The sequence below is a fragment of the uncultured Nostoc sp. genome (assembly GCF_937863485.1).
Lineage (GTDB): Bacteria > Cyanobacteriota > Cyanobacteriia > Cyanobacteriales > Nostocaceae > Nostoc.
Window position 1 is genome coordinate 1 of record NZ_CALMFY010000106.1, and the last position, 47,451, is coordinate 47,451.

A 47,451-nucleotide genomic window follows, 5' to 3' on the forward strand; every position below is an offset into this window, starting at 1 on the left:
CTTACTTATCCTGACTGATTTTCGTCCTCTTTGCAAAAAACTGGGATGCTCCCAAGTATAAGTGTGCTAAACCGTAGTCTGCGCCATACTAATGTAGTAGTTAGCTGCTTTAGTAATTTTATACTCATGACACTCTTCTCCTACTGCCTACGTTACGATGATGGCTCGGCTCCTAACCCATTCTGGGAAGTTTGCACTCTCGCAATTTGCAAGCCTGTTATCCGACGAGTAGCAAGCATTGGAGATTGGGTTGTAGGACTTGGTTCTACACAGTCACCAATTGGGAATATTGCTGATTACGTTGTGTATGCGATGCAGGTAACGGACAAGATGACATTGCAAGAATACGACGAGTTTTGCCGAGTTCATAGTCCTCACAAAATTCCAAAGTGGGAGAGCGAGAAGTTCGAGTATCGTGTTGGCGATTGCATCTACGATTACAGCCAAGCAGAACAAATAGTATTGCGTTCAAGTGTTCATGGCAAGAGTAATCAACAAACAGATTTAGGCGGTATCAGTGTTTTAATGTCGCGGCACTTCTACTACTTCGGTGACAAGGCTGTTCATTTGCCTGCTTCGCTCACTCCACTTGTTCATAAAAACCAAGGACACAAATCGACAGCAAATCACCTATACGTAAAGCCATTTGTAACTTGGATCGATAATTTAGGGTACACGCCTAACCAAGTATATGGTGAACCCCAACTAAAAAAGGAATTTATCTTCAACCCAGATATTAACGGTTGCTGTGCCCGATGCAATTTGCAAGATGACGATGCTGATCAGAGGAGTAATTGCTAGATTACTTTTGTAAGATATCTAGTACAGCACTGCATTGGGCGAAAATATGATAAATGTCGTTGAAAGCAGAGGAGGTAACTGTTGATGAGTAAAGCAACACTCTACAATCAGGACTTTCTACTGTGGACACAACAACAGGCTGAGTGCCTGAAGAAAGGACGCTGGGCTGAGTTAGACGTTGAACATTTGGTAGAGGAACTAGAGGCTTTGGGTCGGAGTGAACAAAAGGAACTTGGAAGTTATTTGCAGGTGCTTTTAATGCACTTACTCAAATGCCAATATCAACCAGAGCGAAAAACCAAAAGTTGGGTTAACACAATCTCTAACAGCCGAAACCAAATTCAAGATTGCTTGGAAGATACTCCCAGTTTGCAGCGCTTTCTTGAGGATTGGGAGTGGATAGAGAAATATTATCGCCGTGCCCGTCGAGACGCAGCCAAGGAGACTCAAATGCCAATAGAAACTTTTCCCCTTAAGTGTCCTTTTACTATGGAACAAGTTCTTAATCCTGACTTCCTCTAAGTTAGACTGCTGATCCTAAGCAATATGAATGATATCATGTCCGTTGCTGAATCAGAGTATGAATTGGCATTTTTCGATATGACTAAACAACGGTTCTTTGCGTCTTTGCGTGAGACTAATTCATACTTTCAATCAGCAACGCCATATCATGTCCGGCTAATCACAAATCAATTAAAATTTCTTTGCGTAAGAGCGTCCCCGTGTCTTTGCGTCAGCCTAAATAATAAGTCTTTTACCGGACATGATATGAGTGGTACAAAGAAGACCTCGCCTCCACGCAAACCAGCATCATAAATACCTGAATCAAATCCTATATCTAATTTTTTTGCTATGGTGATCCCAAAGGAATTATTAAGTACTTACGAGGTGTCAATCAAGTAACTAGTTAATTAGCTTGTATATTAAACTACAAATACACATAAATATATTCTCTAGAAAGTGGATCTATTTTGTTACTGATTGGGTTGGGCAATACGCATTTCGCTCTCTTCCAATGTTTGTAACAATAGACTCCTTGCCTGCAATTGCCAACCCCATTTCTGAATTCTGTAAGCTAATACAGTCCCCACTACAGACGCTAACAAGCCTATAGGTTGATTTAAAGAAATTCCCAGCAACAAACCCAATCCAGCAATTCCCCAAAATGGTAAAGCTACTGCTTGCCTTTGTTCTTCCACAACTTGGGTAATTATATTAGATTTTATAGTAGCAAGTAATGCCTCTTTGACTTGCTGCTGTTCTGTTGCTGATACTGTTAAACCTATTTGACGGCGCAGTTTTTCAATTTTACGGGCATCAGTGCTGTACTCAGTTAGCTCATCTTCTGCCATTTTCAGCAGTCGTTCTAGTTGCACCATTGTGGATTGCTTCAGGTATTCAGATATAGCCATTATCTCTAATAATTGTTATTTCTAGACTATAGTTTGCAATTTAATTGCACAATCCAAAATCACCTCGCTGGCTGCAAAATCTAAAATTGAAGATAGGAAAAATATACTAGTACACCACGGCGGAAATAGAGCAACCATTTAAAATCCCTAAAAAACCCATTCCGTAATACTTTTGACTTTTGACTTTTGACTTTTGACTTCCGCCTTGCGGTACTAGTGGTTAGGCACTGATCAAATTGAGTATAAACTTAAAAGGTAATTTTTATGACTACTGTATCTAAAAGCACTTTATCTGTATCTGCAAAAGAGCGATCGCTAATTCTGTGGTTTGATGAAGTTGGTATTGCTGATATCCCTGTAGTTGGTGGTAAAAATGCCTCACTGGGGGAAATGATTCAACAGCTAACGCCCAAAGGTATTAACGTTCCCACTGGATTCGCCACAACTGCTTATGCTTATCGTCATTTCATCCAATCAGCAGGGTTAGAAGCAAAGTTACGCCAACTCTTTGCTGACTTGGATGTTGAGGATGTGAAAAATTTACGAGAACGGGGGAAAAAAGCGCGATCGCTATTAATCCATACCCCATTTCCTGTAGAATTGCGAGATGCGATCGCTAAAGCTTATCAGAGTCTTAGTGAACGATACAACGCAGAGACAGATGTTGCAGTCCGTTCCAGCGCCACCGCCGAAGACCTCCCCGATGCTAGTTTTGCAGGACAGCAGGAAACTTACCTTAACGTTGTCGGTGCTGAAGGAGTTTTAGCAGCTTGTCATAAATGCTTTGCTTCCCTATTTACCGATCGCGCCATTTCTTATCGCCACACCAAGGGATTTGACCACTTTAGCATTGCTCTAGCTGTGGGCGTGCAAAAAATGGTGCGCTCTGACTTAGCAACCTCTGGGGTGATGTTCTCCATTGACACAGAAACCGGTTTTAAGGATGCGGCACTGATTACAGCCGCCTACGGTTTAGGGGAAAATGTTGTTCAAGGGTCTGTAAATCCTGATGAATACTATGTTTTTAAACCAACTTTAAAAGCTGGTTTCCGCCCAATTATCGATAAAAAATTGGGCAGTAAAGAACTGAAAATGATTTATGATGACGGCTCAAAATTCACGAAAAATGTTTCTGTTTCGACCAGCGAAAGAGGCAAATTCGCCCTAAGTGATGAAGAGATTTTACAACTAGCAAATTGGGCGTGTTTAATTGAAGACCATTATTCCCATGTCCACGGCATTTTCACTCCAATGGATATCGAGTGGGCAAAAGATGGAATTACTAACCAACTTTTTATTGTGCAAGCGCGTCCTGAAACCGTCCAGTCGCAGAAGACGGGAAATGTGTTGCGGAGTTATCGGTTGGTATTGGGGGATAGGGAATGGGGAATAGGGAATGGGGAAAAATCTTCCCTCCCTGATTCCCAATCCCCAATCCCTCTTGTTACGGGACGGGCGATTGGGGAAGCTATTAATCAAGGGAAAGTACGCCTAATTTTAGATGTTCAGAAACTCGAACAGTTCAAACCTGGGGAAGTTTTAGTGACAGAAAGAACTGATCCCGATTGGGAACCGATTATGAAACGCGCCAGTGCAATTGTCACCAATTCTGGTGGCCGCACATGTCATGCAGCGATCATTGCGCGAGAATTGGGTGTACCTGCGATCGTGGGATGCGGCAATGCTACAGAAATTTTGAAACCTGGTCAAGAGGTAACAATTTCTTGCGCTGAAGGGGAAGAAGGAAAAGTTTATGCAGGCTTATTACCTTTTGAAGTGAAAGAAGTTCCTTTAGAGAACTTACCCCGCACCCGCACTCAAATTTTAATGAATGTTGGTAATCCCCAAGAAGCATTAAGTTTATCGGCAATTCCTAACGATGGAGTCGGTTTAGCGCGGACAGAATTTATCATCGCTAACCAAATCCAAATTCATCCAATGGCGTTGATTCACTATGACTTATTAAAAGATGAATTTGTCAAAGCTAAAATTGCTGAAATTACTGCACTTTACGACGAAAAATCCCAGTATTTTGTTGATAAATTAGCCCAAGGTATAGGTAGAATTGCGGCGGCATTTTATCCCAAACCAGTGATTGTCCGAACCTCAGATTTCAAAAGTAATGAATATGCCAATTTGTTAGGTGGGCGACAGTTTGAACCCCACGAAGAAAATCCAATGCTGGGTTGGCGGGGGGCGGCACGTTACTATGATCAAGGTTACAGGGAAGCTTTTGCCCTAGAATGTCATGCCATCAAGCGGGTAAGGGAAGAAATGGGTTTAACGAATGTTATCCCCATGATTCCCTTTTGTCGTACTCCCGATGAAGGGCGTTTGGTTTTGGCAGAGATGGCAAAAAATGGTTTAAAGCAGGGTGTTAACGACTTGCAGGTTTATGTGATGTGTGAGTTGCCCAGTAATGTTATTCTGGCTGAGGACTTTGCTGAGGTATTTGATGGCTTCTCGATTGGTTCCAATGATTTAACTCAGCTGACACTGGGGATAGACAGGGATTCAGCGTTAGTGGCGAGGTTGTTTGATGAGCGCAGTCCTGCTGTCAAGCAAATGGTGAAAATGGCTATAAAAGCTGCAAAAAAATATAACTGCAAAATCGGCATTTGTGGGCAAGCACCCAGCGATTACCCAGAATTTGCTCAGTTTTTGGTGGAACAAGGAATTGACTCAATCAGTCTGAATCCAGATTCGGTTTTAAAGACGATGTTGGAAGTGGCAAAAGTCGAGGGTGTTGAGTCAGTTTAATCGCCAGTATACTTCTATAAAGAGTGAAAACTTCCCCCGTTATTCGCAATGAGTACAACGACCACTAAGCCGAAACAATTCGATCCTCAGCTATGGCAGCAATTTGTGGAAGTTGCTAAACCTTACTGGTTTTCTGAGCAAAAGTGGAAAGCTAGAGGACTACTACTACTATTGCTAGTGCTGGCATTAGCGGTAAATGCCATTAATGTCAGTATTAGCTTTATTTTCCGAAATATTAATACTTCATTGGCAAATTTTCCTCAAAGTCGAGATGCGACCAACTTTTGGAAATTCATCGCTATTTATGCTGGCCTTTTAGTGATTGCAACTCCGATAATTGTGATGTTTGGCTATATCCAAGACAAGTTGGGATTGCAATGGCGGGAGTGGTTAACAAATCACTTTTTGGATAAATATTTCCAAAATCGTGCTTATTATCGGATTAATTTTAATGATAAAATTGATAACCCAGACCAACGAATTTCTGAAGACATCAGGGCATTTACCCGCACTAGCCTGTCATTTTCACTGCTGATTCTGACATCAATTGTCACTTTAATTTCATTCACTGGAGTTTTATTATCCATCTCAGTTTCCTTATCAATTGCCCTTGTGACATATGCAATTGTTGGGACGATTATCACTGCCTGGGTTGGTCAACGATTAATTGGAATTAACTTCAATCAGCTTAAACGAGAGGCTGACTTTCGTTATAGTCTGGTTCATGTTCGTGATAATGCAGAATCCATCGCTTTTTACCAAGGTGAAGCAGAGGAGACAGTTCAGCTAAAAGATCGTTTACTGCGAGCAATCTGCAACTTTGATTTGTTGATTAGCTGGCAGCGAAATTTAGGTTTCTTTACTCAAAGCTATAGTTACTTTGTTGCAGCTCTACCCTACCTGGTAATCGCACCTATCTACTTTGCAGGCAAAACTGAATTTGGGACATTCACTCAAACAGCGATCGCCTTCCAACAAATTTTCAGCGCCTTGTCTGTTGTAGTCAACCAGTTTGAAAGTCTGACAGCTTTTGCAGCAGGAGTTGAGCGGATGGGTGGCCTAGCTGATGCCTTGGAAAAGCCATCCCCAAAGTCCCCAGAAATGACAACTATCGCCATGACAGAAGATTCGCAGCTAGCATTACGTCATGTCACCTTGCTGACTCCCAACTATCAACGCACCTTGGTTAGGGATTTACCATTAAGCTTGCAGCCGGGAGAGGGTTTGGTAATTGTCGGTAACAGTGGTAGTGGTAAGAGTTCTTTATTAAGAGCGATCGCTGGATTATGGAATGCGGGTACTGGTCAAATTATTCGTCCTCCGCTCTCGGAAATGATGTTTTTACCGCAACGTCCATATATGGTATTGGGTTCTTTGCGAAGTCAGTTGCTCTATCCCAACACCAATAGTGATATCAGTGAAACCAAGATGTGCCATGTCTTAGCACAGGTAAACTTAGCAGATTTACCAGAACGACTTGGAGGTTTTGACATAGAGCTAGATTGGGCAAATGTACTCTCATTGGGAGAGCAACAGCGCCTTGCTTTTGCGCGACTTCTACTGAATACACCAAGTTATGTCATCCTAGATGAAGCTACAAGTGCGCTGGATCTTGCTAATGAAAAGAACCTTTATCAACAACTCAAAGCTAAACAAACTACATTAATCAGCGTCGGGCACCGCCCTAGCTTATTACAGTACCATGAGTACGTATTAGAGCTAGATGGCAATTCTAACTGGCAGTTGATACCCACTGAGGAATATACTGTTAACCTCAATGCCTTTAACTAATGCTCAAAGCCTTCGATTAATCATCTCTCGTCATTACAATGGTTGCCAGTTATTACTAATAAAACCAGCAGGAGTGATATGATTTCTGTCTAATTAATAGCCTAATCTCAAAAAACTACCTATGAGAGAAGAGAAGCAGGGGGAGCAGGGGAAAATTCTTAATTGTTGACTTTTGACTAATGAATAAAAAGTGGTTCCGAATTGGCATGGTAAGTATATTTATTCTCTCAGTTGCCTTACGATTTTGGGGACTGGAGAGATTTAACACTCTGGTGTTTGATGAAGTTTACTTTGCGAAATTCGGTAATAATTATCTCACGCATACGCCATTTTTTAATGCCCATCCGCCGCTAAGTCAATATCTGATTGGCATCGGCATTTGGATTGGCAGTCACATTCCTTTTTGGCACGATACTGTGAATGGGCTGACAGGTTCAATGCGATCGCCTTGGACTTATCGGTGGTTCAATGCCCTCACAGGCTCATTTATCCCTTTAGTTGTGGCTGCGATCGCTTATCAATTGAGTTATCGTCGTAGCTTTGCAATCCTAGCAGGTTTGTTCACAGCTTGTGATGGTATCTTTCTAGTTGAGTCTCGCTACGCTTTAAGTAATATTTATATCGTCATCTTTGGTTTGTTAGGGCACTGGTTTTTATTATTGGCATTAGATAACCAAAATCGGCGACGTTCATTTTGGTTAGTTTTTGCTGGTATTACTTTTGGTGCGTCAGTCGGTACTAAGTGGAATGGTTTATGGTTTTTGTCAGGTGCTTATCTCATTTGGATAGCAGCTTGGGTAATTCGGGGAATGCATTCTTTTCTTAACTCCAAACTCTTTTTTAGATCCCTCTCATTGAAGGAGGCAGAAGGCAGGAGTCAGGAAGCAGAAGTTAGTACTTATTCTTCCTCATCTCAGACACCATTACAAAACTTGACTCAGCTAAATATTTTCCAGATGCTATTTTATCTAGGAATTATCCCAGCTTTTATCTACAGCATCATCTGGATTCCCCACCTTCAACTAGATAAAACATATGGATTCATTGCAGTACATCAGCAAATTTTGAAGTTTCACTTACATTTAGGTGGCAATAGTCCTAACGTGCATCCTTACTGTGCTGCCTGGTACAAATGGCCTTTGATGACTCGACCAATGGCATATTATTATCAAACGGCTGAAAGTATCACTGAACCATTACCTGTGATGGGGCCGCCTTTACCTGCCGGTGCTGGACAAGTTATTTATGATGTCCATGCAATGGGCAATCCATTTTTATGGTGGTTTGGTGTCGCTGCCATATTGTTTTTAGTAGGGATGCTGGTATCACAATTAGTGATTTTTTGGGTGAAGGAAAAGCGTTTTTCTGTGCCTGCAACTCTTAGTGTTGATACTTGGATTGCCTTGTATTTAGTTATAAATTATGCTGCTAACTTATTACCTTGGGTGAAGGTGACGAGGTGCGTTTTTATCTACCACTATATGTGTGCAGTAGTGTTTGTATTTTTAGCGATCGCTTGGTTTGTTGATCAGTGTCTTCGCAGTTATTATCAACAACTCCGGGCGATAGGTGTCACTATTACTTTTATCATTCTAGTTGCTTTTATTTTCTGGATGCCCGTTTATTTGGGTTTACCTCTCTCCCATAACGGTTATAAGCTGCGAATGTGGTTCAATTCTTGGATTTAATTAAAGGGGCATTGGCTAAACAGGGTATGGGGCATAAGGCATGGGAAGAATAATAACTCCTAACACCTAATCCCTTCCCGCGATAAGATTAACAGTAAACCAAAAAGTTTTTCCCCAAAGAGCTTTGACTGGTCGAAAAGGAGGGGAGGGGAAATTGGGGAAGCTGAAGGAGTAAAGAAAATAATTCAGTTCTGGCTAAATTGGCAAAAAATATTGCTCAATTGCCATCCAATTCCTCCCCTACCGAATATCTCTGAAAGTTACACCAAATGCTTTATTTTAGTGCTATTGATTTTTAAACCAGTTGAATGTCTAGATTAGCTTGGAAACCAATAGGCTTATTTTGAATGACGGCGAATCTAGATTCTTGGAAGAACAAAGAACCATTTAGGGGATCATAACTGAAGTCGCTGATGGAAGTAGCACCAAACCCTGCTTCAGAAATCTGGATTTTGTCACCTTCAACAGCCTTAAAGTCTTTGATAACGATAAGCAAATCTCGATAACTAACAAGGGTTAGTAATAAAAAGCTACAAAAAGCTGATGTTGTTTGCATTTGTGCCTTTTGCCTCCATCATGCAATCTTTACAAAACCAAGTCAAACTTGGCATTTGTAGTGCTACATTATCGCGCTGTTACTACTCCTCATTCACAATTTCTCCCCTGACAAATAAAGCCCGATAAACAGGTTCACCCCGCGATAGGACGCTTGTTTCCCGTTCTGTGGGGACTGGGAGTGGGTTTTGGGCTAGCCATTCTCCAGCACCCATTTTCTGATAAGCTGGGTGAGCAGCAAAGCGATCGCGCATTTCCACAGCGACAAATTCCATATCTGATTGCAGAAATACAACCGAACCAACCGCAAGATAACTGGCTAAGTCTGCCACTAATTCTGGTTGGACTACACGACGTTTAGCATGGCGGGTTTTAAACCAAGGATCGGGGAATTGAATTGTAACACGTTGTAAACTTCCTGGAGGGAGGGAAGATAAAAGTGAGTGCAGTGAGTTATTCACATTGCAAAACAAGTAATGCAGATTTGTTAAACCTAACTGAAAACGCAACTTATTCGCCTCCCCCACCAGTGGTTCCCGAATTTCTAAGCCTAGATAATTCCAGTTTGGTTCTATCTTGGCCATATTAATCAAAAACTGTCCCTTAGCGCAGCCAATATCTAAATGTAGTGGTTGATTTGGCTTTGCATAAATTTTTTCCAAGTCTTGGGGACTTGCTGGTGTTTGATACTTTTTACCAAGTGGATTAACATGCTGGCGGACTCGGACTGCTGCCAAAATTTGCTCTCCTTTACGTTAAAATATCCTGTGGTGTCACATTAGAGCAGCAATTGGGGATTGGATTGAAAAAAACGAACAAAATATTCATAATTATACTAAAACACACTCGATTAAAGATGGGCAAAAAGGAATATACGCATCTGCTTTAGGTAAGATTTATAAAATTATATTTGGAAAAAACAAGGCACATATCATTAACAATTCAAAATTCACGCATTCAAAATTCAAACATTTTAGACATTTTCAGACGGGGATTTAAACCCCAACTGAAACCGAGCTACGTTTATGGTTGGGGTCTTAAACCCTTTAATTTATGATAAATTATTAAATGTGGCTTCATAATGTCGCGTCTTTAATTTTTGAGAGTGTTCTCGTTGCAACAAGGGTTTCAGACTATAAAAAGTGCAAGTTATACGCACGACAGCTTAGAAGACACTAAAAGACATGAGCGATATTTTGAATATCCGCCGCGTTGGTCAAATTGACGAGTAGGTAATTGGTAGGGTGCGTTAACGTAGTGTGACGCACCAGTTTGCGATCGTTTTTAGGAGTCGAACCGCAGAGGGCACAGAAAAAGAGAGAAAAAAATTAAGCTTACGTATTATTACTTAACTTAATGTATTATATTTTGTAGATTAAAACTAAACAGCAGTATATTTTACATCTTTACTAGGCTGCGTTTGTCATAACCTTTGTAAAAACGTGATGTTATTTAGAAATTCACGTCTTTTTACGGAGTATTTAGTTTTAATTTATTCAATCTTCATGTTTTAGTTGTGGAGTTCACGATGTTAGTTACTAATAATTAAAGCTAGTTTGGACATACTTGAAATTTATAAAATTTTGATAAAGTATGTCCAAACTTCTGGTTAGTCAATATCATACAGAAGTAGAAAAAATTATCCAATATGGCGGTTCACGTAAAGAAACATCGATTCGGGTTGCATTTCAAAACTTAGTCAATGAATATTGCAAACCTAGAGAGTTTAGACTTATTCCCGAACTAGATTACAAAACACCTAGCGGCAAACTTGTTTATCCAGATGGCACTGTTAAAGATGCTTTGCGTTTGGATTGGGGCTACTGGGAAAGTAAAGATGAATATGACAATTTAGACCAAGAAATTGAGAAAAAGCTCATAAAAGGCTACCCAGATAGTAACATTCTGTTTGAAGATTCGCAAACAGCAGTTTTAATTCAGGGTGGACAAGAAACCATGCGCGTCCCGATGAAAGATGCTGACGCGCTGGATGGAATAATTACATATTTTATAAATTATGTTCGCCCGGAAGTTAAAGATTTTCGTGAGGCAATTGAAACTTTTAAGGAAGACTTACCGACTGTTTTAAATGCTTTGCGTGACTTAATTGATAGTCAAATCGAAACAAACGCAGCTTTTCAAACAGCTAGAGATAAATTTTGGGTTATTTGCAAAGAATCTATTAATCCTGAAGTTACTTTGCTGGATATTAGAGAAATGATTATTCAGCATATTTTAACTGAAGATATCTTTATTAGCATCTTTAATGAATCTCAGTTTCATCGAGAAAATAATATTGCTCGTGAATTAAAAACTATCATCGATACATTTTTTACAGGTAGCACTAAAAAGAATACTCTTGGTACTATTGAGCGTTACTATGGTGTTATTAGAAGAACTGCTGCGAATATTTACAATCATCATGAAAAGCAGAAATTTTTAAAAGTGCTTTATGAAAATTTTTATAAAGCATATAATCCGAAAGCGGCTGACAGGCTAGGTATTGTCTATACACCAAATGAAATTGTGCGCTTCATGATTGAAAGTGTAGATTATTTAGTTAATAAAAATTTTGGTAAGCTATTAGCTGATAAAAACGTAGAAATTTTAGATCCGACTACAGGAACTGGGACGTTTATTACTGAACTGATTGATTATTTACCTAAAAATAGTCTGGAATATAAATATAAGCACGAAATTCACTGTAATGAAGTAGCGATTTTGCCTTATTACATCGCCAACTTAAATATTGAATACACCTATAAGCAAAAAATGGGTGTATATGAAGAGTTTAAAAATATCTGTTTTGTCGATACACTAGAGCATACATCTTTTGAAGGTAAACAAATGAATTTGCTTTCACTGAGTGTAGAAAATACAGAAAGAATTAAACGGCAGAATGAAAGTAAAATATCAGTGATTCTTGGTAATCCACCTTACAATGCAAATCAAGCAAATGAAAACGATAATAATAAAAATCGCCTCTATCCAGAAATAGACAAGTTAATTAAGGATAGTTACGTCAAATACAGTACTGCCCAGAAAACCAAAGTTTATGATATGTATGCCCGTTTCTTTCGCTGGGCAACAAACAAGTTAAATGACAACGGTATTTTAGCTTTTATTACCAACTCCTCTTTTATCAATGCAAGGACATTTGACGGATTTAGAAAAGTTGTTGATGATGAATTCAGTGAGATTTATATTATTGATTTAGGTGGGGATGTAAGAGCTAATCCTAAAATATCAGGTACTAAGCATAATATTTTTGGTATTCAAGCTGGCGTTGCTATTAGCTTTATGGTAAAGAAAAAGGAAAGCAGTAGAGGATCGTGCAAAATTTTTTTAACCCATAGATCAGAATTTGAAACAGCAGAGGATAAGCTACGGTTTCTGGCAGAAACTAAGTTATCTCAGATTAATTTTGAACACATTACACCAGATAAAAGCAATAACTGGATAAACCTTACTGATAATGATTTTGAGAGCTTGCTACTATTAGCTAACAAGGAAACTAAACTTGTTAAAAGCAACAAAGATGAGTATGCAGTTTTTAAGTTGTTTTCCTTGGGTGTCGTTACTGCAAGAGATGAATGGGTTTATGATGATTCCTTTGAAAATCTGGAGAGAAAAATACAATATTTAATTCAGGTTTATAATCAAGATGTTGATAAATATTACGGAAAAATAAATCAGTATACAACTGTCTCTATTGATTCCGGTATTAAGTGGAGCAGAGCAGTTAAGAAAGATTTGATAAAAGGTGAAAAATATAGCTTTAAACAAAGTTGTTTTATAGATGCTTTATACAGACCATTTGTAAGAAGAAAACTTTATTTTAATAAGAATTTAAATGAAATACAATATCAGCAAAACCAAATATTCGGTCAAAATGTTGATAATAAAGCAATTTTGTTTACTGCTGGAAGTAGATTAGATTTTGCAGCTATAGCTTCAAAAATTTTGCCTGACTATGCTATTTATTCATTAGATATGGTGCAATGTCTTCCCCTCTACCGCTACGACAAAGGCGGGAACCGCATCGACAATATCACCGACTGGGGATTATCCCAATTCCAAACCCATTACAGCAACTCGACAATTACCAAATTAGATATTTTCCACTACACCTACGCCGTCTTGCACAATCCCACTTATCGCACAAAATACGAACTTAATTTGAAACGAAAATTTCCCCGCATACCCTTCTACGAAGACTTTCACCAATGGGTTAACTGGGGTAAAAAGTTGATGGATTTGCACATCAATTATGAAACTGTCGAACCCTATCCTTTAAAACAAATTGATTTGCCTTTGGCTAAAAATAACAATAGAACACCAAAAGCAAAACTTAAAGCCGATACAGCTAATGGAACCATTATTTTAGATGATGTCACAACTCTAGAAGGTGTACCCAAAATTGCTTGGGAATATCGCCTTGGCAACCGTTGTGCTTTAGAATGGATTTTAGATCAATATAAAGAAAAGAAACCTAAAGATCCAACTATTGCTGAAAAATTCAATACCTACCGCTTTGCAGATTACAAAGAACAGGTAATAGATTTACTACAAAGAGTTTGCACCGTCAGCATCGAAACAATGCAGATTATTCAAGAGTTCGAGATGTACGCGATCGCTCACCTTTAGTGTAAAGTCGAGTTAATACCTTTGCCAAAAATAAAGGTACGTCTAACTTTTACCAAAACAGCCCAAGATAAACGTGTGCTTGAGTGTTAAGAAAAACGTAAAACCTTTATCGCCTCAGACTTTGAAGGAATTCTTGCTTGAGCGCAAAATAGTTAGTAATCTCTCCAAAAATAAGCGGTGTAACTTTTATTTTTGCTCGGATTGGCTGTAATAAAGCGTTTAGGCTGCAATGTGAACTGTTAGCCTTTCTATATACGCAACGGTCACTCATACCAGGTATCCGAAAGTAATCACCTATTTCTAGTTGTTGAAAAGTCATCAGATCCTCAGAATTTTTGGTAAATAACGGTTATAAAAGTAAGAGCTTATAAACCCTTTAACTAGCCAAGAGCCTCTATATTGTAATTTATTATACCCTTTGCTAACTAGATATTTGGGTTAGTTATTCAGGCAAAAAAAGGCATTATATATGCTAAGATTGTATCAAATTCTGGCAATTATTCAAGAGCAATTTAGAATAATTTTGCGCTTTATTGAATAAAAAAGCTAAAATCTACGATTTTTGGAGATTTTTAGGTTATGACAACCTCACAGGAGAGGATTATCCCGATAGACTTGCGAACCGAAATGTCGCAGTCTTATCTGGAATACGCCATGAGCGTGATAGTGGGTCGGGCGTTGCCAGATGCCAGGGATGGTCTAAAACCTGTGCATCGTCGCATTCTCTACGCAATGCACGAGCTAGGTCTGCTCCACGATCGCCCGTTTAAGAAATGCGCCCGTGTAGTGGGGGAAGTGTTGGGTAAATATCACCCCCACGGCGACACAGCAGTGTATGATGCCTTGGTGCGGATGGCGCAGGATTTTTCCATGCGATCGCCCTTAGTTAACGGACATGGTAACTTTGGTTCGGTAGACAACGATCCGCCGGCGGCAATGCGATACACAGAATGCCGTTTGCAAGCTTTAACTAGTGCCGGTCTACTGCACGACATCGAATTAGAAACTGTAGATTTTGCCGATAACTTCGACGGTTCCCAGCAAGAACCAACAGTGCTACCGGCGCGGATTCCCCAGTTGTTGCTCAACGGTTCCTCTGGGATTGCCGTGGGCATGGCAACCAACATTCCGCCGCACAATTTGGGCGAATTGATTGATGCTTTGGTGGCTGTAATCCACAATCCAGAAATCACCGATCTCGAATTAATGCAGTATGTCCACGGCCCAGACTTTCCGACTGGGGCGCAGATTTTGGGGACGTCTGCTATTCGAGAAGCTTACACTACTGGGCGTGGTTCCATCACCATGCGTGGTGTAGCTAACATTGAAACCGTTGAACAGCGGGGACGCCCAGATAGAGAAGCAATTATCATCACCGAATTGCCCTATCAAACCAATAAAGCGGCGCTGATTGAAAAAATCGCCGAAATGGTGAACGAAAAGCGGCTAGAGGGCATTGCAGATATCCGCGATGAAAGCGATCGCGACGGGATGCGAATTGTGATCGAACTCAAGCGTGATGCTTATCCCCGTGTCGTGCTGAACAACCTCTACAAGCAAACACCGCTACAAGCTAACTTTGGGGCGAACATGCTGGCGTTGGTTAATAGCGAACCTCAAGTACTCACCCTCAAGCAGTTCTTAAGCGTCTTCTTGGATTTCCGCATCGAATCCATTGCCAGACGCACCCGTTACGAACTACGGAAAGCCGAAGAACGCGATCATCTCCTCCAAGGGTTATTGATTGCCCTGTCCCAGTTAGATCCGATTATTGTCTTGATTCGCCATGCCCCCGATGCGCCCACAGCCAAAGGTGAGTTGATCACAACTTACGGACTCTCAGAAGTGCAAGCAGATGCGATTTTGCAGATGCAATTACGGCGGTTGACTGCCTTAGAAGCAGACAAAATTCGTCTGGAACACGAGGAATTACAAGCGAAAATTACCGACTTACAAGATATTTTGGCCCGCCGGGAGAGAGTGCTGGAAATCATCGAAACTGAAGTCGGGCAACTGAAAACTAGCTTCGCCACACCCCGCCGCACGGTGATTTTACCAGGGGAAGGGGAATTAGATGATCGTGACCTAATTGCCAATGAAAAAGCAATAATTTTGGTTACAGAGCAAGGCTACATCAAACGGATGCCAGTTAACACCTTTGAAGCGCAAAGCCGTGCTACCAGAGGTAAAGCCGCAGCCAAGGTGAAAGATGATGATACCGTTGAGCATTTCTTGACTTGCTGCGATCACGACAGTATTTTATTCTTTAGTGAGCGTGGTGTCGTTTACTGCCTGAGAGCTTATCAAATTCCCGTGAGTTCGCGTACTAGTCGCGGCACACCAATTGTCCAAATGCTACCCATTCCCAAAGAGGAAAAAATCACCTCGATTGTACCTGTTGACGAGTTTAGCAACGAAGAATATCTGGTCATGCTCACTAAGGGCGGCAATATCAAGAAAACTGAATTGGCAGCATTTAGTCACATTCGCGCCAATGGCTTGATTGCCATTTCCTTAGAAGAAGGCGACCAACTCCGCTGGGTACGACGCGCTAAAGTAGAGGACAGTGTAATCATTGGTTCTCGTAACGGGATGGCGATTAACTTCCGGTGCAACCACGAACAACTGCGTCCTTTAAGTAGAGCAACTCGTGGGGTGAAAGCCATGAAACTCAAAAATAAAGATGAACTGGTGGGTATGGATATTCTCCCCGCAGCAATTCTTGAAACTTTGGATATAGTTACAGAAACCGAAATTGAAGATATCGAAACAATCGAAACAGAAGATATCGAAATTACCGAAATTAATGAAGAGTCCGCAGAAGTGCCTAGCAATGGCATTGTTGGCCCTTGGGTGTTGGTAATTACAATGGGAGGATATGGTAAGCGCGTACCAGTTGCCCAGTTCCGCCTGCAAAACCGTGCCGGTCAGGGTTTAATGGCAACCAAGTTCAAAAACCGCAAAAACAAAGATAAGTTGGCAACCCTACGCATTGTCAACAATGATGATGATGAAATCATGATGGTGACAAATCGCGGTATTATCATCCGGCAAGCGGTAAATGCGATTTCTATCCAATCGCGATCGGCAACTGGAGTCAGAGTGCAGCGTTTAGACGAAGATGATGCCATTACCGGAGTGGCAATAGTTCCACCTGATGCTGTCGATGCAGAAGAAGCAGAATAAAAAGCAGGGGGAGAGGTTAACCGCCTCACTCCCTTACTTGATTGCCTTAGCCAGCGGCATTTTAATGGGGCTAACCGTAGCCCCTGTAGGTGCATGGTTATTGGCTTGGATTGCCCTAGTCCCTTTATGGGTGCTAGTTGTCACTTCAGCCAAAAGCAAAAACCAATTTCCTCCAGCTTTCCTCTGGGGTATCGGTTATCACGGTGTCGCCTTATTTTGGATTACGGGAATTCATCCGATGACATGGTTGGGTGTTCCTTGGTTACCAAGTTTGGCAATTACCCTTTTTTGTTGGGGATTTATCAGTGTATTGGGAGGGGTATTCGTTACTATTTGGGCAGCTGTAATGGTTCGCCTGGGTGGACAAAAATCGTGGCTACGTATATTAATTGGTACAGCCGTCTGGTGCGGCTTAGAAAGTCTATGGAGTGCTGGGCCTCTGTGGTGGAGTTCCCTTGCTTACACCCAAAGTCCGCACAATCTCGTGATTTTACATCTGGGCCAACTCTCTGGGCCTAATACTGTGACAGCAGCAATAGTTGCTGTGAATGGCTTAATTGCTGAAGGATGGACGAACCGCCAACAGGCCAAGTCCGCCAAGATTTCCTCTGTGTCCTCTGCGCCTCTGCGGTTAATTAATAAATACTGGCTTATCGCCACAGGACTATTAATTACCTTACACCTGATTGGTTTTATCTTATATAGCCGTCCTATCGTCCAACCCCTAGAAGCAGCCTTGAAAGTGGGGATTGTTCAGGGTAATATCCCGAACCGACTTTTACGAAGTTCTGAAGGGTTTCGTCGCGCCCAAGAAAATTACACCAATGGATATCTAACTTTAGCAGACCAAGGTGTAGATGCAGTCCTCACCCCAGAAGGAGCCTTACCTATTTTCCAGCGCAACTTGATGGAAACTGCCTTAGTCGCAGCAGTGAAGAAAAAAGGGGTAGTTGCTTGGATTGGGGCTTTTGGCGAACGGGGAGACAGTTATACAATTAGCTTGTTTACTTTCAACAGTAAGGGTGAAATTGTCAGCCGCTACGATAAAGCCAAACTAGTGCCTTTGGGAGAATATATTCCCTTTGAAGGAATTTTAGGGGGGATAATCCAACGCTTATCACCTTTGGATGCACACCAAGTTCCGGGTTCGGCAAATCAGGTATTTGACACTCCTTTTGGTCGGGCGATCGCTAGTATATGTTATGAATCTGCTTTTGGTGAACAATTTCGCCGTCAAGCTGCTGCGGGTGGGCAATTTATCCTCAGTTCTTCTAACGATGCCCATTACACTGCATCCATGCCATTCCAGCACCATGCACAGGATATCATGCGGGCAATTGAAACTGATAGATGGTCAGCACGGGCAACAAATACAGGATATTCAGCCTTTGTAGATCCTCACGGTAGAACCTTGTGGATATCTGGATATAATACCTACGAAACTCATGCTGATACAATTTATCGCCGACAGACACAAACTTTATATGTGCGTTGGGATGATTGGTTAACACCTTTATTGTTGATATGCTCTGGAGGAGCTTGGCTGCTAACTCAATTTAGCGATCCAAATAAAATAAGTAATTAGTAATTAACTAGGTCATACTATAGGACTGATATTTGATTTTTGAAATATACGTAGGGTGCGTTAGCCTTTGGCTAACGCACCACCTCTGATTCTAGGTGCCGTACTCAAGGGCGATAACACAACGCCAGTCCGCTCAAGTCGGGAAACCCGCCCAGACGGCTGGCTCCCCTACATATACTTAGATTTTTTCACGCAATCAAATCGGATTGCTATAAGTTGCATTTACTGTTACTTACAGTTTAATCAATAGAGGAATCTGACTTGATTCTTGGTAATAAAAAATAAACTAGTACGCTACGGCGGAAATAGAGCAACCATTTAAAATCCCTAAAAAGCCCATTCCATAATACTTTTGACTTTTGATTTTTGATTTTGACTTCCGCCTTGCGGTATTAGGCATCCGTTTAGCTACTCCTGTTAACTAACGATTTTCCCGCTAATGGCCTCTCCAATCTCCATCAGTGTCTCTTCCTCTTCCGGAGTAAATTCGTAGGAAATCGGCTTGGCAATGCCCAAGGTACCATGCAATCGGCCATTCAGCATAAGCGGCACCGTGATCGAGCCTTTTACCTTGGTTTCTTTTGCCGAGGGTCTAGCCACTCCCAATTCGTCGGTTTGCAGGTTGCAAATCTGTACGGGTCGCTTGCGTTCAGCGGCGACACCGGCCATCCCTTTGCCGATAGGAATTACCGTCATTTTAGGCAACAGGAATTCCGGAATGCCTTGGTAAGCCTTTAGGTGCAACAACTGGCTGTCCTGATCGAGGGTATGGATGGTACCTGTAGAGCAGTCGAAAGCGGCCAGGATTTCGGTCAGCAGTCCGTTCCAGTCGATGGCAGACCCTTCGTCAGCCAAGGGAGCAAAAATGGATTTGGTATCTGAAGTCATAGTGGTGGGAAATGGGGTCAAATGAACAATCGATGCTGTTGGCAAAGTCAAAAGTAGACAAAGTAGACAGGTATCCGGTAGAGTGTTACCCTAAGATTACCTGTGTAGTAAGTGTTTCAGCATTAGCATAATTTTCTGTACGGTTGCTCATTTCACCCCTCTTCTCTATGGAAGACGCCAAGGGCAAACGACAAATTTATATACGAGTATTTACGGGGATAATCACTACTCACATTTATCTTTAATCTACGCATTATATTAAAAAGCATTATTTATTCTTACTAGGCAAACTCAGTATAAATTACATTTAAATACTTGTTATTACTTTTTGTCTAAGTATAAATATTTATAACAAAAATAATCTTATCTCAAAGCCTGACAAAGTAATATTAACTCTTTTAAACAATTATACGTATTATTTTTGAGAGCTTTCAGTGCTATTTTTAACTTTATTAATTGAATTACTGCTGTTATTTTTATTTTTTCAGTGTTTACAGAGTCTATTAATTTACCTTTGTTTTAAGTAAAATAACTGAGAAATAATTCCTGCATAAATTAATTTAACTAGTTTTTAATCAAAATTATATAAACTTAAAAGTATAAAAAATTTAATTTACTCAAGTAATAACAAGCACACGCTTTATTCATAGTTGTGCTTTATGAAGTGGAGAAGGCAGGATGTAAACGGTGAATATCTGGAGCCTTCCTACTATGTTGGTAAAGATTTATCTTTACTTACCACATGGTTAAAAACTGGCGTTAACTTTTTTTATATGTAGTTATAAAGTTGACATTCACTTTTTCAAATGCAAGAAATTAATAAAATATGGATAAAGCATGGCTATCATCAGACCGACACAAACACTAAGCACATCTCTAAATTTTCTCGTTAGGCTAAAATCTCTGACGTTTGTTCTAGCAGGAGTATTATGCAACTATCAGGATGTGATGTCTACGACGGGCTACGCCTACGCCCAAACTCCTGCTCCTCAGATGTATCGGTTAGAAGATGTTCCTGTTAGACCCTTACGGTCGGATGTATTGCCGCCATCAGATAATAATCAATTACTTCCTCCTCCAAAACTACTAGAGCAACCAATTTCGGGACAGAATGATCCTAATGCCAGATTTCAGGTTGATCGCATTGAAGTAGTTGGCAGTACAGTTTTCAAACCAGAACAGTTGACTGCTATCACAGCTCCTTTTGTTGGGCGGGAACTGACATTTATCGAGCTGTTGCAAGTCAAAGATGCGATCACGAAACTCTATGTTGATCATGGCTATGTAACCACGGGGGCGTTGATTGTACCGCAGACAGTAGAAGCTGGGGTGATCAAAATTCAGGTGATTGAAGGTAGTCTGCAAGAAATCAAGATTATCGGCAATAGGCGATTGCGTACCCAATACATTCGCGATCGCATCCTACTTGGTGCCAAAACACCCTTGAACGTGCCGCACTTACTAGAAAAACTACAACTACTCCGCCTTGATCCGCAGATTCAAAACCTGTCAGCCGAGTTGCAAACGGGTGTGCATCCCGGAACTAGTGTATTGCTTGTCGAGGTTGAAGAAGCTAATACCTTTAAGCCAACAGTAACCCTAGATAATGGGCGATCACCGAGTGTGGGCAGTTTTCGCCGGGGAATAGATTTGCAAGAAGCCAATTTACTGGGCTTGGGCGACACCCTCAGCGTCGGATACGCCAACACCGATGGCAGTAATACAATCAATCTCAATTACACACTGCCGATTAATGCCCGCAATGGCACTGTATTCTTTGGTTTTAACCAGGGATGGAACCGCGTTATTGAAAAACCATTCAGCGTCCTTGATATTCAGTCAAACACCCGGTCTTACGAATTGGGCTATCGCCAACCATTGGTGCAAAAGCCAACCCAAGAGTTGGCGATCGGGCTGTCATTCTCACGTCAGGAAAGCCAAACTGAGTTGGGTATTGATAATATTGGGCCATATAAATTGTCACCCGGTGCGGATGCGAACGGAAAAACCAATATTTCTGCCCTGCGCTTTTTTCAAGAATATACCCAGCGAAGTAACCAGTATGTATTTGCTGCGCGATCGCAATTTAGCTTTGGCGTAGATTGGTTCGATGCGAATGTCAGTCAGGATGAACCAGATAGCCGCTTTTTCGCTTGGCGGGGACAGGCGCAGTGGGTGCGACAGTTAGCACCGGACACTCTATTTTTAGCTAGGGGCGATTTCCAACTAGCAGCAGATTCATTAGTGCCCTTGGAGCAATTTGGCCTTGGTGGACAGCTAAGTGTACGGGGCTATCGCCAAGACGCATTAATTACAGATAATGGCATGTTGTTGTCGGCTGAATTCCGGTTGCCCATTATTCGTGCTCCCAAGATTGGCGGAGTGCTGCAACTGACACCCTTCATTGACGTGGGCAAAGGCTGGAATGTCAAGGGCGAAAATCCATCGCCGAGTCTGTTGGTTGGTACCGGGTTAGGGCTGTTGTGGAAACAGGGCAATAATTTCTCAGTCCGTCTGGATTGGGGCATTCCTTTGACATCAGTCGAAGGTGACAAGCGATCGCTCCAGGAAAATGGGTTGTACTTCTCAATAGGTTATTCACCGTTTTAATCCAACAAGCTACTTCAGTAGTGCTGGGTGCTGAGAGAGTTATCAGTCCTGAAGAAGCACTCATTGCTCGGCACTGTTTTGGTGAATGTTAAGAGCAATTTAGGGAACCCTACTTATTAAGTATAAATAGAAACTGGACAATGCAAACGACCTCTGTTGCTTTGGGTTTGGTAAATGGAATATTGACAGCTGGGATGCTCCTCGGGAGCGGCTTTGCCAATGCCCAGGTGACTCCCGACGCCACCCTGAACACCATCGTCTCCCAAAGTGGTAATAACTTCACCATCACTAACGGTAGTGCCGCAGGTAGTAATCTGTTTCACAGCTTTCGTGAGTTTTCTGTTCCTACCGGTGGTTCAGCCACTTTTAATTTAATCAACACGCCCAATATCTCCACCATTTTCAGTCGTGTAACTGGGGGTAGTATTTCCCAGATTGATGGCGTAATTAAAACGATTAATAGCAGTAATCCCGTCAGTCTGTTTCTGTTCAATCCCAGTGGAATTATTTTCGGCGCAAATGCTCAATTGAATATTGGCGGCTCGTTTATTGGGACAACTGCCAACAGCATTAAATTTAGCGATGGTGCTGAGTTTAGCGCAATTGGTTCTCAAGCCGCCCCGTTGTTGAGTATCAATGTTCCCGTTGGTCTGCAACTGGGCAGCAATCCTGCACCAATAACGGTTCAAGGTACAGGACACTCCTTGACCACGACCAATGCATTGGCTCTGCTTCCCATCACTCGGATTCCCAGTTCTACAGAACTGTCGGTACAGCCTGGAAAAACCCTAGCCTTGGTGGGTGGGAACCTAGATTTGAATGGGGCAACTCTGAGAGCCGAACAAGGGCGAGTAGAATTGGGCAGTGTGGGTAGCACAGGGCTGGTCAGCTTGATGCCAAGCGCACAGGGCTATACGTTGGGGTATGGAAATGTGCAACGCTTTGGCGATATTCATCTGGCACAGCGATCGCTATTAGATATCAGCGGGGTGAATGCAGGTTCTGTGCAAGTTCAGGGTCAGCAAATTCAATTCACCGATGGCTCTCTAGTGCTGGCGCAGAATTTCGGCAATCTCCCTGGTGGTGACATTCGCTTTCAGGCTACGGAGGCAATTGATCTGATTGGTACAACACCCGATGCTAAGATTAAAGGCGGGGTGCGTAATGAAGCCTTTGGCATTGGAGCTAGTGGGAACATCAGCGTCATTACTCCCAGGCTGACCCTCAAGCAGGGAGCGGCATTAAATAACTTAACATTCGGAGTGGGTCCCAGTGGCAATATCCAGATCGAGGCAATGGCGATTGATATATCTGGCTTCTCACCCATTAATCCCGGTGTTGCTTCCAACATTAACACTACCACGCTAGGCACTGGGAACGCTGGTAATGTTTTTGTCAATGGTAATAGTCTACTGGTGTCTAGCGGTGCCTCACTGTCTTCGGCTACCTTTGGCAGTGGCTCTGGCGGTAAAGTGACGATTCGCAACACCAACACCACGGTGACGGGAGAAAGCCCCTCCGCAGTTTACAGCAACATTAGCTCAATTGCATTTGCAACCGGAAATACCAAAACCTTGACACTAGATACTGCCAAATTGCAAATTCTGGATGGGGGAGTAGTTGCCGCCACCGCATTTTTTGCAGGTAATGGGGGAGATTTGAACATCAACGCTACCGAATCGATCGCAATCAGTGGTCAAAGTCAGACAAATAATAGCAGCATTAATGCGTCCAGCATCCGACTCGATCCGTCATTGCGGCAGCGATTCGGTTTGCCAGATATGCTAACAGCTAATGCAGGTACTGTGAGCATTACCACACCGAACTTAACGCTGACGGATGGCGGGACAGTCAGTGTTACCAATCAAGGCAGTGGAAATGGTGGCAATATTAACATCAATGCAGATACTATCCAATTAAAGAATAAAGGCTTTATCCAGGCCCAAACAGAATCCGGTAATGGTGGCAATATTACTTTACAAACCAAAAACCTGTTGTTTCTACGAGGCAATAGCCTGATTACCTCAACAGCTGGCGGTAATGGTAATGGGGGTAATATCACCATCAATGCACCGATCATTGTCGGATTAAATAACAGTGATATTATTGCTAATGCAGTGCGAGGTCGTGGTGGTAATATTCAAATCACTACCCAAGGCATCTTTGGTCTGAAATTTCGTGACCAACTCACACCAGACAATGATATTACTGCAAGCTCCCAGTTAGGTGTGAATGGTAATGTGCAAGTCAATACCATTGGTATCGATCCAAATTCCGGTTTAGTGCAACTCCCAGCGAATATAACTAATCCATCGCAGCAAATAGCCACTGGTTGTTCTACAAACCAAGGCAGTCGCTTTGTGGCAACAGGACGGGGTGGTGTGCCGCAAAATCCCAATCAGCAAATAACGAGCGATCGCACCTGGGACGATGTGCGAGATTTATCTGCTTACCGAAAAACTGGCAATGTCACTCCCCAAACGCATGTATCACCAAAGGTTCTCGTTGAAGCCACTTCTTGGTACCGTAACGCTGATGGCAAAATTGAATTAATAGCGGCTCCATTTCCTACCTACGTGCAGCAATCATTAACCTGTGCTGCTTCAGCTAAAAGTTAACTACAAATAAGGTTAGCAACAATTCCATTTTGGGAAACCTAACTACATAGCTCAAAATGGAGACGGGGTGATGAGAGTAATTTCTGCTAGGTTCAGTTTGATCGGTGGAATGTTAATATGTGGGATTTGGAATAGTTGTGCAAATGCTCAAGTAATTACCGATGGAACTCTCAATAGCACAGTATCCCAAAGCGGCAATAACTTCACCATTACCAACGGCAGTCGTGTCGGCAACAACCTGTTTCACAGCTTCAGCCAATTCTCTATTCCTAGCAATGGTTCTGCATTCTTCAACAATGCCGCAGATGTGCAAAATATTTTTAGTCGTGTGACTGGGGGCAGTATTTCCCACATTGATGGTTTAATTACAGCCAACGGTAGCGCCAATCTTTTTTTACTTAACCCTAATGGAATCATTTTTGGTGCTAATGCCCAATTAAATATACGCGGTTCATTGATTGCAACGACAGCTAATAGCATCAAATTTGCTGATGGGAGTGAATTTAGCGCCATTAATCCCCAAACTAACGCATTATTAAGTATCAATGTTCCCATTGGACTGCAACTAGGTAATAATCCATCAGCGATACAAGTCCAAGGTACAGGACATTTAGATATCGAGAGCGATTTTGCTCCTGTGATTCGCAATCCTAGCCCAACAAGATTGCAAGTACAGGCGGGAAAAACTTTGGCGTTAGTGGGTGGTAATCTGAATCTGAATGGCGCTACCCTGAGTGCCGAAACAGGGCATATAGAATTAGGTAGTCTGGGAGGTGCAGGATTAGTTAGTTTAGTGCCAACCACTCAGGGATATAAATTAGAGTATGGCAACGGGCAAAGCTTTAGTGACATTCAACTAGCACAAAAGTCACTATTAGATGTCAGTGGGGTAAATGCGGGTTCAGTTCAGCTTCAGGGACGAAATATTCGCTTGAGCGATGGTTCGTTAGTTTTAGCGCAGAATTATGGAAGTCTTCCTGGTGGAGACATTCGTTTTCAAGCATCAGAAGCCATCGATATCATTGGTGGAACATCTGCTACCACAAATCCGGGCGGGATTCGCACTGATACCTTGAGTATCGGAACTGGTGGGAATATAAGTATCATCACTCCCCGGTTAACACTCCAACAGGGTTCAGGGATACAGAACTCAACATACGGAGTAGCTGACAGTGGCAATATTCAGATTGAAGCGGCAGCAATAGAGATGTCCGGCTTCTCACCCCTGAAGCCCATTGCGACAAACATTGTCACTGGCACATACGGTACTGGGTCAGCAGGTGATATCTCTATTAATGGGGATAGATTAATAATGTCTGGTGGAGCTTTATTGACTTCATATACATATGGCAGTGGCTCTAGTGGTAAAGTGACAATTCGCAATCAAGATACCACAGTTATGGGGAAAACCCCTTTTGAAATTGCTAGTAGCATTAGTATCAGTAGCTTTGCGACCGGAAATACAAAAGATTTGATCCTAGATACTGGGAAGTTACAAATCTTAGATGGAGGAGCAGTTGGTTCATTAGTATTTTATACTGGGAATGGAGGAAATGTCAGCATTAATGCTAGGGAGGAGATCGCAATTAGTGGTGTCAGTCCTAACACTTACAGTAGCCTCGGTTCATCTGTCATCCGTTCAAGTCCACTACTACTTAAGTTATTTGGCTTACAGGATGTACTGACGGGAAATGCTGGTAATGTTAGCATTACTACACAAAATTTGACACTCAAGGATGGCGGTATTGTAAGCGTTACCAGCCAAGGTAGTGGAAATGCTGGCAATCTCAACATCACCGCAGATCGCATCCAATTAAAAAATCAAGGCTCAATCCAAGCACAGACAGAATCTGGTAAAGGTGGCAACATCGGCTTACAAGTTGGTAAGTTGTTGCTGATGCGCGATCGCAGCAATATTAGTGCTACAGCAGGCGGTAACGGTAATGGAGGTAATATCAATATCAATGCACCTATTATCGCCGGATTAGAGAACAGCGACATTATTGCTAATGCGGTGAAAGGTAGGGGGGGTAATATTCAAATCAGCACACAAGGGCTTTTCGGACTGAAGTTTCGTCCCCAACTGACATCAGAGAATGACATCACTGCTAGTTCCCAATTTGGGGTTAGCGGCACGGTTCAAGTCAATACCATTGGCATTGATCCAAATTCTGGCTTAGTCGAATTACCAGCAAATGTAATTGATCCATCTCAGCAAATTGCCACAGGCTGCGCGGGTAGTGAAGGCAGTAGCTTTGTGGCAACAGGACGGGGTGGTGTGCCGCAAAATCCTCTTCAGCAAGTGACGAGCGATCACACTTGGTCTGATATCCGCGACATCTCTGCATACCGGAAAACCCAGAAAGTACAAGCACAAATACCCCAATCTCCTAAGGTTCTCGTCCAAGCTACTTCTTGGCGACGGAATGCACAGGGGAAAATTGAGTTAATTGCGGCTCAATCAGCCCATGTAGAACCATCTTTAACCTGTGCTGCGGTGTCAAATTAATCAGTGGCGACGTTGGATAATGCATATTTCCTTTTTGGAGATGTCTAATAGATCCAAGTCATAAGTTGGGCAATATAAGTTTACTCATTCTTTAAGCACTTGTGCTGTGACTGATTTTTCAAAAGCTGTTATGAATCTTAGTAATTACTTATGGCTTTCCGAATTAAACAAACTCATTGGCTATATGTCAGCCTCAGTATTTTAGGTTTGTGTTTAGCATTTACCATTACACCTGTAAAAGCATCTCTACCAGTAACAACCACAGTTCTTTCTTCTTCCCAGCCTACCAATTGGCTAGAACAGGGACGGAACCTCTACCGTTCAGGACGCTTTGTAGAAGCAGTGACAATTTGGCAAACGGCAGCACAACAGTACCATACCCAAGGCGATCGCCTCAACGAAGCTCTAAGTTTAAGTTACCTCTCACTAACACAACAGGAACTTAATCAGTGGGAAGCAGCCAGTCAATCTATTGAGCAAAGTCTGAAACTATTGCAAACCTCTATTTCCTCTGCTGATGCAATTCTCTGGGCACAAGCACTCAATACCCAGGCAAATTTGCAATTGCACAATGGCAAAGCTGAAACTGCCCTCGAAAGTTGGCAGCAAGCTCAAAAATATTATGAGCAGGCAGGTGACAAAATGGGCAGCTTGGGGAGTCAAATCAACCAGGCACAAGCTTTACAAAGTTTGGGATTTTATCGCCGTTCTAAAGTGCAGTTGGAGACGCTGAATCAATTGCTCTTAGCAATGCCAGATTCTGAAATCAAAATCAGTGGATTACGATCGCTTGGTTTAGCCCTACAAATGATTGGCGATGGAACAAATCAAGAGGTGTTGGAGCAAAGTTTAGCGATCGCTCGTAAAATTGAAGCCAAACCCTACTTGAGTTCTATCCTGCTGAGTCTGGGAACAACTGCCGTTGACTTGCAAGATCCAGAGGCGGCATTAGATTACTTTGAACAAGCAGAACAGCTAGCCACCAATCCAAGCGATGGCTTGCAAGCACGTTTAGCTCGTTTCAAACTTTTCCTCGACTACGATAAGCCTGAGTTTGCTACCCCATTGGCACCTCAACTACTACAACAACTTAAGGAACTGCCCCCCAGTCACACCTCCCTCTACGCAGCCATCAATTTTGTAGCCACCCTGAATCGGCGCTCAACTCCTGACCAAATCATACCCTTGAAAGACCTGGCGCAACTCATGGCAGTCACAGTCAAGTCTGCACAGCAAATCCAAGATGCTCAAGCAGAAGCTTACGCACTGCATCAGTGGGGAAAACTTTATCGTCGTACACAGCAGTTATCACAAGCACAGGAGTTAACTCAGAAATCCCTCGATATTGCCCGTCAACTCCAAGCTAACGATATCATTGCTCAATCTGCTTGGCAGATGGGACAGTTGGATAAACAACAGGGCGATCGCTCAAAAGCAATTAGTGCCTATACCGAAGCTGTCAAAGCCTTAAAGTCACTGCGAGGGGATTTGGTTGCCATCAACCCCGATGTTCAATTCTCTTTCCGCGAAAGTGTAGAGCCTGTTTACCGAGAACTAGTCGGTTTACTTCTAGATAATCAACCAAGCCAAGCTGCATTAGTGCAAGCCCGTGAATTAATTGAGTCACTCCAAATTGCAGAACTCGATAACTTTTTCCGGGAAGGCTGTTTAGATAAAACTCAGCAAATTGATCAGGTTGATCCGACTGCAACCGTCATTTATCCAATCATCCTGCCCGATCGTTTAGCAGTGATTCTCTCCAAAGCCGGGCAACCACTCGATTACTATATCACTTCTAAATCTCAAGCTGAAATTGAGCAAACTCTGGGCAATTTTTTAGTTGCTCTCAATCCTGTCTCAGATTCCAAAGACCGAAATCGATTATCCCAGCAAATTTATGATTGGCTGATTCGTCCAGCCCAAATCAATCAAGGATTCAAAGATACCAAGACCTTAGTGTTTGTTTTGGATGGCCAGTTGCGTAACATTCCAATGGCTGCCTTATATGACGGGAAACAATATCTAATCGAGAAGTATGCAGTCGCACTCTCACCAGGATTGCAACTTATGGCTACGCGATCGCTAAAGCAAAACAAAATGAATGCGATCGTGGGTGGTATTAGCGAATCTCGCGCTGGTTTTAATGCTTTGCCTGCTGTGGAATCAGAAGTTAAACAAATCTCAAAAGCGGTGTCGTCCTTTATATTGCTAAACCAGAAATTCACAAGTCAAGCCCTCGCTCAACGCGTGAAATCCAGTAATGCTGGTATTGTCCACCTAGCAACCCACGGACAGTTTAGCTCCCGCCTCGAAGATACTTTCTTGCTCACCTGGAATGGACAAGTCAACGTCAAAGAGTTGTCCGAACTCCTAAAAAATCGGGATGGTGATCCATCAAAAGCAATCGAGTTGCTGGTACTGAGTGCCTGTGACACAGCAACAGGGGACGATCGCGCTGTCCTTGGGCTAGCAGGTTTGGCTGTGAAATCTGGGGCCCGCTCAACCATCGCCACTCTATGGCCAGTTAAAGATAAGGCAGCTGCGATGCTCATGACTCACTTCTATGAGCAACTGCGACAACCCAAAATCACTAAAGCCGAAGCACTACGGCAGGCACAAATAAACATGATTCAACAAACTGATTTCCATGAGCCGTTTTTTTGGTCTGCTTTCGTTTTAGTTGGAAACTGGCTTTAATTAAGTAATAACACGTATTTACATATACGAAATTAATGTGTTTTTTACATGTTTTTATTAACAAATAGTCTATATTTTAGGAGATTTTACCCCATTATTACCGTGATTAGAGATATTCTATAAGTTACTTCCCACAGTCGCAATTAATGTATTTTGTATCACTTCTCAAGCAATTGAGGTATGACATTATGAAACGTCGATATTTAGCTAGTACATTGAGCCTTATCGCTCTAATTGCTAGCAGTGCCTGGACTAGCGCTAGTGCTGTGACATTTACCCCACCTGCAAAAAATAGCGCTCCTAGCCAAGCGACTGGGGGAGCTTCTCGCGGTAATATGTTTACGCCTGCCTCTGGCAAGGGTGCGCCCAGCCAAGCGACTGGGGGAGCTTCTCGCGGTAGTATATTTACGCCTGCCTCTGGGAAGGGTGCGCCCAGACAGGCGACCGGGGGAGCTTCTCGCGGTAGTATATTTACCCCTGCTTCCGGGAAGGGTGCGCCCAGGCAAGCGACTGGGGGAGCTTCTCGCACTGGTACTTACTACTTGAATCCATCGACTGTAGAAGCAAAAGGGCCAACAGCGCTAATCGCACTTCTGCCCCAAAGCTTCTATGGCACAACAGTGTCTGAACGTCCCACAATTCTAGTGTATCTCCCTGCTTCCAATGCCTAAGAAGCTGTGTTCAGCCTCAAGGATGAAGCTGGCAACATGCAACATCAGATGAACATTTCAGTTGTAGGGAAAACTGGGGTGATTGCGATCAAATTACCAGCTGATGCACCCGCTTTAACCGTTGGCAAAAACTACCAATGGTTCCTAGCACTCAAACTGGATGGGCAACTCAGTCCAAGTACACCTTACGTTGATGGTTGGATTGAGCGAATCCAACCCAGTGCTGATCTGGCAACCACAATGCAACAACAGGATGCGCTGAAGCGGGCGACTAGTTTGGGTAAAAATGGGGTTTGGTATGACTGTGTAGCAACACTTGCTGCACTGCACACCGCCCAACCTACCAATGCAACTCTCTCCAAACAATGGGAAGAACTTCTTTCCTCAGTTAGTTTGAAGGAGATTGTAACAGCACCGCTAATATAGCACTTCTCAATTGAGTCGGAATACAGACCTAACCCCCACCCCTTCCCTATAAGGGAAGGGGAGTAAATTCAAAGCCTCTGACGCCACGTGCTTCAAGTCGGCAGAGCCGCCCAACGCAGTGGCTCCTCCTTTTAGGAGAGAGGAATGGAAGTGGGGTCAAAGTCTATTAACGAAAAGCACTATAGCATCCGCTAACTAACATAATTAACAGGTGTTAGTGGGGCATTACTCCACTAACACTGACCAATATCAATGAACTGTATGGCACAAATATGTGGCGCAGATTTCAGACTTTCATCCAACGCACTCGCAGCGTCTTGATCATTAGTCCCAGTGTTGCTCTGACAGTTATTGTCGGCCAGTCGTTGGGGCTTTTTAATTTACCTGAATGGAAACTTCGCGATGAATGGGTTCGTTTGCAATCATCAGAGAAAATAGCCAATGAGATTGTGATTGTCACAATCGATGAGCGCGATATTCAATCGGTGGGTAAATGGCCAGTTCCAGACTGGGCATTAGCAGAATTACTCGATAAAATCCGGGCGCAACAGCCTCGATCCATCGGACTGGATCTCTATCGAGATTTGCCCGAAGGAAGTGGACATGAGCAACTCGGGCAAATTTTCCGCAGCACTCCCAATTTAATTGGAGTTGAGAAAATTATCGGTGAGCGCGTCAATCCGCCACCAGAATTGAAAAAAAGAGATCAGGTAGGATTAGCCGATTTGGTACTCGATGGCGATCGCTCTGTCCGTCGCGCCCTGCTCACAGCGGTGGATGCTAAAGAACAAAACACCATCAAAGCAGGGCTGGCAACCAGTGTAGCGCTCAAGTACCTCGAAGTTGAAGGGATTACCTTAGAAAGCATTGATCCCCAGCGGCAAAAGTTCCAATTGGGTAAGGAAATTTACCAGCCACTGCAAAATCAAGAAGCAGGTTATGCCGATGGCGATTTAGGAGGCTATCAAATTCTGCTCAACTGGCATGGAACGGATGCAGCATTTCACACAGTTACCATGCGCGATGTGTTAGCAGGGAAAATTCCGGCAGACCTGATGCGCGATCGCATGGTGTTTATTGGATCAATCGCCTCTAGTACCAACGATTTTTTCAGCACACCCTTCAGTTCCTCCTGGATATCTGCTCAAAAACCGACACCTGGTGTTGTTATCCATGCCAATATTGCCCATCAATTGGTACAAGGAGCTAAAACAGGAAAAGCAACCCTCCACGGCGTTTCCAGCATTTCTCTGTGGCTCTGGATTGTTTTGTGGTCTGTGATCGGTTCTACGAGTAGTTGGTGGTTAGCCAGTGCGCCTAGAAAGCTACAGATTCCAGGGGGCCAGATTCTTTGGATAACTGTAGGTATCAGTGGGGTCTGCCTGGGGAGTGCTTACGGGATATTTTTAAATGGGATTCTGATTCCGGTTACACCAGCCTTAGCCGCGTTCATCAGCAGTGTAATTGCGACAATGAATGCCTATAAACAGCAGCAGCTAGAAGAAGCGAATCGCCAACTGGAAATTGCCAACGATCAACTATTAGATTATTCCAAAACCTTAGAGGCAAAAGTCGAAGAGCGAACTCATGAACTGGTTGAGGCAAAGCAGGCTGCCGATGCCGCTAACCAAGCAAAAAGTGAGTTTCTTGCAAATATGAGCCATGAGCTACGGACACCGCTCAATGGCATCCTTGGTTTTGCACAGCTACTAGAGCGATCGCCAAACATGACAAACAAAAACCGCGAAGGAATCAATATTATCTCTCAATGCGGGACGCATCTTTTGATGTTGATCAATGATATTCTCGATATCTCAAAAATTGAAGCTCGGAAATTGGAATTGGTAGCAACTGCTGTGCATCTGCCGACCTTTTTACACGGTGTTACCGAGATTTGTGGGATCAGAGCCGAGCAGAAAGGGATTACTTTTAATGTCTTAATCAGCGATCGCCTTCCCCTTGCCATTGAAGCGGATGAACAACGGCTGCGACAAGTATTGATTAACTTGCTAGGCAACGCGATCAAATTTACAGATATCGGTAGTGTGACGTTCAAAGTAGAGGCACTGGAGACTGGGCAAGATTCTTCCCAATCCCCAACCACCAAGATTCGTTTCCAGATTGAAGATACAGGTATTGGTATGTTACCAGACCAATTAGAGAAAATCTTTTTGGCCTTTGAGCAAGTGGGTGAAGCAGGGCAGCGATCTGAAGGTACTGGCTTGGGATTGGCCATCAGTCAAAGAATTGCAGCATTGATGGAGAGCCAAATTCAAGTGCAGAGTCGCTTGGGTGAAGGAAGTATATTTTGGCTAGATTTGACAGTTCCACTATCACTTTCCCATGACTGGCATGAACAGGCGATCGCCCCAACCCAGCATTCGATTACCAGAACTTCGGGTAGTGCGCCTCTGGTTCTGATTGTCGATGACGATCGCAATCACTGCTCCATATTGACGAGTCTGCTGCAAGAAATTGGCTGTCGAACCTTGGAAGCAACCGACGGTAAACACGGGCTACAAATCGTAAAAGAATGCAACCCGGATGTGATTCTGCTCGATTTAGCCATGCCCAATATGGATGGTTTTGAGCTAATGATTCACCTGCAATCTGATCCAAAAACCCGTTCTATTCCGATCATCGTCTCTAGTGCCAGTGTATTTGAGGAAAATCGGCAGCGGAGTTTACAAGCAGGAGCAAAAGCATTCCTGCCTAAGCCCCTCCAGGTTGACGAACTATTCAATACACTGCGCTCGGTGCTAGAAGTTGACTGGAGCTATGCCCAATCTCCACCTCAGCAGTCATCTCCCAAAGCTGAATTACCCAATAACGAATGGGTTCTGCCATCGCAAGATGTTTTACAACAACTTTATCATCTGGCAATGATGGGCGATATCGCGGCGATCGAGAAAATGTTAGAAGAGTTAATTGCACAAAACAGCCAGCTAGCTCCTTTCGTAGTTGAGTTAAAGAAACTCACTGTCAATTTTCAAACCGGACAAATACGTAAATTTATAAAATCATTTGTAATAATGGAGTCACGACAATGATGGCTGATTCTCTCTCGAAGCCAATACATATCCTTTTGGTAGATGATAATCCAAACAATCTCAAAGTGCTATCAGAAATGATTCAGGGATATGGCTGGAAAGCACTCATGGCAACGAATGGAGAGTCGGCGATCGAACAAACAGAATATGCCCTTCCCGATCTGATTCTCTTGGATGTGATGATGCCTGGTATTGATGGATTTGAAACTTGCCGCAGGTTGAAAGCCAATCCTATCACTCAGAATATTCCAGTCATTTTCATGACTGCCCTATCCGATTCTAAAGACAAGGTGAAAGGATTAGAAATTGGCGCAGTTGACTACGTTACCAAACCCTTCCAGCAGGAAGAAGTCATTGCCCGATTAAAGTTACACCTGAAAATCTCCCATCTCACATATACCCTAGAGCAAAGGGTACAAGAGCGCACCGCAGAATTAACCCAATCTCTACAGCAGTTACAACAAACCCAACTACAACTGATCCAAAGTGAGAAAATGTCTACTCTGGGACAACTTGTTGCAGGCATTGGTCATGAAATTAATAACCCGATTGGTTTTATTGAAGGAAATTTCTCCTATATTACAGAATATACAAATAATCTTCTTCACTTGGTCAACCTCCAACAGCAGAAGCTACCGCATCCAGAACCAGAAATTGAAGAACTTCTCAATCAAATGGACTTTGAGTATCTAGCAGAGGATATTCCAAAATTGCTAGCATCAATGCGCCAGGGTATTGACCGCCTTAAGGGCATCAGCCTTTCTCTGAGAACTTTTGCTCGCTCAGATATTTCATCTAAGATGGAGTTTCAGATTCACGAAGGGATTAATAGCACCTTAATGCTATTGAAACACCGATTGCAAAACAAAGGAAACCACCCGGCAATCGAGGTTATCACCCAATACGGTAAGTTACCTCCAATCAGTTGCTATCCCGGACAGCTAAACCAGGTCTTCATGAATATCATCGCTAATGCCATTGATGCATTGGATGACCTCAATCAAAACCACTCTTATCAAAAGATTACTGCTTGCCCAAACACTATCACTATCACTACATCAGTTAATTATCAGCAAGAAACCGTCATAATTTGCATTCAAGATAACGGCCCCGGGATGCTTCCTGAGGTACAAACTCGAATTTTTGAGCAATCTTTCACAACTAAACCTGTAGGCAAGGGAACCGGGCTTGGATTAGCTATCAGCTACCAAATTATTGTTGATAAACACAATGGACAAATCGACTGTTTGTCAATTCCTGGTGAGGGAACTAAGTTTATTATTACTTTGCCGATTTAATATTTGATATCGAATTTATTACCTAAACTCAATCTACTGCCTTTTTAAATATTTTATAATACTTTGCAGATTGGGAAAAGTTACATTTTGCTAAGGAGTATCCCAAATGTGTAAAAACATAATTTGTCATAGTGAGCAAAATACAGTCAAGCAAAGCGATCGCAAAGTCCAGATGAAGTGAATTGTAACATTTGGCTACCCTGTGGGAACGCCAAAGGAGTACGCTTTATTTGCAATTGACGAGTAACAATTTTGGTAAATTTGCTTGCATTGAGATGCTCTCTTTTCTAGAAACTAACTATTTATATACATAGTTTGTTTTTATTTACAATTATCCATAAGACTGAAATGGTAATACAGAATTTCATCCCAAATTAAGTTTAAAAAAAAGTTATGAGCGATAATTCTCGGACTTTAAGGTGTTTAATAAAGTTATTACCAAAAGTCTAGTAGAAGCAAAAACATGAAAGGTTTCAGGAAGTTATCCTCAATAGCACTATTGCTATGTGCCTTTGTGTATCCGCCCTCATTAGCTGAAGCAAAGGATATTTCTTTAAGTAATGTTCACAATGAACAGAGCGCTGCACCAGAGGCTAACCTAGTTGGAGATAAAACCGGAGAGCTTTTAATTGCTCGACGGTGGTTAAGACCACACAAAAGTTTCCGACGACGGCAGATTATCCGACGACGGGAGCGTTTTGGAGGATACGATAATATCCGACGACGGGAGCGTTTTGGAGGATACGATAATATCCGACGACGAGAGCGTTTTGGAGGATACGATAATATCCGACGACGGGAGCATTACCGAGGATACTAGATTATCCGACGACGGTATTGATGACTGCTGATCCAACTAAGCCAATTGTTAATGGTTAGTGGTTATTAGAATAACCACTAACCATTAAATAATGACTATCGTTACGTTCTAATGAGCTGCTACTACTTCTCCTTCAAGGCGAACGAGTCGGTCTGCCAAAAGTTTTTCAAGGTCTTCTAGTGCCTTGGTGAAACCTTTGATGCCCTCATCTAGTTTGTCAAATGCCATGCGGTCAGCAGCGTGCATCTTGTCAAAGGTAGCTTTGTCAATGGATATCTTTTCAATTTCCAAGTTTGCTACCTTGGCGGGGTCAAGTTTGCGTGGCAGTTCTCCAATGGTTGCCTGTAATTCACCCAAAAGTGACGGCGAAATTGTCAACAAATCACTACCTGCAAGTTCAGTAATTTCACCAAGGTTACGGAAACTAGCTCCCATAACTTCGGTTTTATAGCCGAATTTCTTGTAGTAGTTGTAGATTTTGGTGACAGACAAAACTCCTGGATCTTCGGCTGCTGGGTAGCTATCGCGTCCGGTATCTTTTTTGTGCCAGTCGAGAATCCGACCAACGAAGGGAGAAATTAGGGTAACACCAGCATCTGCACAGGCGATCGCTTGGTGAAGACCAAACAATAAGGTAAGGTTACAGTGAATACCTTCTTTTTGCAGGATTTCTGCTGCACGAATGCCTTCCCAGGTAGAGGCAATTTTAATTAGCACGCGATCGCGGCCAATTCCAGCGGCTTTATACTGAGCAATTAATTCCCGTGCCTTAGTCAGGGTAGCTTCGGTATCATAGGACAAACGAGCATCCACTTCCGTAGACACACGACCGGGAATGATTTGCAAAATCTTTAATCCAAAGGCTACTGCCAAACGGTCAAAAGCTAGAGAAACTATCTCTGCTTGGGTGGCTTTGCCTCCAGCATCTTTCTTCGCCTGGAGTAAAGTTTGATCGACAACTTCCTGATATTCCGGCATCTGCGCCGCAGCAGTAATCAAAGAAGGATTGGTGGTGGCGTCTTGGGGTTTGAACTTTTCAATTGCCTGAATATCCCCCGTATCCGCAACCACGACAGTCATTTTCCGCAATTGTTCCAGTAAACTCTTAGACATAAAATACTCCGTGATGAATGTTACAGGATTTACTTATTCCCCAGTTCTTTACACTCTCTACTATTCCTTCAATTCTGATTCTGGCAATTTTTCTAAATCATTGCCCAATTTTGCTTACTATCTTGAGCCACATCCACAGCCTTATTCTAAGTGCCTTATGCCGAAATTGGCTGTCCAATGGAATGCACTTTGATTAAACTAGTTGTTCCTGATTTACCAATTGGAACGCCAGAGGTAATCACTACTTTATCGCCCTTATTCGCTAGACCCATGTCTACAACTGTGTTTACCACATTGGTAAACATCTCTTCGGCATTGTGGACTGGTGGGATAAGTAAAGGTTCCACACCCCAAGAAAGCGCTAGCTGGCGATAAGCAGTAACGTCAGGAGTTAGGGCAATAATCGGAGAAGTTGGCCGATATTTAGACACCATTCTGGCTGTACTTCCTGAGGAAGTGTTACAGAGAATTGCCCGTGAGCCTGTTTCATAAGCGATGCGACATACGGATTCTGCCACAGATTCGGTGACGCTGAGACTGCCTGCTTCATGACACCAGGCATGTCTACTAGCCTCATCTAGAGCCTGTTCTGTCCGCACGGCGATATTGTGCATCATCTGGACGGCGGCGATGGGATATTGTCCGACAGCGGTTTCACCAGAAAGCATTACTGCATCGGTACCATCTAAGATAGAGTTGGCAACATCGGTTGCTTCGGCGCGGGTGGGGTCGGGGGCGCTAATCATCGACTCTAGCATTTGCGTGGCTGTAATCACCGGCTTGCCAGCACGATTGCAACGGCGAATAATATCTTTTTGAATTAGGGGTACTTCGTGAATTGGCACTTCCACCCCTAAATCGCCACGGGCAATCATAATCGCGTCGGCAACTTTTAGAATGGAGTCAAAGTTTTCTATTGCCTCTGCTCTTTCGATTTTGGCAATTAAGCGGATGGAAGCGCCAGCGGCTTCAATCATTCGCTTGGCGGGTTCTAAGTCTTGTGGCGATCGCACGAAGGACACCGCTACCCAGTCTACACCCAACTGAATCCCAAAGCGCAGATCCAGCAAGTCTTTTTCGGTGATCGAACTGACAGGTAAAGGAGTTTCTGGCAGGTTTACTCCTTTGTGCGTAGAAATTAACCCGCCAATTTTTACCTGGGCCCGAATGCGATCGGCATCACGATCGGTAACAATCAACTTGACACGACCATCATTAATCAAAATCGGTTCGCCTGGTCGCATCATTGCAAACAAAGTCGGCAATGGTAGGGGTAGTTCCTCAATAGTCTCACCCTTTTCTTGCAAAACAAAGGTAACTTCACTACCAGCTTCTAAATTTAACCCTTCCGGTGGTAAAATTCCCAAGCGAATCTTGGGGCCACACAGGTCTTGCATAATTGCGATCGGCTTTTGCTGCTCAGTACTAATCTGCCTGAGACAGTGAGCCGTTTTGGCGTGGAATTCATAAGCCCCGTGGGAAAAATTCAGCCGCGCCACATTCATTCCAGCTTCTACTAAGGCTTGCAACCTTTCAGGTGCAGATGTAGCCGGCCCAACAGTACAAATGATTTTGGTTCGACGCATAGGGATTGGGGGTTGAGGAGTAACTTGCAAATTTGGATGCTTGGGGCGATCGCTTAAAGCATCCAAATTTACACGTGCTTCATATCACTGGGTTGCTAAGTAAAGATACTAAATGACGTTTTCCTTTCCGGGTATTTACCATTTGACCCAAATCCCAAATTTGAGGCTGGGGACTGGGGACTAAGAATTTTAGATTTTAGATTTTGGATTTTAGATTGAAATTTATGTTTAATGTGAATCAGGCGGTGAAATCCTGATGTTGCCGTCGATTTTGTTCAAGCTATGTTTTGCTTAGACCCAGAAATCCTTATGGAACATAGGGCGTTTCTAATTCACATCAGGCGTAATTTAATCTAAAATCATCAATCCAAAATCCAAAATTGAATTGCCCCATATCCAACAACTAATCAAACCGCAGCAGCTGTCGGGGCGAGCTTTTCATTTTGTGACATAGACAAGATCAGGTCAATCACGCGATTCGAGTAACCCCACTCGTTGTCATACCAAGCAATTACCTTGAAAAAGTTGGAGTTCAACTCAATTCCAGCACCTGCGTCAAAGATACTAGAATGGGTATCGCCTTGAAAATCTGTGGAAACTACTTCTTCATCTGTGTATCCCAAAATGCCCGATAGTGAGCCTGCGGCAGCCTCCTTCATGGCAGCACAGATTTCCTTATAACTAGTAGCTTTGGCAGTTTTGAAAGTTAAATCAACTACAGAGACATCGGGAGTCGGAACTCGCAATGCCATACCAGTCAACTTACCCTTCAATTCTGGTAAAACCAGTGCTACGGCTTTAGCTGCGCCTGTGGAGGAGGGAATAATATTCTGGCTTGCACCTCGACCACCCCGCCAGTCCTTTTTGCTGGGGCCGTCTACAGTTGGCTGGGTAGCAGTCATAGCATGGACTGTGGTCATCAACCCTTCAGTCAACCCAAAGTTGTCATTGATCACCTTAGCTATGGGAGCTAAACAGTTTGTAGTGCAGCTAGCATTGGAGACAATAATATCCTTGCTGGGGTCAAACAAGTGATGATTAACACCCATTAGTAGGGTAGGAACTCTATCTGGATCTTTAGTGGGAGCGGAAATTACCACTCGCTTTGCACCTGCCTTCAGGTGGTTTGCGGCTCCTTGGTAATCAGTGAAGAGTCCCGTAGATTCCACGACATAATCTGCATTTAATTGTCCCCAAGGTAACTCAGCTGGATTTCTCACCGACACGCAAGGAATAAAATGCCCGTCAATGAGGATGCCATCTTCCTTGGCTTCAACCTTTTGCTTTAATTTGCCGTGGGTTGAGTCGTACTTCAACAGGTAAGCGAGGTTATCTGGTGGTACTAGATCGTTAATGCCCACAAACTCGATATTGGGGTTATCGATACCAGCGCGAAGCACAAGTCGCCCGATTCGACCGAAGCCATTGATACCAACTTTCAATTTAGTCAAGATTAAACCTCCCGTTGTGGAAGTTGAACAAAAGGAGAAAGTTAAAAGTCAATATAGATTGCCTTTTACTCTTTACTTTCTGATCCTGACAGCCTCGGTCGGCTAAAGGATATTTACTTGGCATCTTTTAAGGTTTGGGACATTGGGGATTAGGAATTGGGAAAACCCTGATTTAATTTACTACTTATCTGTTTGAGCTAATTGTTCGAGTTTTTACAAAGTCTGACAGGTTGTTAGATCGTCTAGACTGTTCAAATAATTTGCCCTTGCAATCCCCGATTCGTTAGGAGGTAAACAGCAAAGGTTCCTAGCCAGTGACTAGCTGCATAATGTTCAATGACAACATCTGCTAGTCCATTTTGCCGATGGTGAACGGCAGTAAAGCGAAGGGTTTGTATGCGGCGATCGCCATTTGCCAATCCAGAAATGATCCCCTCAAGCATCCAAGCGCGACTGAGATTAAGACCCCAGAAGTGGGATTGCATATAATCTTGAGGATTATCTACGATGTTCGGTTCTAACCAATTTGCTGAATTCTCAATCGGTATTTGGGGAAGAAAATCGGTCAGCCACTCAGTGAAAGCTGTTGTTGGGAGGATTCGCCGCATCAGGTCTGCTTCAGCAAGGCCAGGAGAGAGAAAATCGTAACCAAGCGGCTCGAATTGTAAGGAATAATTGCGATCGTTGAGATAGAATTGCCGTGCCTTGTTTTCTACTAACTGAGTGAAGTCGGTATTTTCGGTAATCCGTGCCCAATCTAGCATCAAACCAAGTGCAAAAGCTGTTTGGTTATGCATCCCTGTGCGATTTGGGAGTTTCAGTGCCTCAATCCAACGGTGTAAGTTAGCTGCAATCAACTTTTCGAGCGGTTCTAATACAATCCGCCATTCTTTCGCTTGAGGATGATTCCACTCGTGAAGTTCCGCAGCCAGTTGCAGAAGCCATGCCACACCATAAGGAAATTCATAAAAGGGTAGCCGTTGGAAATGGGCAATCTCTCCTTGAATCTTCTCAGGTGTAAGGCTCTGCTCAAGTGCTTGCTTTGACGCTGCATTGAAGGAAGCTTCAGGAAAGTGACGCATAAGACGTACCAGCAACCAATGACCATGTACAGCTGAATGCCAATCTAAGCAGCCATAAAAAGCAGGAGTCAATTCACGTGGTGGTTTTATATCCTCGTCGCTATCAACCCAATACAGATTACTGTTGGGATATTCCCGCCCGATACAATCCAGCACTAATTGAGCAAATTGTGCCGCAGTCGTTTCATTAATCTCCAAATTATCGGCTGGTATGGTCACTTAGTACAGTTTTGCGTAAAAGCATAGCGTTTTTAATGCAGGCGAACACATTAACATTGTACTGGGATGCATTGGTATTGTAAGGGGACGCATTAACAATGTATTGCGACGCATTGGCATTGTAAGAAGACGCATTAACATTGTATCGGGATGCATTGGCATTGTAGAGGGACGCATTAACAATGTGGCCAACGCATTAACATTGTATTGCGATGCATTGGCATTGCAAGGGATTTAGATCCCAACTTCTTGAAGAAGTCGGGTATCTGGGCGGCAACTTTTGCTTAAGTACCATTCCACCCAAGAATTTGTCTTAACCAGCAACACATCCTTGGGTGAAGACGCGATGAATCGCGTCTCTACAAATGGTCTATTTGTCGCATTCTTTTTTTAAATTGGTATTACGCAAAATACCTCTCTAACTCTTATTCCTCCGTGTCGCGCCAGTTGCTGCAAGTAGGGGAACCCGCCCAATGCACTGGCTTCTCTGTGCCTCTGCGGTTTAGATTCTTCCGTGACTCGTGCGTAAGTCATATTAACCCAAGCCTATTGTAAATAGTTGATCTGGGTTTTTGGTGCAAGGTTTGTGACCATAGAGAACAATAATGTCGCAAAATTCACACTGAAAGGGACATCCACGCGAAAATTGCACCTACATCTCTGCATAGGCTTCAAATTCTAGTAAGTCAAAGCGAGGAGTTGGAGTATTGGTAACATCTGGTTTTTCACCATCAGAGCGAAAGATACCTGTGCGATCGCTGCTACAAATAAGGGTAGAGTGATTTCCCCTTCATCCAATATTATGTAGACGCGCAGCGCAAACCCAAAGACTCGGAAACTTTGGGCTTGTCGTCAGACATCGCAATTTCCAGAAATCCTCAAACATGCATGGGTAAATGATTTAGCCGGAAATACCAGGACTTTTGGGACGGTTCTAATATCTGTTCTTTTTATGACTTGGCAAATTGGCAACTATCAGAAAATTAACTGTGTTATTTTCAATACTATACAAGGTGTATTTGCACTTTCAAGCTATTTAGACGGGCTGCAACCCGTCTTTATTTATCACCAGACCTCTTTGAAATCTCGTTTTCAGGTTCTACCTTGGAAATGGACTTTCATTGCGGCTCTGCTGCGAATTCGGGACTCTGTATGGGCATTCCCAGTCGCAGACTGGGAACGAGGCAAGAACGAGGCAATGAAATTAAATATTTTTGGAGACGCTCCGCAAACGCAGAGCGTCTCGAATAGAAGAATTATATTGATTGAGTGAAGGGATTGAACGCACTGCTTTGGGCTTTTAAGGTCTAAGAGGATGTTTGAAAAGTCTAAGAGCGTGTGTTTCACTACCCTGGCTACCGAGAAACTGCTACGAGAGAATCGGAGTTTTGGGATTTGAGATCGCGCTCCTGAGTCGCACTTGAGGCTCAAGCCAACTCTTTTCAAACAACCTCTAAGGCGATCGCAACCAGTTTGACCGGGGAGCTATGCTAGAAAGGGCTGTTGGACTAATTTCAGGCTTGTGCTGTGCTGAAAATACTCCTATTGTCCAGATTCCCCAGAGCAGTGTTTATGTTTTGTCGCTAGAGGCTCTTATTCAACTGTCTGCTCGTTAGTCCAATCCTTGCCCAATAAAGAGAAACTTTTAATTTGTTATTACTCCTGAAAGCGGGTGCAGTATTGTTAAATGAAAGCTATGCCTGGTTTCAGCTTTCAAATAGCGTTCTTGCAAGGGTTGCCACTGCTGCCACGACTGGTAACGATTTTCAGTTAACAAATTAGCAAGGGTGGGCAACTCAGTTTTAATTTCTGACTTGAATACATCTGTAAGCCAGTCAGTTAAGACCGCACTATCTTGCATCGTACCCAAAATTTCTTGGATACTTTTCACTTCTGTAAGATAAGCTGCGTAAGACTCGCCATATAAGTCAGTAAATAACTCCATCTGGTAGCGTATACGTTTAGCTTCTTTTCGCAAGCTATGAAGAATTTCACCTTCTGTTGTCAATTGTTTTTCTATCTTTTCTGGTTTCCAGTTTTTCTGAATTTTCACTTCTGATTCCACAAATTGGGTGCCAACTAGCCAACCCGGGTGCAGTAAAAAGTTACTCAATTCTGGTAAAAGTAAATCTGGTAGCACTTGCTGGATAGCAACAGATGCCAAAGGTTGATAACTGGGTTTCTCTAACCATTTCTCTAATGCATCTTTTAGAGACTTGTAAGATTCATCTTTTAAGGTTTTCTGCACACTCGATAGGACATCTTCACGTTGTTTAGCCAAAGCTGTGAAAGCTGTTTGCAGAGATTCCTGCTCTTTGCAGGGTAAGTTTGGTTTGTAATTATTTTCCAAACTTTCTTTGAGTACGTCTAAATCTCGCAGACTACCAAGACGACGGGCTATTTTACCAATATTTTTATCGCTGACTGGTTTTGACACATCTAACGCTAGCCCAAACCTAGTTACAGCCGTGCGTAGCCGACGCATTCCCACTCGCATTTGGTGCAGCGCTTCTGGATCTTCATCTTTCTTCACTGATTTTTCCCACTTCAAGGTTTTCTTAAAGTGTTTTTCAATCGCTTGATACGCGTAGTCCCCTAGAGTTTTTACCGTGGGTTGTGTGGCTAATTTCATAATTGGTCTTAATGACTACTTAATCAGGTTATTGCATAATAACATTAGTTAAAAGTTTGCATCTACTACTTTTGATATTTTTTTATTCAATGAAAATGGGAAAATATTCTTATGACTATCTATATTTGCATACTCTTTTATAAATATGCCATATCTCTCAAAGGTTTGAAAAGCAGATTCACTCTTGCAATTTGATATTAACGATTGTTTAATAATATTTTGCATAGATTAAATGATTTATTATCATAGCAGAATAAATCTTTTCGCAATCAGAAAGATGATTTAAAATGTCAAACTCATATTTATTAAGTCAATTTTTGTTAACTTTTATAGATAATTTTAAAGAACATGGAAAAGACTTATCAGCAGTGTTGTTAACACATCAGAAGTATTTATGGTTAGGGTCAGATGAAACCTCAACTATTGAACAACTCTCTTTGGTTGATACTGATAAATTTACAGAGCATCAACAATTTCGGGTAGCAGAATTTATCAGTTTACCTGCATCAGAAGAGGAAGAAATTGATATAGAAGGACTTGCTTACACTGATTATTATCTATGGTTTGTTGGTTCTCATAGCTACAAACGTAAAAAACCTAAATCTGAAAAGACAGGTGTACAAAACTTTAAAAGGCTGGCAAAAATTGAATCAGAACCCAACCGTTATCTTTTAGGAAGGATTCCGATGATAGACGGTAAGTTGTTCTCATCTTGCCCACATCCGCAAAATCCAGGTGTGCAGTTGAATGCCGCTAAACTAGAGGTGACGAACCAGGGTAATTTGCTGATCACAGCTTTGGCAGATGATCCCCATTTAGGCTTATTCATTAAGGCAGCAATTCCAGGAAAAGATAACGGTTTTGATATTGAAGGAATAGGCATTTACCAAAACCGTATTTTTCTGAGTTTGCGTGGCCCTGTATTGCGGGGTTGGGCTGTTGTTCTGGAAATAGAGTTAGAAGATTCTAGTCCAGGACTCTTGAAACTGGGGCAAATTGGGGAAGCGGAGGAGTTATATAAAAAGCATTTTCTCTGGTTGAATGGTTTGGGAATTCGGGATTTGTGTGTAGATGGAAAAGATTTGTTGATTTTAGCCGGCCCAACGATGGATTTAGATGGCCCTGTGCAAATTTATCGTTGGGTAAATGGTATGAATTCGCGAGAAAATGTCTTCAATAATCCAGATTTGGTGCAAGATATTCCCTATGGAAATCGGGAAGAACACGCTGAGGGAATGACGCTATTTGAGGATGTAGCTGGTATACCTTCGCTATTGGTAGTTTATGACTCTCCAGCAAAGACTAGATTGGTGGGTGATAGTGGTGTAATAGCGGATGTGTTTAAGCTGGGATAAGCAATTTTGGACTTCGGCTACGCTCAGTCGAACGATTTTGGATTGTTAAAGGTTAGTGGAGATTGCTTGTACGGGACAGCTGGGGATACACTGTTCGCAGACGATACAGCGCGATCGCGTGAATGTCAACTTGTGTGTCTCTGGGTGGAGGGTGAGGGCTTCGGTAGGACAGACCCCAGTACACAAGCCACAGTGAACACAGACATCAGGATCAATCGCAATTTCGCCTAATGTAGAAGAAACACTAACATGGCGCGATCGCATCCACTCGATCGCTGCATCTAGTTGATCGATATCTCCCGATAGTTCCACTACCAGTTTGCCAATTTGATTTGGGGCAACTTGGGCACGGATAATATTGGCGGCGACGTTGAACTCTTTGGCCAGTACGTAAGTCACTGGCATTTGCACGGCGCGTTTTGGGAAGGTGAGTGTTACTCGTTTTTTCACAGGTTTAGCAGAGGCTTTTTTCTGTTGTAACGTATTGGGAGTTTTATCAGTTCTTCTCTACAGGACGCTGCGCGAACTGCCCAATGTGGCAGCCAGACTAAAAACCGTTAGTATCTGTTGGTGTTATTTCATTAGACATCTCCAGAAATTAAATATGCGTAACCTGAAACCCTTGTAGAGACGCGAAATTTCGTGTCTCTACATTCATTTTCGGAGATGTCTGTCCTCTCTGCTTTGATCAAATGAGATACTTCGGGCTGGGGAATGCCAAGAAGTTCGCTGATTTCGCGATCGCCCTTTTGGAGGTCGGTTTTACTTCGACTCAGGGGCTGCTCGTATACTTCAGAACACCTTCAATATTTTCAATTCCTTGTAAGACTGTTGAAGTCCACTGAAGTGTGCCATCTCTTCTTTTACAAGCAGCTTTTAAATAGTTTCCTTTGATGCGGATATGCTGGCAACTGAACTGATAATTGCTAGTTTTATCAGGGTCAGTCACTTCTAAAGTGCCGTTAATATTTTCAATCCCCTGTAATTCTATTGAAGCTTTGTTGAACGAACCATTGCTTCGGCTACAACTAGCTGAGAGAACGTTGCCATAAACTGAGATGTGGTTACAGCTTTTCTGATAACTGCTAGGTGTAGCATTAGCAGGGCTATTAATCCCAACTAAAGTAGATGTTGCTAAAAGAGCAATTACACTAAATAAATTTCGCTTCATGATTTTGCTTCTCTATGCCGACAAATTGTTCTACATCTTCAAGTAAGCCGATTTCGGATGCAATCCCATAATTTTTTGACTTTAGATGGGGTAAGTTCACGCCCAAACATTGTTGGCGAAAGTGTTACAAGTGATCAGAAAAACTTTTTACTAACGCTCTCTAGTAAATGCGGTATTACCCCAGTTACTCGTGATATCCTCTATTAATGCCGCTCCTAGTTTTCGCGCCCAAATGTCAAAAATATCACTAACACCAAACGTATTGGTATAAATCTTAGATTAGCGCAAACCTAAAATTTCGGAAATCGCCGCTACAATATCCAGATAGAAGTTGCCTTTGACTGCGCGAAACAATTCAAATTTAGAGTCAGGGGCACCAAAAAACGGTCTGAGAAACCATCCTAACTGCATACCAACAAAGGCATAAAGCAATAACCAGGATCTTAAAATAGTGGTGCGGGTTTTTTTGCCAACTTCATCTTGTTGAGAAAGTAATTGCATTCCTTCATAAAGGAATTTAACGCCAAAGATGCCTGTAATTCCAAAAATTAATACATTCAACAGTTTAAAAAATTGATAAGAATCGGGTGTAGTAATCAGAAAAAATAGTGTAACTGGTGCCAAGCTGAATAAAAGCACACTAATCACCGATACAGATGTAAGCAACACAACGAAATGTTGTTGAATATTACTTCGGGAACCAAACAAAACATTAAAAAAGAATAAAGTTGGGAAACAAATAATCAGTGTTAATAAATAAAATGCTGGAAGTTTAATATAGCAATCCTAAATCATTTGTAAAAAATCACAGTTGTTGATACTCTGAACAA

At 42.7% G+C, this 47,451-nt stretch carries 27 protein-coding genes and 3 pseudogenes; 17 read left to right on the plus strand and 13 right to left on the minus strand.

The features are described 5' to 3' along the window. Nucleotides 1–126: 126 nt before the first annotated feature. Both Q0541_RS14315 and Q0541_RS14320 read left to right on the plus strand, forming a co-directional pair. The gene (locus Q0541_RS14315; RefSeq protein WP_298911362.1) at nt 127–801 is read left to right on the plus strand and encodes a hypothetical protein; all 675 of its coding nucleotides are present in this window, start codon (nt 127–129) and stop codon (nt 799–801) included. Between the two features lie 84 nt (nt 802–885). Further along, nucleotides 886–1,323, plus strand: a complete 438-nt coding sequence (locus Q0541_RS14320; protein WP_298911364.1) for a DUF29 domain-containing protein — start codon at nt 886–888, stop codon at nt 1,321–1,323. A 452-nt stretch (nt 1,324–1,775) separates the two neighbouring features. Here the strand turns inward: Q0541_RS14320 and Q0541_RS14325 are convergent, their stop codons facing one another. Then, nucleotides 1,776–2,180, minus strand: a complete 405-nt coding sequence (locus Q0541_RS14325) for a hypothetical protein (RefSeq protein ID WP_298911408.1) — start codon at nt 2,178–2,180, stop codon at nt 1,776–1,778. Nucleotides 2,181–2,477: 297 nt separating this feature from the next. Between Q0541_RS14325 and ppsA the strand changes: the two genes are divergently transcribed. The 3 genes from ppsA (at nt 2,478) to Q0541_RS14340 (ending at nt 8,452) form a co-directional block, all read left to right on the plus strand. After that, a complete protein-coding gene (gene ppsA, locus Q0541_RS14330) occupies nt 2,478–4,973 on the plus strand; it encodes a phosphoenolpyruvate synthase (RefSeq protein WP_298911366.1) in 2,496 nt (831 codons plus the stop codon). Nucleotides 4,974–5,021: 48 nt separating this feature from the next. Then, complete coding sequence (locus tag Q0541_RS14335) at nt 5,022–6,764, plus strand: ABC transporter ATP-binding protein/permease (RefSeq protein WP_298911368.1); 1,743 nt, start codon at nt 5,022–5,024, stop codon at nt 6,762–6,764. A 179-nt stretch (nt 6,765–6,943) separates the two neighbouring features. Further along, complete coding sequence (locus tag Q0541_RS14340) at nt 6,944–8,452, plus strand: phospholipid carrier-dependent glycosyltransferase (RefSeq protein WP_298911370.1); 1,509 nt, start codon at nt 6,944–6,946, stop codon at nt 8,450–8,452. A gap of 295 nt (nt 8,453–8,747) precedes the next feature. Here Q0541_RS14340 and Q0541_RS14345 read toward each other — a convergent pair whose 3' ends face one another. Both Q0541_RS14345 and trmB read right to left on the minus strand, forming a co-directional pair. Then, a complete protein-coding gene (locus Q0541_RS14345) occupies nt 8,748–9,008 on the minus strand; it encodes a hypothetical protein (protein ID WP_298911372.1) in 261 nt (86 codons plus the stop codon). An 82-nt stretch (nt 9,009–9,090) separates the two neighbouring features. Continuing rightward, the gene (gene trmB / locus Q0541_RS14350) at nt 9,091–9,744 is read right to left on the minus strand and encodes a tRNA (guanosine(46)-N7)-methyltransferase TrmB (protein ID WP_298911373.1); all 654 of its coding nucleotides are present in this window, start codon (nt 9,742–9,744) and stop codon (nt 9,091–9,093) included. An 856-nt stretch (nt 9,745–10,600) separates the two neighbouring features. On the opposite strand from trmB, the gene Q0541_RS14355 reads away from it, so the two are divergent. From Q0541_RS14355 to lnt, 3 genes are all read left to right on the plus strand, one after another. Then, nucleotides 10,601–13,654, plus strand: a complete 3,054-nt coding sequence (locus tag Q0541_RS14355) for a type ISP restriction/modification enzyme (RefSeq protein ID WP_298911374.1) — start codon at nt 10,601–10,603, stop codon at nt 13,652–13,654. 579 nt (nt 13,655–14,233) lie between these two features. Beyond that, on the plus strand, nt 14,234–16,840 hold the full coding sequence (gene gyrA, locus Q0541_RS14365) for a DNA topoisomerase (ATP-hydrolyzing) subunit A (protein ID WP_298911378.1): 2,607 nt from the start codon (nt 14,234–14,236) through the stop codon (nt 16,838–16,840). Next, nucleotides 16,821–18,425: an apolipoprotein N-acyltransferase gene (gene lnt, locus Q0541_RS14370; protein ID WP_298911380.1), complete on the plus strand. Its 1,605-nt coding sequence runs from the start codon at nt 16,821–16,823 to the stop codon at nt 18,423–18,425. The genes gyrA and lnt overlap by 20 nt, the downstream gene beginning before the upstream one ends. 417 nt (nt 18,426–18,842) lie before the next feature. On the opposite strand, the gene Q0541_RS14375 is transcribed toward lnt, so the two are convergent. Continuing rightward, complete coding sequence (locus Q0541_RS14375; RefSeq protein ID WP_298911382.1) at nt 18,843–19,313, minus strand: GAF domain-containing protein; 471 nt, start codon at nt 19,311–19,313, stop codon at nt 18,843–18,845. Nucleotides 19,314–20,150: 837 nt separating this feature from the next. Between Q0541_RS14375 and Q0541_RS14380 the strand changes: the two genes are divergently transcribed. From Q0541_RS14380 to Q0541_RS14415, 8 genes and pseudogenes are all read left to right on the plus strand, one after another. After that, on the plus strand, nt 20,151–21,923 hold the full coding sequence (locus tag Q0541_RS14380) for a ShlB/FhaC/HecB family hemolysin secretion/activation protein (RefSeq protein ID WP_298911385.1): 1,773 nt from the start codon (nt 20,151–20,153) through the stop codon (nt 21,921–21,923). 140 nt (nt 21,924–22,063) lie between these two features. After that, nucleotides 22,064–24,541, plus strand: a complete 2,478-nt coding sequence (locus Q0541_RS14385; RefSeq protein ID WP_298911387.1) for an S-layer family protein — start codon at nt 22,064–22,066, stop codon at nt 24,539–24,541. A gap of 70 nt (nt 24,542–24,611) precedes the next feature. Next, on the plus strand, nt 24,612–27,050 hold the full coding sequence (locus tag Q0541_RS14390; protein WP_298911389.1) for an S-layer family protein: 2,439 nt from the start codon (nt 24,612–24,614) through the stop codon (nt 27,048–27,050). Between the two features lie 150 nt (nt 27,051–27,200). Beyond that, on the plus strand, nt 27,201–29,747 hold the full coding sequence (locus tag Q0541_RS14395) for a CHAT domain-containing protein (RefSeq protein ID WP_298911391.1): 2,547 nt from the start codon (nt 27,201–27,203) through the stop codon (nt 29,745–29,747). 188 nt (nt 29,748–29,935) lie between these two features. Beyond that, nucleotides 29,936–30,844, plus strand: a pseudogene (locus Q0541_RS14400) (DUF928 domain-containing protein). A 272-nt stretch (nt 30,845–31,116) separates the two neighbouring features. Further along, on the plus strand, nt 31,117–33,894 hold the full coding sequence (locus Q0541_RS14405; RefSeq protein ID WP_298911393.1) for a CHASE2 domain-containing protein: 2,778 nt from the start codon (nt 31,117–31,119) through the stop codon (nt 33,892–33,894). Then, complete coding sequence (locus Q0541_RS14410) at nt 33,891–35,192, plus strand: response regulator (RefSeq protein ID WP_298911395.1); 1,302 nt, start codon at nt 33,891–33,893, stop codon at nt 35,190–35,192. The genes Q0541_RS14405 and Q0541_RS14410 overlap by 4 nt, the downstream gene beginning before the upstream one ends. 463 nt (nt 35,193–35,655) lie before the next feature. Then, a complete protein-coding gene (locus Q0541_RS14415) occupies nt 35,656–36,012 on the plus strand; it encodes a hypothetical protein (RefSeq protein ID WP_298911397.1) in 357 nt (118 codons plus the stop codon). Between the two features lie 108 nt (nt 36,013–36,120). Here the strand turns inward: Q0541_RS14415 and Q0541_RS14420 are convergent, their stop codons facing one another. From Q0541_RS14420 to Q0541_RS14445, 6 genes and pseudogenes are all read right to left on the minus strand, one after another. Further along, entirely contained in the window at nt 36,121–37,125 is a 1,005-nt protein-coding gene (locus Q0541_RS14420; protein ID WP_298911399.1) for a transaldolase, read from the minus strand. Between the two features lie 155 nt (nt 37,126–37,280). Continuing rightward, complete coding sequence (gene pyk, locus Q0541_RS14425; protein WP_366941880.1) at nt 37,281–38,711, minus strand: pyruvate kinase; 1,431 nt, start codon at nt 38,709–38,711, stop codon at nt 37,281–37,283. A gap of 407 nt (nt 38,712–39,118) precedes the next feature. Further along, nucleotides 39,119–40,162: a type I glyceraldehyde-3-phosphate dehydrogenase gene (gene gap, locus Q0541_RS14430; protein ID WP_298911402.1), complete on the minus strand. Its 1,044-nt coding sequence runs from the start codon at nt 40,160–40,162 to the stop codon at nt 39,119–39,121. Nucleotides 40,163–40,413: 251 nt separating this feature from the next. Then, entirely contained in the window at nt 40,414–41,463 is a 1,050-nt protein-coding gene (locus tag Q0541_RS14435) for a DUF2891 domain-containing protein (RefSeq protein WP_298911403.1), read from the minus strand. 556 nt (nt 41,464–42,019) lie between these two features. Continuing rightward, nucleotides 42,020–42,270 (minus strand): annotated as a pseudogene (locus Q0541_RS14440) (B12-binding domain-containing radical SAM protein); the annotation flags it as partial. 838 nt (nt 42,271–43,108) lie between these two features. Continuing rightward, complete coding sequence (locus tag Q0541_RS14445; protein ID WP_298911404.1) at nt 43,109–44,095, minus strand: CHAD domain-containing protein; 987 nt, start codon at nt 44,093–44,095, stop codon at nt 43,109–43,111. 287 nt (nt 44,096–44,382) lie between these two features. Here Q0541_RS14445 and Q0541_RS14450 point away from each other — a divergent pair, with 287 nt between their 5' ends. Continuing rightward, on the plus strand, nt 44,383–45,450 hold the full coding sequence (locus Q0541_RS14450) for a DUF3616 domain-containing protein (RefSeq protein WP_298911405.1): 1,068 nt from the start codon (nt 44,383–44,385) through the stop codon (nt 45,448–45,450). Nucleotides 45,451–45,495: 45 nt separating this feature from the next. On the opposite strand, the gene Q0541_RS14455 is transcribed toward Q0541_RS14450, so the two are convergent. From Q0541_RS14455 to Q0541_RS14465, 3 genes and pseudogenes are all read right to left on the minus strand, one after another. Beyond that, on the minus strand, nt 45,496–45,900 hold the full coding sequence (locus tag Q0541_RS14455; protein ID WP_298911406.1) for an NIL domain-containing protein: 405 nt from the start codon (nt 45,898–45,900) through the stop codon (nt 45,496–45,498). 322 nt (nt 45,901–46,222) lie between these two features. Next, nucleotides 46,223–46,621: a CVNH domain-containing protein gene (locus tag Q0541_RS14460; protein WP_298911407.1), complete on the minus strand. Its 399-nt coding sequence runs from the start codon at nt 46,619–46,621 to the stop codon at nt 46,223–46,225. A gap of 279 nt (nt 46,622–46,900) precedes the next feature. Continuing rightward, nucleotides 46,901–47,398: pseudogene (locus Q0541_RS14465) on the minus strand (actin-binding WH2 domain-containing protein); the annotation flags it as partial. Nucleotides 47,399–47,451 lie beyond the last annotated feature (53 nt).

Coding starts and splice junctions, on each gene's coding strand:
- Q0541_RS14315 (WP_298911362.1), top strand. CDS start 127: ATGACACTCTTCTCCTACTGCCTACGTTACGATGATGGCTCGGCTCCT.
- Q0541_RS14320 (WP_298911364.1), top strand. CDS start 886: ATGAGTAAAGCAACACTCTACAATCAGGACTTTCTACTGTGGACACAA.
- Q0541_RS14325 (WP_298911408.1), bottom strand. CDS start 2,180: ATGGTGCAACTAGAACGACTGCTGAAAATGGCAGAAGATGAGCTAACT.
- ppsA (WP_298911366.1), top strand. CDS start 2,478: ATGACTACTGTATCTAAAAGCACTTTATCTGTATCTGCAAAAGAGCGA.
- Q0541_RS14335 (WP_298911368.1), top strand. CDS start 5,022: ATGAGTACAACGACCACTAAGCCGAAACAATTCGATCCTCAGCTATGG.
- Q0541_RS14340 (WP_298911370.1), top strand. CDS start 6,944: ATGAATAAAAAGTGGTTCCGAATTGGCATGGTAAGTATATTTATTCTC.
- Q0541_RS14345 (WP_298911372.1), bottom strand. CDS start 9,008: ATGCAAACAACATCAGCTTTTTGTAGCTTTTTATTACTAACCCTTGTT.
- Q0541_RS14355 (WP_298911374.1), top strand. CDS start 10,601: ATGTCCAAACTTCTGGTTAGTCAATATCATACAGAAGTAGAAAAAATT.
- gyrA (WP_298911378.1), top strand. CDS start 14,234: ATGACAACCTCACAGGAGAGGATTATCCCGATAGACTTGCGAACCGAA.
- lnt (WP_298911380.1), top strand. CDS start 16,821: ATGCAGAAGAAGCAGAATAAAAAGCAGGGGGAGAGGTTAACCGCCTCA.
- Q0541_RS14375 (WP_298911382.1), bottom strand. CDS start 19,313: ATGACTTCAGATACCAAATCCATTTTTGCTCCCTTGGCTGACGAAGGG.
- Q0541_RS14380 (WP_298911385.1), top strand. CDS start 20,151: ATGGCTATCATCAGACCGACACAAACACTAAGCACATCTCTAAATTTT.
- Q0541_RS14385 (WP_298911387.1), top strand. CDS start 22,064: ATGCAAACGACCTCTGTTGCTTTGGGTTTGGTAAATGGAATATTGACA.
- Q0541_RS14390 (WP_298911389.1), top strand. CDS start 24,612: ATGAGAGTAATTTCTGCTAGGTTCAGTTTGATCGGTGGAATGTTAATA.
- Q0541_RS14395 (WP_298911391.1), top strand. CDS start 27,201: ATGGCTTTCCGAATTAAACAAACTCATTGGCTATATGTCAGCCTCAGT.
- Q0541_RS14405 (WP_298911393.1), top strand. CDS start 31,117: ATGTGGCGCAGATTTCAGACTTTCATCCAACGCACTCGCAGCGTCTTG.
- Q0541_RS14410 (WP_298911395.1), top strand. CDS start 33,891: ATGATGGCTGATTCTCTCTCGAAGCCAATACATATCCTTTTGGTAGAT.
- Q0541_RS14415 (WP_298911397.1), top strand. CDS start 35,656: ATGAAAGGTTTCAGGAAGTTATCCTCAATAGCACTATTGCTATGTGCC.
- Q0541_RS14420 (WP_298911399.1), bottom strand. CDS start 37,125: ATGTCTAAGAGTTTACTGGAACAATTGCGGAAAATGACTGTCGTGGTT.
- pyk (WP_366941880.1), bottom strand. CDS start 38,711: ATGCGTCGAACCAAAATCATTTGTACTGTTGGGCCGGCTACATCTGCA.
- Q0541_RS14445 (WP_298911404.1), bottom strand. CDS start 44,095: ATGAAATTAGCCACACAACCCACGGTAAAAACTCTAGGGGACTACGCG.
- Q0541_RS14450 (WP_298911405.1), top strand. CDS start 44,383: ATGTCAAACTCATATTTATTAAGTCAATTTTTGTTAACTTTTATAGAT.
- Q0541_RS14460 (WP_298911407.1), bottom strand. CDS start 46,621: ATGAAGCGAAATTTATTTAGTGTAATTGCTCTTTTAGCAACATCTACT.